Raw genomic sequence first — 40,574 nt, 5'->3', positions numbered from 1 at the left:
TTATAGACCCGCACCCTCCAACACGTCAACAGGGTTCTTGGAAAAAAATGACAGTTTTCTGACAAAGCCCGGAAACACAGGGTTTGCCGCTCGAAGATTCTTTTCCACCCCTCTTGCGGCCTGTGGATTCACAATTTCGCCCTCACTTCTTCACAATCCGCCGATCTAAGCCAAATCACCTACGCTTCGTTTCGGGGCGCCGCGCCGGCCCACTCGGCCCGCGATTTGACTTCGGCGCGCGGAGCATGCACATCTTTCGCGCAACGTATCGACGTTAAGAATACGGCAAGAGCAATCAGGGGACCTCAAGCCTGGCATGATCAGCAACAGGAACATGCTGCGGTCGCTCGGCGATCAACCGCCGATCCTCGCGGATGGACGCCGCGCGCCGGACCGGCGCGAGATCTCCATGCGCTGGCTGTCGGGCACGTTCCTGACCGGCATCACGTCGAGCCTGCTGATGGGGGTGGCGCTTTTCGCCGCGCTCGACGGTCGCCAGCAGCTGGCAATCCCGGCCGAGGCCTTCGCGGCGCTCGATCCTGCCGCACCGGGTGCCGCGCCGATCAGTGCCGCCAAGCGCGGCAACCGGATTCTTTCGCCCAATATCGTCGCCAAGCCGGCCGACAAGACGGTCATGGAAGTCTCGACGATGATCCATGACGGCGAGAAGGAGGTGGTCCGCCGCCGGCCCTTCGTCCACGTCAAGATGGCGCTCGCCGCCAACCACCAGGCTTCGCAGGACTATCCCGCTTTCGACCCGCTGGCGATATTTTCGACGGACGAGGCAGAGGCCGAGCCGCCACCGGCGAAAACCGGCACCATCTACGGCTCCGACGTCGAATCCGAAGTGGCGCTCAAGACCGTCGATTTTCCGGTGAAGGGATCCGGCTTCAGCTTTGCCCCGTCGATGTCGCTCGACGAAGTGGAGGAGAATGTCCGCACCAACGGCTCCGTGCTGACCGAGGGCAACACCCAGGTCGCTTCGCTCTTCTATGTCGATCCGCAACGCTTCGCTTCCGACACCGACAACCTCGACCTGATCCAGGGCCTCTCGGCCCGGATCGTCGAGGAGAACATGACCGTCTCGACCCACGAGACCATCACCGAGCAGAGCACGGAATATGCCGACGACATCATCCCGGTTCGCCGTGCCACGCCGATCGCCACAGTGCTGGTGAATGCGGGCTACGCCAAGGCCCAGGCCGAGGACGCAGCCGGCTACCTCGAGACCTCGCTTGGCGCCAAGGAACTTGGCGCTGGAGACGTGCTGCGCATCGGCATCATCCAGAAGGGCGAGGAAGCAAGGATCGTTCGGGCGACGGTCTATTCGCGCAATCGCCACGTTCTGACAATGGCACTCGACGATCGCGGTCATTTCGTGCCTGGGGCCGAGCCTCCCAAACTCGATGCGGTCGCCACCGCCTTTGACGACAACGGAACGCCGGTGGTCACCACGGGTCACGATCTGCCGCGCGTCTATGACGGCATCTATCGAGCCACCCTCTCCTACGGCATGAACGCCGAGATGATTTCGCTGATCGTCAAGCTGCTGGCGAGCAATGTCGACTTCCAGGCGCAATTGAAGCCGACGGATTCGCTGGAAGCCTTCTTCTCCGTCACCGATGAAAGCGGGCAGGCGACGGAGGAATCCGAGCTTCTCTACGTCGATGCCAAGTTCGGCGATGCCGAAACGCGGTTCTACCGCTTCCAGGATCCGGACGACAATTCGATCGATTATTTCAACGAGGCCGGCAAGAGCATCCGCCAGTTCCTGTTGCGCAACCCGGTTCCGAACGGCCACTTCCGTTCCGGCTTCGGCATGCGTCGCCACCCGATCCTCGGTTTCTCGCGCATGCATACGGGCGTCGACTGGTCGGCGCCGCGCGGCACACCGATCATCGCCGCCGGCAATGGCGTCGTCGAAAAGGCGGGCTGGGACTCCGGCGGCTATGGGAACCAGACGCTGATCCGCCACGCCAATGGCTATGTCTCGTCCTACAACCACCAGAGCGCCATTGCCAAGAACGTCAAGCCCGGCGCAAAGGTCGTGCAGGGCCAGGTGATCGGCTGGGTCGGCACCACCGGTCTGTCGACCGGCCCGCATCTCCACTACGAGCTGATCGTCAACGGCAACAAGGTCGACCCCTTACGCATCCGCCTGCCGGGCGGCAAGTCGCTTTCCGGCGACGTCCTTGCCAAGTTCGAGAACGAGCGCGAGCGTATCGACGAACTCCTCGGCAAGGACGATCCGAGTGAGGTCGCAAGCCAATAGAGTCCTTCGCAACGGGCCAAAGAAAAAAGGCTGCCGTTTGACGGCAGCCTTTTATACTTCGAGAAACAGGATTACGCGGCTTCCTTGGCGGTAGCCGTGCCACGCTTGAAGTGCAGCCGGTCGGAGCCGGCAATGATCTTGATCGCCGATCCGTCCGGGAACTCGCCCTGCAGCATCTTCTCCGCCAGGGGGTCCTGGACATATTTCTGGATCGCTCGCTTCAGCGGTCGGGCGCCGTAGGCCGGGTCGTAACCCTTGTCGGCGAGGAAGGCGCGCGCCTCGTCCTCGAGCTCCAGCGTGATCTTGCGCTCGCCGAGCAGCTTGCGCAGCCGTTCCAGCTGGATATCGACGATCGCGCCCATTTCCGAGCGGCGCAGCCGGTGGAACAGGATGATCTCGTCGACCCGGTTCAGGAATTCCGGGCGGAAGGCGGTCCGCACTACCTCCATCACCTGGTCGCGGACCGCGTCGCTGTCCTCGTTCTCGCCGAGCCCGGTCAGGTATTCGGCGCCGAGGTTCGAGGTCATGATGATCATCGTGTTCTTGAAGTCGACGGTGCGGCCCTGACCATCGGTCAGACGGCCATCATCGAGCACCTGCAGCAGCACGTTGAAGACATCCGGATGCGCCTTTTCGATCTCGTCGAACAGCACGACCTGATAGGGCCGCCGGCGGACGGATTCGGTGAGTGCGCCGCCCTCCTCATAGCCGACATAGCCGGGCGGTGCACCGATCAGCCGGGCGACCGAGTGCTTCTCCATGTATTCCGACATGTCGATGCGCATCAGCGCCGACTCGTCGTCGAACAGGAAGCGGGCTAGCGCCTTGGTAAGCTCCGTCTTGCCGACGCCGGTGGGGCCGAGGAAGATGAACGAGCCGATCGGCCGGTTCGGGTCTTGAAGGCCCGCGCGGGCACGGCGGACGGCGCGGGACACGGCCTGCACGGCATCGCCCTGGCCGACGACCCATTTCGCCAGCTCGTCTTCCATCCTCAGCAGCTTGTCGCGCTCGCCTTCGAGCATCTTGTCGACCGGAATGCCGGTCCAGCGCGACACGACATGGGCGATGTTGTCGGGAATGACGACCTCCTGCACCATGGCGTTGGCACTCGAACTATCCTGGCTCTCCGCCTCGGCAAGCTCCTTCTCGAGCGTCGGGATGACGCCATAGGCAAGCTCACCCGCCCGCTGGAATTCACCCTTGCGCTGGACGATCTGCAGCTCGTTGCGCGCCTCGTCAAGCTGCTTCTTGAGGTCGGCGGCCCGACCGAGTTTCTGCTTCTCCGCCTGCCAGCGGGCCGTCAGTGCCGCCGCCTGCTCCTCCAGCGCCGCAAGGTCGAGCTCCAGCTTTTCGAGGCGGTCCTTCGAGGAGACATCGGTCTCCTTCTTCAGGGCCTCGCGCTCGATCTTCAGCTGGATGACGCGCCGGTCGAGCTCGTCGAGCTCCTCCGGCTTGGAATCGACCTGCATCCTGAGCCGCGACGCCGCCTCGTCCATGAGGTCGATCGCCTTGTCGGGCAGGAAACGGTCCGTGATGTAGCGATTGGATAGGGTCGCGGCGGCGACCAGCGCGGAATCGGAAATCCGTACCTTGTGGTGCTGCTCGTATTTTTCCTTGAGGCCGCGCAGGATGGAGATCGTGTCCTCGACCGTCGGCTCCTCGACCATCACCGGCTGGAACCGGCGGGCAAGGGCCGCATCCTTCTCGACATGCTTGCGGTATTCGTCGAGCGTCGTCGCGCCGACGCAGTGCAATTCGCCGCGCGCCAGCGCAGGCTTCAGGAGGTTTGAGGCGTCCATCGCCCCATCCGCCTTGCCGGCCCCGACCAGCGTATGCATCTCGTCGATGAAGAGGATGATCTCGCCCTCTTCGGCGCGCACCTCGTTGAGCACCGCCTTCAGCCGCTCCTCGAACTCGCCGCGGTACTTCGCACCGGCAATCAGAGCGCCCATGTCGAGCGCCATCAGGCGCTTGTCCTTGAGGCTCTCCGGCACGTCGCCATTGACGATCCTCAGCGCCAGGCCTTCGGCGATCGCTGTCTTGCCGACGCCCGGCTCGCCGATCAGCACCGGATTGTTCTTGGTGCGGCGCGACAACACCTGGATCGTGCGGCGGATTTCGTCATCCCGGCCGATAACCGGATCGAGCTTGCCGTCCCGCGCTTCCTCGGTGAGATCGCGCGCGTATTTCTTCAACGAATCGAAACCCTGCTCGGCATTGGCGCTGTCGGCGGTCCGGCCCTTGCGGATCTCGTTGATGACCTGGTTGAGTTTCGTCGGCGTGATGCCCGCTTTCGTGAGGATCGAGGCCGTCGCGGCGGAGCTTTCGATCGCCAGCGCCAGAAGCAGCCGCTCGACGGTCACGAAGCTGTCGCCGGCTTTCTTGGCCGCCTCTTCCGCCGCAGTGAAAACCTTGGCGAGCGGTTGCGACAGGTAGACGGAGCCGCTGCCGCCGGTGACTTTCGGAAGCTTCGCCAACGCCGCGGCCGTGCCGGCACGCGCCTCGCGCGCATCACCGCCGGCCCGTTCGATGAGCGAAGCCGCCATGCCTTGGTCGTCGTCGAGCAGGACCTTCAGGACGTGCTCCGGCGTGAATTGCTGGTGCCCTTCGGCCAACGCATGGGTCTGCGCGGATTGCAGGAAGCCGCGGACGCGCTCGGAATATTTCTCGATATTCATATCTTACCTCCATTGCCCGGCTAGCCCATCGTCGTGGCACTGGCCGGCGTTTCAGGATCAGGCTCCCGCATTCGGCAAGCCGGCATTGATTGACTGATCCCGCATGGTGAGGGATCAGGTCTTCGAAGCGAATATGGGGCGATATTTTCGGAAATTAAAGGGCGTCGGAAGGCGGCGTTCGGCGAAATTCCTTCTCGTCGAACCGCACTAAAAGCGCAAAGCCCGGCCGTGGGGCCGGGCTTCGAAAAGAAGAAATTTGGAAAGCCTGCTGTTTATTCCGATGCCGCCAGGGCGGCAGCGTCGCCGGCCGGTTGGCCTTCCGCGGCAGGCTCGTCCGAGGCATTGCGGCGCGGCTGGCGACGTGGTCGGGAGGCACTGCGGCGCCGGGATGCCGAGCGGCCGGAAGCCGCAGACGTTTCCTCGTCCATCGCGACTTCGGCGGGTACGCCTTCGATCACCGGCTGCGGGCCGGAGCCGTCGATAACCGGTTGCGGTTCGCTGACCGTCGGCGCCGCCACAGGCGCAGCCGCCGCCGGAGCCGGCTCGGCATAGACCTGATCCAGATCGTCCTGGTCGCGGTCGATATCGCGATCCTGGTAGTCCTGGCGCTCTTCGCGCTGGAAGCGGTCCTGCATCTGGGCCTGTGCCGCCGCAATGATGCGGTTGTAGTGCTCGGCATGCTGCAGGTAGTTTTCCGCCATCACACGATCGCCGGAGCTCTGGGCGTCGCGTGCAAGCGCTGAATATTTCTCGGCGATATGCTGGGCGGTACCGCGAATTTTCACGTCCGGGCCGGAGCTGTCGTAGGTCCGCGTCAAGGGGTTGGATCCCTTGCGGTTATTGTTGTTGTTATTGTTGCTTCCGTTGTTGTTATTCCGCCCACGGCCGCGCTTGTTCTGCTGTCCTGGCCTCATAGTCCATTCACCTGAATTTTCTTGCTAATGATGATCATATGGTTCCGTATCCCGGCCGGATTGTCCGCGCCCGAGAAAACACGCGCCATGGCAGACCGCCTGTTCGCGATCCCGGCGCCGGCTGACGTCAAATTAACAGGTACCCGCACAAGGCACTGTCGAACCCTAGCAACTCTTTCTTGAGAGCAATCCCCGTGGCCAGGTCATACTGGAACGAATCTCCGGTCCATGACCTTCTGCCCAGTGCGTGGCCAGAAACTAGCCCGCTTCCTTGGGGATTCCAAGCCCTTTCTTTGCTCTTCCAGAAAAGAGGGGCGCTAGTGCAGCATTTTTTCAACGGTCGTGCTGCCTTTGACGTCCTGCTCGAATATCAGGACCCGGTCGTTGCCGCCGAGATCCAAGGCGCTCTCAAGCAAGCGAAAGCCCTGCGCCTCGAACAGCGCCGCCACAGCCTGCTTTTGATCGAAACCGATTTCCAAGCCTATTATGCCGTCCGCTTCAAGGTGTCGTCCGGCGTGAAGAGCGATGGCACGGTAGGCATCAAGCCCGTCATTTCCGCCATCCAGGGCGGCAGCCGGATCGAAGTATCTCACTTCCGGCTCAAGCTCGGCTACGACTTTGGACCGGATATACGGCGGATTTGAGACGATGATGTCGAACCGCCCTTCCACCGTCTCGAACCAGTCGCTTCGAAGTGTCTGGAACCGATCGGCGAGCCCGTTCCTCTTCGCGTTTTCGCGTGCCGTCGCCAAGGCGTCTTCGGATATGTCGGTGCCGAGGCCTCGCGCGTCAAGTGCCGCGGCAAGAAGAGCGAGGCAAATCGCTCCGGTGCCTGTTCCCAGATCGATGAGCCGGCAGTGCCCTTTCCGGGCGGCAATCCGCCGCACGAGCGGTACCAGGCAATCGACGAGCGTTTCGGTGTCCGGCCGCGGTTCCAGCGTTTCCTTCGAAAGCTTGAAAGTCAGTCCATGGAACTCCCGCTCGCCGAGGATGCGATAGACCGGCTCTCGAGCCGCGCGGCGTTCGACGGCGGCACGGATACGTGCTGCATCTTGCGGGCTGAGCGGCTCCCCTCCCCTCGCCATCAGGCCGGCGAGCGAGACGCCGAGGAGACCGGAGACCAGGTGCCGGGCGTCGACCGCCGCTCCTTCGATGCCGGCTTCCTTCAACCGATCGCGGCTCTCGGCAAGCAGCCTGTCCAGTGTCTCGGGCATCGCCGGCTCAATTCTGCCGTTCGCCGAGCAGGGCGAGCTGGCTTGCCTGATGGTCCGCAAGCAAGGCGTCGACGACCTCGTCGATCTCCCCCTCCATCATCCGGTCGAGCTTGTAGAGCGTCAGGTTGATTCGGTGGTCGGTCAGGCGGCCCTGCGGAAAATTATAGGTGCGGATGCGCTCCGAGCGGTCGCCGGACCCCACCTGGCTCTTGCGGTCGGCGGACCGCTCGCTGTCGGCGCGCTGACGCTCCATGTCGAAGAGCCGCGAGCGCAGCACCTGCATGGCCTTGGCGCGGTTCTGGTGCTGCGACTTTTCCGAGCTCGTGACGACGATGCCGGTCGGCAGATGGGTAATGCGGACCGCCGAGTCCGTGGTGTTGACGTGCTGACCGCCCGCCCCCGAAGAACGCATCGTGTCGATGCGGATGTCCTCCGCCCGGATCTCGATGTCGATCTCCTCGGCTTCCGGCAGCACGGCGACGGTCGCCGCCGATGTGTGGATGCGGCCGCTCGCTTCGGTCTCCGGCACGCGCTGCACCCGATGCACGCCCGACTCGAACTTCAGCCGCGAGAACACGCCGCGCCCCGAAACCGTCGCGATGATTTCCTTGTAGCCACCGGCTTCACCCTCGCTCGCCGAGAGCACCTCGACGCGCCAGCCCTTGCCTGCTGCGTAGCGCTCATACATGCGGAAAAGGTCGCCGGCAAAGAGCGCCGCTTCCGAGCCGCCGGTGCCGCGCGGATTTCGAGGATGGCGCTCTTTTCGTCGGCCGCGTCCTTCGGCAGGAGCAGGATCTGGATCTCCTGCTCGAGCGCTTCGATCCGCTCCTCCACCTCGGGCCTTTCCATCTCCGCGAGGTCGCGCATGTCCTTGTCCGTCGCCCGGTCGGCGAGCAACACCTCGATGTCGGCAAGCTCGGCGGTCGCCTTTTCGTAGGCACGAATCTTCGTCACCACCGGCTGCAACTCGGAATATTCGGAGGCGAGCTTCACATAGACATCGGCCGCGGGGCCGGCGGACATCCGCGCCTCGATCTCTGCGAACCGCCGCTCGAGCTCGCGCATCTTTTCAACAGGAAGCTTTGCCAACTCTCACCCCAAACACTGTCGCTTCAAACGCGTCCACCCCGCCCGAACCAGATCCGGACGAGGACAAAGACGCTCTCAGTCAATCTATACCGGTATGCCGTTGGCCGCCGCGAAATCGACCAGAAGCTGGCGGACCGGCGTCTCCGATCTTACGTCGTCCAGGGCGGCGTTCAGGACTTCGGCCAGCTTGTCCGCATCGAGCGCCAGCAACATGGCCTTGACCGGACCGACCGCGGTCGGCGCCATGGACACCGAGCGGAAGCCGATCCCGAGCAGCGCCATGGCCGAAAGCGGCTTGCTCGCCATCTCGCCGCAGAGTGTCACCGGCGTATCGTTGCGTTCTCCGGCGCGCACGATGTCACGCAGGATCCTCAGGAACGGCCGGCCGAGAGTGTCGAAACGGTCGGAAACGCGCGCATTGCCGCGATCGACGGCCATGGCGAACTGGAAGAGATCGTTCGAGCCGACCGAGACGAAATCCACCTCGGCCATCAGCTCGTCGAGCTGCCAGAGCAGGGCCGGCACCTCCAGCATCGCCCCGAACTGCAGCTTGCGCGGCAATTGCTCGCCGAGCTTCGACTGCCGTTCGATCTCCTTCTGCAGGAGCTCGCGCGCGACTTTCAGCTCCGTCACCTCCGTCACCATCGGCAGCATCAGCTTGAACTCGGCGCCGGCCGCCGCACGCAGCATGGCTCGGAACTGGGTGCGCAGCAGACCCGGCCGGTCGAGCGAAAGCCGGATGGCACGCCAGCCGAGCGCCGGATTTTCCTCTTCCGCGGCGCGGAAATAGGGAACCACCTTGTCGCCGCCGATATCGAGCGTGCGGAACGTCACCGGCTTGCCGCCCGTCTGTTTCAGGACGTTGCGGTAGAAGGCTTCCTGTTCTTCCGCCTTCGGCATCGTCGAGGCAATCATGAACTGCAGTTCGGTGCGGAACAGGCCGATGCCCTCGGCGCCCGCTTCGTTCAAGTGCGGCAGATCGACCAGGAGCCCGGCGTTCATCTGCAGCGTGATGCGCTTGCCGTCCTTCGTCAGCGGCTCGACGTCCTTGAGCGCCCTGAACTGCGCCTGGCGGCGGGCGCGGAAGCGCACCTTTTCCTCGTAGGAGCGCTGCAGGTCGGCGACCGGCCGCATATGCACCTTCGCGTCGTCGCCGTCGACGATGATTGCGTCGCGGTTTTCCGCAAGCGCCACGGCCCCCGCCGCCTGCCCAACGACCGGAATCCCCATGGCGCGTGCAACGATCACCACATGGCTGGTGACCGCGCCCTCTTCCAACACCAGGCCGCGGACGTTTTCGCGCGGATAGTCGAGCAGTTCGGCCGCACCCATGGCGCGCGCCACGATGATCGCGTCGCTCGGGAAGTCGGACGCCGAGAGCTTGGCGCCGTAGCCGGAGAGCTGGCGCAACAGCCGATTGGCGAGGTCGTCAAAGTCGTGCATCCGCTCGCGCAGATAGGGATCCGTCAGGCGGATCATCCGCGCCTTGGTTTCGCTCTGCACGCGCTCGACCGCCGCCTCCGCCGTCAGGCCGTTGCGGATCGCTTCCTCGAGCTTTCTCACCCAGCCCCGGTCATGGGCGAACATGCGGTAGGTCTCGAGCACGGCGCGATGCTCGCCCTCCATCGACACGTCGCGCCGGGACAGCATGTCGTCGATCGAGATGCGCAGCGACCCGAGCGCCTCGGCGAGGCGCTGCAGCTCGTGCTCCGTGTCCTCGTTGAGCAGGTTGGTGACGACGATCCTCGGCTCGTGCAGCACCACATAGCCAAGGCCGATGCCTTCGCCATAGCTGTTGCCTTCGATCGAGACGGGGCGTGAAAGATCCAGCTCGAGGCCCGGCTTGGTGATCTTCTTGAGCTCGCCGGTCGCAACCATCTCGGCAAGCACCATGGCGGTCGTCTCGAGCGCCTCGACCTCGTCCTCGCGGTAGTTGCGCATCGCCTTGTTCTGCACGACGAGAACGCCGAGCGCGCGTCCGGTGCGCAGGATCGGAACGCCGAGGAACGAGTGGTAGATTTCCTCGCCTGTCTCCGGAAGATAGGTGAAGGCCGGATGCGCCTGCGCGTCGGAGAGATTGAGAGGACGCGCCGAAGCGGCGATGGTGCCGACGAGGCCCTGGCCCATCTTCAGTTGTGCCAGGTGTACGGCGGTCTTGTTCAGACCTTCGGTGGCGTAAAGCTCGAGCACCCCGTCAGAGCGCAGCACATAGACCGAGCACACTTCCGCGACCATGTTCTGTGCGATCTGGCGCACGATCCGGTCAAGGCGCTCCTGCGGCTCGAGCGGTTCCGCCATGAGCTCGCGCAACCGCTTGAGGAGAACGCGCGGACCCGCGGAAAGGTCTCTCATCGCGTAGGGTCTCCCGAATAAGAATAAACGACGGCACGTGACGGGAAGCGCGGCCTTTGCCGGCCGCGAATCCCCAATCGAATGCCTGCTGCCTAACTCTTATCCAGACCGTAGGCGGAATGCAAAGTGCGAACCGCCAATTCCGCATATGGACCGTCGATCAGGATGGAAATCTTGATCTCGGAGGTGGTGATCGCCTTGATGTTGATGCCCTTGTCGGCAAGCGCGCGGAAGGCGGAGGCGGCAACGCCCGCATGGCTGCGCATGCCGATGCCGATGACCGAAACCTTGACGAGGCCGGATTCCGATTGGACGACGTCGTAGCCGATCTTCTCCTTGTTGTCGGAGAGCACCTTCAGCGCCTTGTTGACGTCGCCGGACGGCACGGTGAAGGTCATGTCCGTCTTGGAGCCGTCTTCGGAAATGTTCTGGACGATCATATCGACGTTGATATGGGCTTCGGCGAGCGGCCCGAAGATCGCGGCGGAAACGCCCGGCCGGTCGGCCAGGCGACGCAGCGAGATCTGGGCTTCATCCTTGGCGTAGGCGATGCCGGTTACGACTTCCTGTTCCACGATCTCATCCTCATCACAAATCAGCGTACCGGGCGGGTTCAGAAGGTCACCCATGCCCGGCGCATCGGGATCCTCAAAAGAAGAGCGCACGAAGGTACGCACCTTGTGCACCATGGCGAGCTCGACCGAGCGCACCTGCAGGACCTTGGCGCCGAGGGAGGCCATTTCCAGCATTTCCTCGAAGGCGATCTTTTTCAATCGCCGCGCCTTCGGTTCGATGCGCGGATCGGTCGTGTAGACGCCGTCGACGTCGGTATAGATATCGCAGCGGTCGGCCTTGACGGCGGCCGCGATCGCAACAGCGGAAGTATCGGAGCCGCCGCGACCGAGCGTCGCCATACGATTGTCCGGACCGAGCCCCTGGAAGCCGGCGACGACCGCCACCTGGCCCTCGCCCATGCGGCGGATGATATCGGCGCCGTCGATGTCGAGGATGCGGGCCGCGCCATGCGCGTTGTCGGTCTTGATAGGCAGCTGCCAGCCCTGCCAGGAGCGGGCATTGATTCCCATCGACTGCAGCGCGATCGCCAGCAGACCGGAGGTCACCTGTTCGCCGGAGGCGACGACAGCATCATATTCCCGGGCGTCGTAGAACGGCGCATTCGAGCCAGCGACCTTCGGCATGTTCTCGACCCAGCCGACCAGCTCGTTGGTCTTGCCGGACATCGCGGAGACGACGACCGCAACCTCGTGGCCGGCGTCGACTTCGCGTTTCACATGGCGGGCGACATTGTGGATGCGGTTCAAATCTGCGACGGAGGTTCCGCCGAATTTCATCACGATGCGTGCCATTTCGCCTCTACCGTACCAACATGTTTCGCGCCTCAGCCCGACAGTGCTCCCGCCGGCGCTGACGATCAAAAAGCAGAGACTTCTCGGACATCGGCCAGCCACCGCTTCGGGGAGCGGAAAGTCGGGGCGTCTCTTAGCGGATCAGGGAGCGGCGTGCAATGGGAGGAAGGAGGAGTCTTGAGCGTCAAGAAGGCGCGGCCTCCAGGATGGAGACTGGGGATGCCGTGGGCATGACCTTCGTCAATTCGAAACCCGCCTCAGCCAGCAAGCCGCCATACTCGGCCTCGGTACGTTCGCGCGCCCGGCCGAACATCGCCATCATCTGCATGTCGATGAGATATTCCGTCTGCCGCCCGAGCGATGGGTCAACCGGCATAAGGGCTTCAACGATCAGCAGCCGGCTGCCCTCCGGCGTCGCCGCCCTGCAGGATTGCAGAATTCGCAGCGCCGCTTCGTCGGGCCAGTCATGCAAGACGCGCACCAGCATGTAGCAATCCGCCCCCGACGGCAGCTTCTCGAAGAAGCTGCCCGCCTGCGTCGTCATCCGCCCCTCGGCCAGCATGGCGGGCGGGACGGCCGCAATGACATCGGCGCGATCGAAAAGAATGCCACGCAGCCCCGGATGTCGTGCAATGATCCGGCGCAACGTCTCGCCATTGCCACCGCCGACGTCCACGACCAAGCCAGTGCCGGAGAAATCATAGGAGTCGGCGACGGCATTATGCCGATTGTCCGGAAAATGCGCCATGAACGCGTCGAAAAGCCGTCCCTCTGCCGGATGGTCGCGCAGATAGCTGAAGCGATCCGTTCCCCAGGCCGCCTCATGGGGCACCCGGTCGTGGAGCGCCACATCCAGAAATTCCCACGCACGCCACGAACCGGGCGTGGTCCAGAAGCGCGCGCTGTGAGAGAGGCTTTGCGGCGCATCGGCTCTCAGGAGCAGCGAGCGCGGCGTGTGGGCGACGTTCCCGTTCTGGTCGAGCCGGAATATTCCGAAGGCGGCGAGCGCCCGCACGGCGCGCAACAACGGCGCGGCGAGGACGCCGCTTTCCCTTGCGAGCGCGGCAATGCTCATCGAGGTCTCCGGCGCTATCCGGTCGGCAATCTCGAGATCGGCCACCAGCCGAATGATCCGCGACACCTGAAAGCCGCGGATGAGAAGGTCCAGCGCCAGTCGGTCATCATCACCACAACCGGACATTCGTCTCACCCACGCACAAAGTCGCCCCGGCAGGAGAATAAGCCGATCCGACCAAGAACGCCATGTTCGCCGCATAAATGCTTGCTATATAAAACCACTTGTAAAAATGAATCGGTTTTGTCATTCTGGAATTCAAGGCAGAGATTTCGACAGCCACGCTCAACCGGAGGAGAGACTATGCGCAAGGTCATCATGTGGGACATGGTCAGCGTCGACGGATTCTTCGAGGCGCCGGGACACGACATCGACTGGTTCGTCTTCGAGGACGAGCTTGCCGCCTATATCGGCGAGACCCAGTTGGAAGCCGATACCCTGCTCTTCGGCCGCGCGACCTACGAGATGATGGCGGCCTATTGGCCGTCGGCGGAGGGCGACATCGCCACCTTCATGAACGGCGCCGAGAAATTCGTCTTCTCGAGGACGCTCCAGAGCGCCGCCTGGAACAACACGACCCTCATCGCCGGCGACGCCGTCGCCGAGGTCGAGCGTCTGAAGGAGCGCGAAGGCGGCACGATCTTCATTTTCGGCAGCGCCGATTTCGCCGCCACGCTCACCGCCGAGGGACTGGTCGACGAGTACCGTCTCGGCATCAATCCGGTGCTGCTCGGCAAAGGCACGCCGCTCTTTCAGAATATTCCCGAACGCACCAAGCTGGAGCTCACCCATGTCCGCCCGCTGAAGTCCGGCGTCGTCATCCTGCAGTATCGGCCTGCCAAGCTCTGAACGGTCGCATCGCCGCCCCTTGACATCGCCCGTCGATCGTCCGACTTCACGGACAGATGAGGCGATGGTCGGGCAAGTCAGGCTGCCCCGCGCCCCAACCGGACAAGGCGAGGAGGCTGCGATGAGCGAGACGGCACGCACGACGATCGACCAGAGCGAGGTGGACCGTTTCTCGGCGATGGCGGCCGAGTGGTGGGATCCAACCGGCAAGTTCCGGCCGCTGCACAAGTTCAATCCGGTGCGCCTCGCCTATATCCGCGACAAGGTGTGCGAACAGTTGGGCCGCGACCCGAAAAGCCCGCAGCCGCTCAAAGGCCTGCGCCTTCTCGATATCGGCTGCGGCGGCGGACTTTTGTCCGAGCCGATGGCCCGCATGGGAGCGGACGTCCTGGGGGCGGACGCTTCGGAAAAGAATATCGGCATTGCCAGGACGCATGCGGCGGGCAGCGGTGTGACCGTCGATTACCGCGCCGTGACCGCCGAAGCTCTGGCCGACGCCGGCGAGAGTTTCGATATCGTCCTCAACATGGAGGTCGTCGAGCATGTCGCCGATGTCGATTTCTTTATGACGACCTGTGCCCATATGGTGCGGCCGGGGGGCCTGATGTTCGTCGCCACCATCAACCGCACGCTGAAGGCCGCGGCGCTCGCCATCTTCGCGGCCGAGAACGTGTTGCGCTGGCTGCCGCGCGGTACCCACCAGTATGAAAAGCTGGTCCGCCCGGAAGAGCTGGAAAAGCCGCTCGAAGCCAGCGGCATGCAGGTCACCGAGCGCACCGGCGTGTTCTTCAATCCGCTCGCCAATCAGTGGAACCTGTCGAAGGACATGGACGTCAATTATATGATCGTCGCCAAACGGCCGCTCTGAGCGAGGCGGGGGCGATGGACATTCGATCGACACTGATGGAGCTCTTAGAGGCGTTCAACGCGCATGATCTTGATCGCATCATGGCGTGCTTTTCAGACGATTGCCTCTTGGAGATGCCGCGGGGAAGCAGTCCTTGGGGCTCTCGCTTCGAGGGCAAACAGAGCGTGCAGGCAGCGCTGGCGACACGCTTTGAAGGCTTGCCGGATGTCCATTACGGCAACGCAGAGCATTTCGTGGATCCGACTGCCGATACCGGCATCTCGAAATGGATCCTCACAGGCACCACCCACGAGGGGACGAGACTGGAGGTCCAAGGCTGTGACTTCTACACGTTTCGCGACGGCAAGGTGTTCCGCAAGGATTCTTATTGGAAGATAGTGGAGTAAGCGATCCGCGGCGTTTGTCGCACGCTCTCAGTTCGCGTCGTCCGGAAGTACCGGCAGCGGTGCGATCTCGATACCTTCCTCAAGAAGGGCCGTCGCCTCATCCGCGGTCGCCTTGCCGATCAGGCCGCGCTGCTCGGCCTCGCCGTAGTGGATCTTGCGGGCCTCTTCCGGAAAGCGGTCGCCGACATCTTCGGCATTGGCGCGGATCGTTTTCACCATGTCCCTCAATTTGGTGATCGTTTCCTTCTGCGCCTGGTCCATGACCAGGGCCTGCCGGGCGTCCTTCTTGCGCGCGGTGGAAACGGAGGGCGCCATCAACTGCTTGCTGACGGAGCCGGAACCACAGACGGGACAGGTGACGAGATGACCCTTGGACTGCCGGTCGAAGTCTTCGCTCGACGAGAACCAGCCTTCGAAACCGTGGCCATTGTCACAGGAGAGATTATAGCGGATCACGCTGCGACGCCTCCTTTCCCCGCCGGGATCACTTCGTCCAACATGAAATCGCGGGCGTTCTTGAGATTGGGAATGCGCACCCGCGCGCCATGCACCGCCGCCACGTCGATCTCCGCGATGAGGACCGCTTCACCGGTCGGGCCGGCCTGGGCGAGCACCCTGCCCCAGGGATCGACGATCATCGAGTGCCCGAATGTCTCCCGCCCGTCCTCGTGCTGCCCCGCCTGGGCTGCGGCGACGACGAACAGGCCGTTCTCGATGGCACGGGCCCTGAGCAGGATTTCCCAATGCGCCTCGCCGGTCTGGCGCGTGAAGGCGGCCGGCACCGACATGACCTCGGCGCCGGCGACCGCCTGCTGGCGGAAGAGCTCCGGAAAGCGGACATCATAGCAAATCGAGAAACCGAGTTTGCCGAAGGGGAGGTCGACCATGCGCGCCGTCGCGCCGGGGCGATAGACGGCGCTCTCGCGCCAGCTTTCGCCATTGTCCAGATCCACGTCGAACATGTGGATCTTGTCGTAGTCGCAGATCTTCGCCCCGTCCGGCCCGAACAGGAAGCCGCGGTTGGCAACCTTGCCATCCTGAAGATCGATCGGCGTGGAACCGACATGAAGATATACGCCCAACTCGCCGGCAAGACGCGCCGCCTCCCGCACGATGATATCGTTGGCTTCGTCTCTTAGCACCGAACGCAGTCCCGCCCGGTCCCGCTGGATGGCGCCGGTCATCTCGGGCGTCTGGATGTAGCTGGCGCCTTCGGAAGCGGCCTTGCGCACCAGCCTCGCCATCGATTCCGCATTCCTTGCCGGATCGACGCCGGAGCACATCTGGACGGCGGCAGCCCTGAAAGTCGCAGCCCTGAAAGTCATTGTTCTTTTCTCCCGAGCCGAAGGATCAGGTCGACGCGACCCGGATCATTCCTTCCGGCCTTCCTGCGATACTGAGCGCCGTTCAGGCACATCACCTCAACTCAAGCCGCGAGCATCTCGTCGAGCTTGCCGGCATGATCGAGTGCATGCAGATCGTCGCATCCGCCGACAGGGACATCGTTGATGAAGATCTGCGGAAAGGTCCTGCCGCCATTGGATTTTTCGATCATCGTCTGGCGAAGCGACGGGTCATAGGTCGCGTCATGCTCGACGAAATCGACACCTTTGCTCTCCAGAAGTTTTTTGGCCCTTGTGCAATATCCACAGAACTGACGCGTATAGATGACCACAGAAGCCATGATTTCGAACTGCTCCTCAACCGGCATTTTGCCGGACATTTTTCGTCATATAGGCTCGGACAGCGCCATTGCAAAGGTCAAAACCGTGACGTCGCCAGCTCTCGCCCGCTTCAGAGCACGGGTGGCGGCCGCGACCGTTGCGCCCGTCGTATAGACGTCATCGACGAGCACGATGCGTTTCCCCTCGAGGCTGGGCCTGACGCTTTCAGGGACGGCAAAGGCGCCGCGCACATTCTCCTCGCGTGCCCGCGCCCCGAGCCCGACCTGCCGGCGGGTGCGCCTGATACGGCGAAGCGCCTCCGGCCGATAGGGCTTGCCGGCCCGCTCTGAGATGCAGCGCGCAAGCTCCGCCGACTGGTTGAACTTTCGCCGCCAGAGCCGAAATGCGTGGAGCGGGACCGGCACGATCATGTCCGCCGCCGCGACGGCACCGTCGCTCGCCCGGATCATCCATTCGGCCATCATCGGCGCGAGATCGGTGCGGTCGCGATATTTGAGTCCATGCACCAGATCGCGGGCAATCCCCTCGTGAAGTGAAACCGAACGCAGCCGGTCGAAGTCCGGCGGATTGGCGATCGCTTGGGGCGAAACCGCGCCCGGTCCCGGATCGACGGCGAAGGGTGAACCGAGGACCTCGCAATAGGGCCGTTCTATCAGGCGCAAACCCGCCCAGCAGGCCGGGCAGACCGCGTGCGGATCGCCGGTCAGCCGGCCGCAACCGCAACAGACGGGCGGGAATACGAGATTGACCGTCGCGGCGCCGAACGCCCCGAAATGCGCGCCTAGGCGCTTCGCCCGATTTCTCCAGCCATCCCGTTCCATAAGGTTGACTTTGTTCCCTTCAGGGTTTCTTTGCATCCGTGATTTCGGAGAGAGTATCGTGGAAATCATCTTTGACCAGAGCCTCGTCGAGGCGCACCGCCGCCGGGCGCTGCAGGGTGGCGGCGCCAATGCGACCTTCCTGCTCGATATCGTCGCCCAGGAGCTGGCCGACCGCGTCGCCGTGGTGGAACGGCATTTCGACAAGGCCATGGAATTGCACGGCTATACAGGCGCCACGGCGGCCCGCCTCGCCGAGACCGGCAAGGTCGGCAGCATCGAGCGGGTGGAAACGGACGAAGGTTTCGGATCGTCCGCTACTCCGGTTACCGTGGCCCCGCTCGAGCGCATCCCGGCCGAAGCGCAGTCTCTCAATCTGCTGGTGTCGCCGCTTTCGCTGCATCTGACCAACGACACGCCCGGCGTCTTCATCCAGGCGCGTCGGGCGCTGAAGCCCGACGGGCTGTTCCTTGCCGCGATCCCGGGCATCGGCACGCTGCAGGAGCTTCGCGAATCGCTGCTGGCGGCCGAGGCGGAACTGACCGGCGGAGCAAGCCCGAGGGTGGTTCCCTTTGCCGACGTGCGCGACATGGGCGGGCTCCTGCAGCGTGCGGGATTTGCCCTGCCGGTCGCCGATACCGAGACCTACACGGTCCGCTACGACTCGCTCTTCGGGCTGCTCAAGGACCTGAAGGCAATGGGAATGGCCAATCCGCTCGCTGCGCGAAGCCGCAAGCCGATGCCGCGACGCTTCTTCCTGAGGGCGGCCGAGATCTATGGGGAACGCTTTTCCGACCCGGACGGCCGGATCCGCGCGACCTTCTCGATCATCTATGTCTCGGGTTGGGCTCCGCACGAAAGTCAGCAAAAGCCGCTGCAGCCGGGATCGGCAAAGCAGAGGCTGTCGGATGCGCTTGGGGTGAACGAGCATGCGTTGAAGGGGCCCGGCAAGCGGTCGTGATCGACGGCATTTTCGCCGCCTGCTGCATGGTTCCTTAAATCGAAATCATGCAGCACTTCAAAGTGCTACAGCGACCCTAGCGCGTCCGATTGGACGCGCGGCGCTGTCGTTCCGGACTCGTTTAGTTCCAGGAACCTTCAATTGCATCGGCAATGAAGTTCAGGACATTCAGCAGTTCGTTCGAGAAGCCCTGGAGGCCGACGAGGAGGGCGACGGAAATCAGGCCTGCGAGCAGACCATACTCCACGGCTGTGGCACCGTCTCGGTTGCGCACGAGAGATCTCAGCTTGTCCATGCATCCTCCGGCCCCGTGACGGTGCCCGGGGCGCTTTCAAAGAACACCCGGCTGGCCACCCTATTGGTCAATGGGAGCGAAAGACGCGGGGTGCGCTTATTCGCTCGAATCAGCACCCGCTCTTGCTGCCATTTGCATCGATGATGCAGACAGCGCCCGGCATTTCCTGAAGCACGCTGCGGCGGACGGTGTAACGCTTCGCCGTGCCGCCGGAAGGAATCGAGCCGGTGGATATATTGTCGTAGTCGATCGGCGTATTTGCGAGCATCCGCTTGTCGCTCTTGGACGAAAGCATCGGCGTCAGGATCAGCGTCAGCGCGATCACTGCCGTTCCGAACAGCAGCGACAGATTGAGCACGCCCGTCCGGCGGGACTGGCTCGCCACCAGATCCTTGTCCTGAACTGTCCTCCAGAAATCCTCGTCAACCATTCCAGCCTCACAAACACCTCAGAGAGCGGGGCGAAGCACCCTTCCCAAGCTTCGACCTCACCACAGCTGCTCGAAACCGGCGCGGCCGGATGGCCGGTGCGCCGAAACTGATAGGCTCGATTGTGGATGAGGGTGATAAACTTTTGATTAATAAATCTTAGAATTTAGGGGAATTGATCGTCTGGACGGTCCGATTCTCCGTCGATCACAGGCAAATTTATTAATGAGAGGTCGGTAGCGGCCGGACCGGCTTGCGCCACGGCTTCTTACAGCAAATCCATCAGAAAGGGGATCAGCGGTTCGTCCGCCGGCGGCATCGGGTAGTCGCGGAGCGCTTTGGGACGGACCCATTTGATCACCTGGCCCTCCCGACCCTCGGCAAATCCCTCGTAGCGTCGGCAGACATAGAGCGGCATCAGCAGGTGGAAATCGTCGTAGCTGTGGCTCGCGAAGGTCAGGGGCGCGAGGCAGGCGACCTTGGTGCGGATTCCAAGTTCCTCTTCGAGTTCGCGGATCAGCGTTTCCTCCGGCGTTTCGCCGGCCTCGACCTTGCCCCCCGGGAATTCCCAGAGACCGGCAAGCGACTTTCCCTCGGGCCTTTGCGCCAGGAGAATACGCCCGTCCGAATCGACCAGCGCGCAGGCTGCAACGAGCACGATCTTCTTTCCCTGCATATCCATGCCCTACACCCTTGGCGTGCGATAAAGGTAACGATAGACCTCGGCGAAACCGGCCTTGCGGTAAAGGGCGATTGCCGCCTCGTTGGCAGCCTCCACCTGCAGCCAGGCCTTTCTCGCGCCGCGCAGGCGCGCCCAGCGCAGCGACGCGTCGAGCAGCGCCCGGCCGACACCCTGGCGTCTGACGGACTCGGCAACCGAAAACTGCATGATGCCGGCGAGGTCGTTGTCGTGAACGACGAGCGACACGGCCGTCGGCCCGATGTCGCGATCCTCGAACAGAAACAGTCCGCATTCGGGTTTGATAGCGGTGATGATTTCGCTCAGCGCCGGCTTTGTCGCCGGGTCCTCCTTGCCGATCTGGATCCGCGCGTCGACGAAGCGACCGAGATCCTTGATCGGCAGATGGTCCATGCCCTCGCCGAGCTCGCCCTGCGCCAGATCGAGCTCGAGCACCAAGCTGTGGCCGAAGCTTGTCCAGCCTTCGCCGTCCATGTAGTCGATGAGGTGCGGCGGCGTGAGCGGCGTTTGCCGGACCGTAAGCGGGCGGCCGTGCTCGGCAAAGCGACGCGCCGCCTTCTCGAGCCGGATGGCAATGTCGCGGTAGTCCGACGGATCGAGGGGATTGATCGAGTTCAGACGCTTGGAGGGATGCCCGGCGGTCAGCCTGATCAGCCAGCTGCCGTCATAAAGGACCGTCGAGGCAGGCCAAGCGCGGAAGCCGACCGCCTCAAGGCGCCGCACGCTGGGAAGATCAACCATGCTTGCTCCAACCGCCCCGCCGTCGACCGGCGGCCGTCTGTCGTTCGATGTCATGTCCGTAACCTCGATGCCGGCGCGGCAGCGTCAGCTTCTGTAGTCGCCGTTGATCTCGACATATTCCTTGGTGAGGTCACAGGTATAGACCGTGGCACGGCCCGAGCCGAGGCCGATATCGACGCGGATCGGAATGTCCTCACCCTTCATCACGGCGGTCGCTGCAGGTTCCGAATAGGCCGGATCGCGCTCGCCCTCGACGGCGACGCGCACGTCGCCGAACCAGATCGCCAGCCTGTCGCGCTCGGCCATCTCGCCGGACTTGCCGACGGCCATGACCACGCGGCCCCAGTTCGCGTCCTCGCCGGCAACGGCCGTCTTGACGAGCGGCGAATTGGCGATCGAAAGCGCGATGCGCTTGGCGGCAGCGTCGTTCTCGGCGCCCTCGACGGTCACTTCCACCATCTTGCGCGCCCCTTCGCCGTCGCGCACCACCTGCAACGCCAGATCGCGCAGCAGATCGTTGAGCGCGGCGCGGAACGATTGAAGCCGCGGATCGGCCGCATCCTCGACCTTTGCCTGGCCGTCCTTTGCCGCGGCGCCGGTCGCAAACAGCATCAGCGTGTCCGAGGTCGACGTATCGCTGTCGACCGTCACGGAATTGAAGGTCGGGCCGACGCCGGCCGAAAGCAGCGCCTGAAGCGCCGCCGGTGCGATGTCGGCATCGGTGACCACGAAGGACAGCATGGTCGCCATATCCGGCGCGATCATCCCGGCACCCTTGGCGATGCCGTTAATCGCCACCGCGACGCCACCGATCTCGGCACTGCGTGTGGCAACCTTCGGATAGGTGTCCGTGGTCATGATCGCATTGGCGGCCGCGAACCAGAAGTCCTCCTTGGCCGATGTCGCAAGTTCCTCGAGCACGCCGGCGAACTTGGTGGCATCCAGCGGCTCGCCGATCACCCCCGTCGACGCCAGGAAGATCTCGCCCTCGCTGCAGCCGACGGCCTTGGCCGCGGACTGGGCGGTGAGCTCGGTCGCTTCCCTTCCCTTCTTGCCGGTGAAGGCATTGGCATTGCCCGAATTGACGACGACGGCACGCGCACGGCCGCCGGGGAGGTTCCTGCGGCAGAAGTCGACCGGGGCGGATGGGCATTTCGAGCGGGTGAAGACACCGGCCACCGCCGCCGGCTGATCGAAGACCATCATCAGCACGTCGGTGCGGTTCTTGTACTTGATCCCGGCGGCGGCGGTCGCCATGCGCACACCGCGGAGCGCCGGCATTTCGGCAAAGGTTTTCGGAGCAAGCGGAGAAACGGTACCGGACATGGCGAACCCTGTTTGAAAGCCTCGGATGGTGCGAGAAATGCCCGAACGGCATTCAGCCGCCGGGCATCCCGATCTTCTTCTCTAGCGAGCGGAGTGGGCGACGAACGCCTTGCTCCGCTCCGGGCGGGCTGCCTGGCAGGCGCCCGAGCTATTGGGCTTCGCGCGCCTTGCCGGCCTCGTCATAGGCCTTCTTCAGCGCCGGATCGGAAATCTCGACGCCGGTCGCCTTTTTCGCGGTATCAAGCAGCGCCAGGTACTTGTCGCGCATGATCAGCTGACGAACCTGGGGCTCGACCTGCTCGAGCGGCGGCGGCGCCTGCGGGCGCTTGTCTTCGACCAGGATCACATGGAAGCCGAACTGGGACTTGACCGGCGTCTTGGTATAGGTGCCCTTCTCGAGCGCGAAAGCGGCCGTCTCGAATTCCGGTACCATCCGGCCCTTGGTGAAGTAGCCGAGATCACCGCCATCGTCCTTGTTCGGGTCGGTGGACTTGGCTTTGGCGAGTTCGACGAAGCTCTTGCCGGCGTCCAGTTCCTTGATGATCGCCTTCGCCTCGTCCTCGGTCTTGACGAGGATGTGACGCGCCTTCACCTCTTCCTGAGCGGGAATGGCGGCGATTTCCTTGTCGTAGCGCGCCTTTACCTCTTCCTTCGTCACCGCATCGACGACGTGCTTCTTGAAGAAGGCGTTGTGAAGTTCGCGCTCGGTGAGAAACGCGACGCGCTGCTTGAATGTCGCGTCGTTCTGCAGGCCTTCCTTCTCGGCATCCTTGACGAGCAGCTTGACGTCGATGACGGCGGACAGGGCAGCGGCGCGCTTCTGTTCCTCGGGCATGCGCTGGAGCTGCGGATCGAGGCTGGTGATCGCGAGATCAAGCTCCGACTGGCGGATTTCCTGATCGCCGACCTTGGCAACGACCGGGTCGGTCCCTTCGGCGCGGGCGACGCCTGCGGCCATCATCGCGACCAGTGCCGCGGCCGCCAGGGTCTTGTATCTAGACATGTTTCTAACCTTTCACCATTGGCCGCCAGCGCGATTGCCTCAGACCCTTCAGGAGGGCTGCACAACACCAGAATGTGGCGGTTCTGTAGCCGTCCGGCCGCGCAAGTGCGTTGACATAATCCGACCCCCCTCTTATCTGTCACGCAACCTCGCGTCCAGAACAGTTTCCGGGCGTTTCACGGCGTCAGACGGTTTTTCGAGCCGGAACCTGAAACCCCCAGGGCGATAAATAAGGAAAGGACCATTCGGATGGTCAGTCTCGGCGGCCTTGCCCGCAAGTTGTTTGGTTCCGCCAACGATCGCCGCGTTCGCGGCTACCAGGGTCGGGTGGATGCGATCAACGCTCTCGAAGCCGAAACGAAAGCGCTGAGCGACGAAGCGCTGGCTGCGAAGACGGAGGAATTCCGCCGGCAGCTTGGCGAAGGCAAGACCCTCGACGACATCCTCGTACCGGCCTTCGCCGTGGTGCGCGAAGCGGCGCGCCGCGTCCTCGGCCTGCGGCCCTTCGACGTCCAGCTCATCGGCGGCATGATCCTGCACGAGCGCGCCATCTCTGAAATGAAGACCGGCGAAGGCAAGACGCTCGTCGCCACGCTGCCCGTCTACCTCAACGCCCTGGCCGGCAAGGGCGTGCATGTCGTCACCGTCAACGACTACCTCGCCCAGCGTGACGCCGGCATGATGGGCCGCATCTACGGCTTCCTCGGTTTAACTACAGGCGTCATCGTCCACGGGCTGACCGACGAGCAGCGCCGCGACGCCTATGCCTGCGACGTCACCTACGCGACCAACAACGAACTCGGCTTCGACTATCTGCGCGACAACATGAAATACGAGCGCGCCCAGATGGTGCAGCGCGGTCACTTCTTCGCCATCGTCGACGAGGTGGACTCGATCCTGGTCGACGAAGCGCGCACGCCGTTGATCATCTCCGGCCCGCTCGACGACCGCTCCGATCTCTACAACACCATCAATGAATTCATCCCGCTGCTGTCGCCGGAAGATTACGAGATCGACGAGAAGCAGCGCTCGGCCAATTTCTCGGAGGACGGCACCGAGAAGCTCGAGAACCTGCTGCGCCAGGCCGGGCTCCTGAAGGGCGAGTCGCTCTACGACATCGAGAATGTCGCGATCGTGCATCACGTCAACAACGCGCTGAAGGCCCACAAGCTCTTCACGCGCGACAAGGACTATATCGTGCGCAACGACGAGATCGTCATCATCGACGAGTTCACCGGCCGCATGATGCCGGGGCGCCGTTATTCCGAGGGCCAGCACCAGGCGCTGGAAGCCAAGGAGAAGGTGCAGATCCAGCCCGAGAACCAGACGCTCGCCTCGGTCACCTTCCAGAACTATTTCCGAATGTACGACAAACTCGCGGGCATGACCGGCACCGCGGCGACGGAAGCCGAGGAATTCGGCAATATCTACGGCCTCGAAGTGGTCGAAGTGCCGACCAACCTGCCGATCCAGCGCGCCGACGAGGACGACGAGGTCTATCGCACCGCGGGCGAGAAGTACAAGGCGATCATCGACGAGATCAAGGCGGCCCACGAGCGCGGCCAGCCGATGCTCGTCGGCACCACGTCGATCGAGAAATCGGAGCTGCTTGCCGAGATGCTGAAGAAGAGCGGCTTCTCGAAATTCCAGGTTCTCAACGCCCGTTACCACGAGCAGGAAGCCTTTATCGTCGCCCAGGCCGGTGTGCCGGGCGCCGTCACGATCGCCACCAACATGGCCGGCCGGGGCACCGACATCCAGCTCGGCGGCAACCCGGACATGCGCATCCAGCAGGAGCTGGACGAGGTCGAGCCCGGCCCGGAGCGCGACGCCCGCGAAAAGGCGATCCGCGAAGAAGTGCAGAAGCTCAAGGAAAAGGCGCTCGCCGCCGGCGGTCTCTATGTTCTGGCGACCGAACGGCACGAAAGCCGCCGCATCGACAACCAGCTGCGCGGCCGGTCCGGCCGCCAGGGCGATCCGGGCCGCTCGAAATTCTTCCTGTCGATCCAGGACGATCTGATGCGCATCTTCGGCTCCGACCGCATGGACGGCATGCTGCAGAAGCTCGGCCTCAAGGAGGGCGAGGCGATCGTCCACCCGTGGATCAACAAGGCGCTCGAACGGGCCCAGAAGAAGGTCGAGGCACGCAACTTCGACATCCGCAAGAACCTGTTGAAGTATGACGACGTGCTCAATGACCAGCGCAAGGTCATCTTCGAGCAGCGTCTCGAACTGATGGACGCGGAGAGCGTCACCGAGACGGTCACCGACATGCGCAACGAGGTGATCGAGGACATCGTCAGCAAGCGGATTCCCGAGCGCGCCTATGCCGAGCAGTGGGACGTCGCGGGGCTCAAGGCCGATGTCCAGCAGTATCTCAACCTCGATCTCCCGATCACCGACTGGGCGGCCGAGGAAGGGATCGCCGAGGATGACATTCTGGAGCGCGTCACGACCGCCGCCGACAAGGCTGCCGCCGACCGCGCCGAGCGCTTCGGACCGGAGATCATGCAATATGTCGAGCGCTCGGTCGTCCTGCAGACGCTTGATCACCTCTGGCGCGAGCACATCGTCAACCTCGACCATCTCCGCTCCGTCATCGGCTTCCGCGGCTACGCCCAGCGCGATCCGCTGCAGGAATACAAGTCCGAAGCCTTCGAGCTCTTCCAGGCCCTGCTCGTCAATCTGCGGCAGGCGGTATCGGCACAGTTGATGCGCGTCGAGCTGGTGCGCGAGACGCCGCAGGAGCCGCAGCCGCTGCCGCCGATGCAAGGCCATCACATCGACCCGCTGACCGGTGAGGACGATTTCGCTGAGGCGCCGCTTCTCGCCATCGCACCGGCCGATCGCAATCCGGCCGAGCCCTCCAGCTGGGGCAAAGTGGCACGCAACGAGCCCTGCCCCTGCGGTTCAGGCAAGAAGTACAAGCATTGCCACGGAATCTACGAAGCTTGACGAAATGCCGCCTCCGGGCGGCATTTTCACATCCGGCGAACTGTGACGCCGCGCAGCGCCTCAGCGGCTTGCGGAACCGTTTGTTAACGCTGTTCTGGCAGAAGTGATGCCCTGTATTGCGTAATCTCAGGGTGTCTTCGTGTTGATGGCGGTATGTCAAACGGCCGGACGAATGCTGCCGTCGGCGCTGAGGCACCGCCTGTCCCCTTCGTTGCGGGGGCTTCTCACCGCCCTCACCGGCTCCGATGCCCGCAGCCGCGCCCAGCGCATGGCCTTGATCGTCTTCGCGATCCGCATCCTCAGCGCGGCAATAGCCTTCGTTTCGCAGATCTTTCTCGCGCGTCTGATGGGCGAGTTCGAATACGGCATCTTCATCTTCGTCTGGGTGATGGCGGTCCTGTTCGGCAATCTCTCCTGCCTCGGACTGCACGCCGCCGTCATTCGCTTTCTGCCGGAATACAGCACCACTTCGGCGCTCGCGCAAATCCGCGGCCTGACGACGACGGCGCGCATCTTCGCGCTGCTTTCCGCGAGCGCCTTTGCCGCGATCGGCACAGCCGGCCTCTGGCTCTTCGGGTGGGCGATCGAAGGCTACTACCTTGTTCCCCTCTATCTCGGCCTCGTCACCCTGCCGATGATCGCCCTCGGTGACGTGATGGACGGCACGGCCCGTGCCCATAGCTGGCCGGTCGCCGCAATGAGCCCGACCTTTATCGTGCGTCCCTTGCTGATCCTCGCCTTCATGATACTGGCGACGGTCGCCGGCCTGCCGCACGACGCGACGACGGCGCTGACCGCAGCGCTTGCTGCGACCTATGTGACCACGCTCGGCCAGTTTGCCGCGATGGTCTGGCGGCTCGACCGGCACTACGATCGAGGCCCGATGAAGATCGATCTCGGGCGCTGGCTGCGCGTCGCCATTCCCGTATTCCTCGTCGACGGTTTCGGCTTCCTGCTGACCAATTCCGACGTCGTGATCGTCGGTCTCTATCTGAAGCCCGACGAGGTGGCGATCTACTTTGCCGCGGCGAAGACCATGGCGCTCGTCCATTTCGTCATGTTCGCGGTCAAGGCGGCCGCCGGCCCGCGCTTTTCGGCGGCCATGGCCGCGCAAGACCGGCACCAGTTGGCGGAGATCGCCATCGAAAGCGCGCGCTGGTCTTTCTGGCCGTCGCTGGCGATCGGCTGCACCGTCGTGCTGGGAGGCCCGGCGCTGCTGTCGCTGTTCGGCCCGGCCTTCCCTGCCGGCGCCCCCTTGATGGCGATCCTGCTCACCGGGATCCTCGCCAAGGCTTTCGTCGGCCCCGCCGAGACCCTGCTGACGATGGCCGGGCGGCAAAAGCTCTGCGTCATCCTTTATGCGGCCGCGCTCGGCGCCAATGTCGCGCTGAACGTCACGCTCATTCCGCTCTTCGGCCTGACCGGAGCAGCCGGCGCGACCGCGGGCGCGATGTTCGCGGAGGCGGCAATCCTGCACGTCGCGGTGAGACACACCTTTGGTTTCACCCTCCTGGCACTTGCCGGCGCAAGGAGCGGTCATGACAAGAACGAGGCGATCAAGCCATGAGCGGCAATATCCAGTTTCCGGGAGATTCGAACGGAAGGGCGAACCGCCTGCTCGGCGGATTGGCGCAACCGGGCTTCGACCCGGCTGAAGCCGAACGGACCTTGACGGTCGGACGGCCCGGGCGGCATCTCGCCATCTATTCGGCCCGTTCCGGCTACGAGCTGCAGCGGGAGCTCGATTTTCTGTCCAACCGGGCGATCGAGCCGAACGTCTTCTTCACCGGCCGTTTCCTGGCACCGGCCATGCCGCGGCTGGAAGACCGGGTCATCCGCCTCGCCGTCATCCGCGACAACAACGAGCGCAGCAGCCGGCTGCGCTTCCTGATGCCCTTCTCGATCGAAAAACCGGGCTTCTCGATCGGCGCACCGATCATTCGCGGCTGGTCCAATCCCTTCGGTCCCTTGGGCGTGCCGCTTCTCGATGCGGAAGACGCCGCCGAAACGATCAGCAACCTCTACGCGGCGCTCGCCGCCCCCTCCTCCGGCCTGCCGCAGGTGCTGGTGCTCCCGGATGTGCGCCTCAAGGGCAAGTTCGCGCAGCTCGCCCGTGCCGTCGCGATCGGCGAGAACCTGCCGCTGACGGTCACCGACACCTTCGAGCGGCCGATGCTCGAAAGCCTGCTCGACGGGCCGACCTATCTGCGCCAGGCGATCAGCCGCGGCCATTTCAAGGAATTGAGACGCCAGTGGAACAATCTCGAAAAATGCGGTGAGCTCGCCTACAGCGTCGCGCGCCAACCCGAGGAAATCCGCTGGCGCCTGGAGGAGTTCCTGGCGCTCGAGGCGTCCGGCTGGAAGGGCCGCGAGCGCAGCGCCATGATCATGGACCGGTTCCGCGCTGCCTTTGCGCGGGAAGCGATCACCAATCTCGCCGAGGCCGACGGCGTGCGCGTCCACACGCTCGATCTCGACGGCAAGGCGATCGCCGCGATGGTCGTCCTGATGATGGCCGGCGAGGCCTATACGTGGAAGACCGCCTATAACGAGGACTATGCGAAGTATTCGCCGGGCAAGCTGCTGCTGGCGGAGCTCACCGAATGGCATCTCGACGATGCCAATATCGCCCGCTCCGATTCCTGCGCCGTGCCGGACCATCCGATGATCGCCCGCTTCTGGCAGGAGCGCGACGAGATGGGCACGCTGGTGATCGGCCTGCAGCAGAACCGCGACCGCGACGTGCGCCAGGTCGCCGCCCAGCTCCACCTCTACCGCAACACCCGCAACATGGCGCGGCTGCTGCGCGAGAAGATACGGGCGCTGGCGGGGCGCTAGGCCGGCTGGGCTCTCGGAACGAAAGCGGACGCGGCCAGTCTACCCCCTTTGGCCTGCCGGCCAGAGCGAGTAGTTGTCCGCTTTCAGCACGGTCCTTTAAGTGCCTGCAGCGACCTCCGCCGCCGCCCTTTCCCGCAGCAAGCGCCGGATCACCTTGCCCGAGGTGGTCAGCGGCAGGCTGTCGACGAACTCGATCTCGCGCGGATATTCGTGCATGGAGAGCCTGTTCTTCACCCAGCTGCGGATCGCGGCCGCGGTCTCGTCGCTCGCAACTGCCCCGGGCTTCAGCACCACATAGGCCTTGATGATCTCGGTGCGGATCGGATCCGGCTTGCCGATGGCGGCGGCCATCTGGACGTCCGGATGCCCCGCCAGGCAATCCTCGATCTCGCCGGGACCGATCCTGTAGCCCGACGAGGTGATGACATCATCGTCCCGGCCGAAGAAGGTGAAATAGCCCTCGGCATCCATGACGCCCTGGTCACCGGTGGTCATCCAGTCGCCGATGAACTTCGCCTCGGTCGCCTTGTCGTTTCGCCAGTAGCCGAGAAACATCACCGGATCGGGGCGCCTGACGGCGACCTGCCCGGTCGTGCCCGGCGGCAGCACCCGCCCCTCGCCGTCGATGATCGCCACCGCGTGGCCGGGTGCGGCCTTGCCCATCGAGCCGGGCTTCAGCACGCCGAGATCGGCCGCCGAGGAAATCACGATGTTGCATTCCGTCTGGCCGTAGAATTCGCTGACCGCGATGCCGAGCGCCTCTTTCGCCCATTCGAAGGTTTCGCGCCCGAGCGCTTCCCCCGCCGAGCCGATCGTCCTCAGATTGAGCCTGTAGCGGGCGTGCGGTCGATCGACGGATTTCAGCAGCCTGAGTGCGGTCGGCGGAATGAAGGCGTTGCGCACGTCCATCTCTTCCATGATGCGGAAGGCCATGTGCGGATCGAACTTCTGCGCCGGCGAGGAGACCACCGGCACGCCGAAGAACAGCGAGGGCAGCAACGCGTTGAGCAAGCCGCCTGCCCAGGCCCAGTCGGCCGGCGTCCACATCCGGTCGCCCGGTTCGGGCAGGAAATGATGGTGGAACTGGAAGCCCGGCAGATGGCCAAGCAGCACGCGATGGCCATGCAAGGCGCCCTTCGGCGGCCCGGTCGTCCCCGACGTGTAGATCATCAGCGCCGGATCGTCCGGCCCGGTGTCGGCAGCGACGAAGCGGCCCTCGCCCGCCGCCAGACGGTCGAACTGCACCGTCCCGGGGAGTTCCTCCTCTTCCGCCAGCACAACCAGCCGGAGGTCCGGCAGCTCGCCCCGGATCGCCGCAAGCCGCTCGTAGCCGAAGCGATTGGTGACGATCGCAGTTGCTTCTGCGTCCTGCAGCCGATAGGCGAGCGCCTCTACGCCGAAGAGCAGCGCCAGCGGCAGGGCGATCGCCCCGAGCTTGTAGATCGCCGCATGGGCGATCGCCACTTCGAAACCCTGCGGTAGCAGGATGGCGACGCGATCGCCCGGCTTGATGCCATGCGCGGCAAGCCCTCCGGCAAAGCCGGAGGAGCGGGCCGCGAAGGCACCATATGTCAGCGAGCGATGCGCGCCGCCGGGACTGAAATGCTCAAGGCAGACACGCTCCGGATCGCGCGACGCCCAATCGTCGCTGACGGCGACGCCGATATTGAACCGCTCCGGAATCCGCCAGCGGAATTCACGATAGAGTTCCTCGTAGCTCTCGATTCTCGGTAACATGGCCCTGCCGCGACAAAATTGCTGCAGCAGCTAACATCTCCGCACCCTGAAATTCAATGGGGGCGCGCGGTCAGTCCTGCGGTCATCCGTGCGAGCGGTGGTCGTGCCCCATCCCGATGTGCAATCCGACTAGATCAACGGCTTGGCCCGCCTCCGGACACCAGTCCTTCACGCGAGATCATTACGCTCTTTCGAAACGTGTCCGATCCGCTTTGATTTCCGGTTTGATTAAAATTCAATCAGGCCGACACTGAAGGTGTATGCTCCCTCCTGCCGTTGACCACGGATGTACTGGCAGCGCGGGAGGCGATCACGGACGTCGGAGTAGCCCAGCCTTTTTTGCTGCCCTGTAAGCCGATCGGGCGGCGGCCCGTCGGAAGTTTAACGCTTCGGCAGCCTCCGCAGGTGCCGTTTGTAGGTCGCCGGGAACCGCTTTAGTTTTCCTGTAGCGGGTCTGTACGCCTGTTCGACCAGGTGGGAAAATTCCGGATATTCCGTTTTCAATCGCCTTAGGTGACGACCCTGATTGGAGAGGGGCACGAGTTCGACGATCGATCGGTACTTGATGAGGAAAGGCAGAAGATCGCCTCCATCCACCGATATTTGCCCAACGGCGGACGCCATCGTCGGCGAGGATTCATTGCGGGGAATACCGAGTTCGGCCCAGGTCTTGACGATGGGCATCCACACCGCGAAGCTTGCAGGGATTTCTTCACTGGGGTAGCCGGCAGCCTGCTTAACTTCCCCATGCCTCAGAAGCCATTTTAGGGGTGTGCCGGGTTGCAGGGTGACGGAAAGACGCCAACCTGAGATAAGGCCCGGATTTTGTTTCGCGAGGTCCTTCATGCTCGACATTGGCCACCCCCGCGTAAAAAATGCTTCGCGATAGGGGTACCTGTCTAGTTACACATTTGGGTAGGTAGGCCGTCAAAACACAACCCTAAATGTAGGGCAGGGGCGCCTCATCAACCGCACCCAAGGCTGTGGCCGAAAACCAGGTACACGAAGGCGGCAAATCAAAAAAGCCCGCCAAGAGCGCTGTGGGGGCTGATGAACAAGGACCCCGAAGACCAGCAATGCCGATCAGAACCGGAACAAAAGCGTCCAGTTTTTCAGGAGGGTAAAAGTCTTCTAGAGATTTGAAGGCGAAAAACTCGACAAAAACAATGCCGAATTTGCCAGTGGTGCCCCATGCCGGGGTCGAACCAGCACTCCTTTTGGGAACTCGATTTTGAGTCGAGCGCGTCTACCAATTCCGCCAATGGGGCAAGGCTGGGCGATGTCAGCGGCTTGCGATTTACACGATCGTTTTCGCGCCGGTCAATCGAGAAATTGCGAATTTCGCAACGGCAATCACAAAAGCGTGCGGCCCGTCGCATCTGACGGCGATTTACAGCGGAAGCGATCCTACATATGAAGACGGCATCGATTGAACGGGCCGCGCCGGCGTCGTCCACGCCGCCCGCTATGAGGTATTGATGATCGAGGTTTCCGTCGCGCAACGCCAGCAACTCATGTTTGCCGGACTTGTCACGCTCGGCATGGCGGCGACTGTCGGCGGCGCGCTCGGTTTCGAGCATATCGGCGGCTACATCCCCTGTGCCCTCTGCCTGCTGCAGCGCGATCCCTATTATTACGGCATTCCGCTCGGCCTGCTCGCGATCCTCACCAGCGTGCTGAAGTTGCCAGCCTGGACGACCCGCACGCTGCTAGGGCTCGTCGGCATCCTGATGCTGGTCGGAGCGGGGATCGGCGTCTATCACGCCGGTGCCGAATGGCATTTCTGGGAAGGTCCGTCGACCTGCGCCACGACCGCTGAGGGCATTTCCTCCAATGTCGGCGACCTGCTCGGCGACCTGGACGCGAAGCATGCCCCGTCCTGCACGGACGCGGCGCTCCGCATCCTCGGCCTGTCCTTCGCCGGATGGAACGTCATCGCCAGCCTGATCCTCGCGGCGATCGCGCTGCGCGGTGCCGCTAGAGCGGGATGAGGAAAAGTGTGCGCGGTTTTCCGCCCGCATCCCGCTCTAACCTTTTAGAACCGATCACGATGATTTTGGGTCGATCAGACCCAAAATCATCGTGATCTAGGGCGTAGGTTCGCAGCCACTCACGCCAACGCACCTTGCCAGGCCAGCGTAAGTCGGGGAGACTCCCATTCTCGTAAAACAGGACACTGCCGCCTTACGGCTGCAGTTCGACATCCCAGTAGAGATAGTCCATCCAGCTGTCGTGCAGATGGTTCGGCGGGAAGAGCCGTCCATTGTTGTGCAGATCCTGCACGGTCGGCTGATAGGGCCGCTGGTGCGGGAACATATGGGCCTGTTTCGGCAGCTTGCTGCCCTTGCGCAGGTTGCAGGGCGAGCACGCCGCCACGACGTTTTCCCAGGTCGTCTGGCCGCCATGGGCGCGCGGGATGACGTGGTCGAAGGTCAGATCGTCGGGGGATCCGCAATACTGGCATTCAAACTTGTCGCGCAGGAAGACGTTGAACCGGGTGAAGGCCGGAAAGCGCGACGGCTGGACATAACTCTTCAGGCAGACGACGCTCGGCAGGCGCATCGAGAAGCTTGGCGAGGAGACGGAATGTTCGTATTCGGCAAGGATTGTGACACGGTCGAGAAAGACCGCCTTGATCGCGTCCTGCCAGGACCAGAGCGACAAGGGATAGTAACTCAGCGGCCGATAGTCGGCGTTCAGCACAAGCGCCGGCAGGGCCTGAGGTGAGACTGCAATCGTCAAGCGTATTCTCCTGAGCGATTCGGCATCTGCATCTTCTATATTAGGCGCGTTGCGACAGGATTGTGAAGCCAGAAAGAAAAACCAAACAAAGGATTCGCTTTTTTCTTCAAGGCGTCACGGGAAGCGCATCACGCCGCATCTCATGTGCATAATAGGCCCAGAAGAGCCGCGCCGCGACGCTCCGCCACGGCGACCACGAGGCAGCGAGCGAATCGACCTCGATTGCGCTCGGACGCAGTTCGAAACCGAACGCATGACCGACCGCATTCTGCAGCGCCACGTCGCCGGCCGGGAAGACATCCGGATGGCCGGCGCAGAACAGCAGATAGACTTCCGCCGTCCAACGCCCGACGCCCTTGATGGCCGTCAACTCGTGGATCGCCGCCGGCGCCTCGATGTTGCAGATGCCGTCGAGATCGATCTCGCCGGCCACGGCCGCCGCCGCCACGCGCCGCAACGTGTCGGCCTTGGCGCGGGAAAGACCGAACTGCCGGCAGTCGTCGTCCTCAAGGGAAAGCACGGCGGCAGCGCTGATCTCGCCGAGCGATCCCTCCATGCGCTTCCAGATCGCCGCCGCACTCGCCTTGGAGACCATTTGCGAAACGATGATATTGGCAAGGCCGCGATAACCCGGATCGGTGCGCCTGAGCGGCACCGGCCCGGCCCTGTCGATGACGTGTTCGAGGCGCGCGTCGAGCATCACCAGACCGGCGAGGCCGGCGTCAATGTCGTCGCTTGTCCGAATGATCCGCATGCACCCTCCCGCTGCATGTTTCCTTAAGGCGTAGCCGATTCAAGGACAAAGACATGCAGCCATTAAAAAATGCTACAGCGTCCTTGGCGCGTCTGAAGTGACGCTGGGCGCTGCAGAAAGCGGATGACCTTTATACCGCTTCCATGGCAAAGGAACACGATGCCCGTTCCGCCGCCAGTCCAACCCGTTTTCCGCTTTGCCCCCAGCCCGAACGGCCTCTTGCATCTCGGCCATGCCCTGTCGGCTATCGTCAACCACGATATGGCGGCCGCAATGGGCGGACGATTGCTGCTCCGGATCGAGGATCTCGACCGGACGCGCTGCCGTCCGGAGTTCGAGGCAGCGATCTTCGAGGACCTCGCCTGGCTGGGACTGACCTGGGAACAGCCGGTGCGGCGCCAATCCGATCATCTCGATCTCTATGCGGCAGCGCTCGAGCGGTTGAGAGCTATGGGCCTCGTCTACCCTTCCGTCATGAGCCGCGGCGAGATCAAAGCTGCCGTGGCCGCTGCAGAGGCAAGCGGGGAGCCATGGCCGCGCGACCCGGACGGATCGCCGCTCTATCCAGGCCGCGAGCGTGAACTGTCGGCGCGAGAGCAGGAGGCGCTCATCGCCGGCGGCCGTCCGCACGCCTGGCGGCTCGACGTCGCGAAGGCGGTGGGCCGCCTTGCCGAGCCGCTGACATGGCAGGAGACCGGAGCCGGCCCGGCCGGCAGAACCGGCCCCATCGCGGCGGAGCCGGCCGTTTGGGGGGATGTGGTCCTGTCGCGCTCCGACGCGCCCTCGAGCTATCATCTTTCGGTGGTCGTCGATGACGCCCTGCAGGGTATCACCCATGTGGTGCGCGGCCGCGACCTCTACGACGCGACCTCGATCCACCGGCTGCTTCAGCGGCTCCTCGATCTGCCCGAGCCGCTCTACCATCATCACCGTCTCCTGCTCGGCCCGGACGGCAGGAAACTGTCGAAGAGCAACGGGGATACCGGCATAGCCGCCTTCCGCGCCGCCGGTCGCTCGGCGGCAGAACTACGCGCGATGGTTCTTTAAAGCACGTCACATTCAATCGGGTTCTTCAGCATGCGGGCAGTAGCCTGCTGCCTCGTCGGTTGGGATGGCAAGGCTTCTCTTCCGCTCCTCATTCCTGTGCTTGTCACAGGAATCCAGCCAGCCCAAGTCTTTGGGCTGAAGGGAGTCTTCCGCGCCGCCGACGCGGCGCCGCTGGATCCCTGTGACAAGCACAGGGACGAGGGAAGAAAAGCATAACCCGACATGACGTTTCTCTATGGCGCAGGCGGTCCCTCGCCTCGCCCCTGGAAGCTGCGCGCGACCATGCGCTTGACCCGGAACTTCAGGATGGCGGCATTGATCTCGGCACCGATGATGAAGATCGCCCCGACCATGTAGAGGAAGACCAGCACCACGACGATCGAGGCAAGACCGGCATAGGTTGCCACGTAGTTCGAGAAGGTCGCCAGATAGGATGCGAAGGCATAGGCGCCGATCGACCACAGGAGCAATGTCAGCAGGATGCCGGGCAGCACGTCGACGATCTTGCGATGCCCGTCGGGGAGCCAAAGATGCGACACCAGGAGCCCGCCGGTCAGCATCACGAGCGCCAGCGCCAGGCCCCAATTGTCGACGGTTGCAAGCACGATGTCGAGCCAGGGCAGCCATTCGTCGGCGTTGCGGACGGCGAGCGGCACCGCAACCAGCAGAATGCTGACTACGGCGAGGATGAGGGTGCCGGCAAGCACGAAGCCAAGGCTGGCGAGCCGGGTTATGTACCATGGGCGGCTTTCGGCCACCCTATAGGCTCTGTTCAGTGCGATTCTCAGCGCTTCGACGCCGTTCGATGCGAAATAGGCGGCCGCGACGACGGAAATCGTCAGCACCCCGCCGCGCTGGATGGTCAGCACCTCGACGATCTCGTCGGCGACGGGCTTGGCGATCGATTCGGGCCAGGCATCGAAGATCAGGTGGACCGCTGTCACGGCGAACTGGTCGGCCCCGAGGAAGCTGCCGAGCGCGGTGCCGAAGATCAGGAAGGGGAAAACCGCCATCAGGGATGAGAGGGCCACGTGGCTCGCCATCGCCCAACCGTCGTCCTCGCTGAAATGCCAGAGCGCATCGAACACGACCTTCCAGATGATGCGAAGCGATGCCGGCATTCCGTCTCCTGTGGTGCCGCGCATTCCGCGTGACGGGCTGCGCGCGATGCCTGTGGCGGCGCGCCGGCACGATCAAAGGCAGTGCGCGCAATTCAATTGTATCCCAACCGTGAATATGGGAAACGGGACACGTATTTCTACAGGAATCGACCGGATGTCTGAACGCCCCACCATCATTGTCACCGGCTGCTCATCCGGAATCGGCGCCTATTGCGCGCGCGCGCTCAAGGGCGACGGCTGGCGGGTCTTCGCGACCGTCCGCCGGCCGGAAGACCAGGCGGACCTCGAACAGGAAGGTATCGAAACCTTCATCATGGACTATACCCGCCCGGAGACGATCGCCGCGCTGGTGGAAGCCGTGATGGCGCTGAGCGGCGGCCGGATCGACGCCCTCTTCAACAACGGCGCCTATGGCCAGGCCGGGGCCGTCGAGGACCTGCCGACCGAGGCGCTGCGGCTGCAGCTGGAGACCAATGTGATCGGCTGGCACGACCTCACGCGCCGCGTCATTCCGGCGATGCGGGCCCGTGGCCGAGGCCGCATCGTGCAATGCTCTTCGATTCTCGGCCTCGTACCCTATCGCTGGCGCGGCGCCTACAACGCCTCGAAATCGGCTCTCGAGGCCCTGTCGCTGACCTTGCGGATGGAGCTTGCCGGCAGCGGCATCGACGTCAGCCTGATCGAGCCGGGGCCGATCCGGTCGAAGTTCGCCGCCAACGCCGTCGCCTATGTCGAGCGCTTCATCGACCTCAAGAATTCCGTGCACCGGGCGGAGTACGAGAAACAGTTGAAGCGCCTGCGCGGCGAGAGCAAGCCGGCCCGCGGCAAGCTCGGACCGGAGGCCGTTTATCACGTTTTGAAACACGCTTTGACGTCGCGCCGGCCAAGGCCGCATTATGTCGTGACCAGGCCTGCCAAACAGGGTGTGCTGCTCAAGAAACTCCTGCCGGCGGCGCTGTTCTATCGTATCATTGGCCGACTCGGCTGATCGAACCCGGTGCATGTCGCCCGAAAGTGTGCAGCGGTTTCGGGACAACGACACGCACATCAAATGCAAGGAGTGACGACATGCCCAGTTTCCTGACCGCCGTGACGCTGTTCGTCATGGGCCTGGTTGCGATCGTGCTCATCCGCGGCCTGTTGAACATGGCCCGAAAGGGCAGCGGCAATACGTCCAACAAGCTGATGCAGACGCGCATAGCGCTGCAAGCGCTGGCTCTCGTGCTGATCATGCTGACGCTGTGGGTCACCGGCGGCGGCCGGCCGAGCTAGCGAAGCCACAATGGTCAAGCTCAACAAGATCTATACCCGGACCGGCGACAATGGCACGACCGGTCTCGTCACCGGACCGCGCCGCTCCAAGAGTGATCTGCGCGTCGATGCCTATGGAAGCGTCGACGAAGCGAACGCCTTCGTCGGCCTGGCGCGCCAGCATACCGGCGACAGCCCGAATCTCGATCCGATGCTGATGCGGATTCAGAACGACCTCTTCGATCTCGGCGCCGACCTCGCGACACCCGAGACCGGTCAGAAGCAGGAATACGAGCCGTTGAGGATCATCGCGGCCCAAGTGGAACGCCTCGAGGCCGAGATCGACCGGTTGAACGCGGATCTTCAGCCCTTGCGTTCCTTTGTACTGCCCGCCGGCAGCGCCGCTTCCGCAGCGCTGCACGCTGCCCGCACCGTCGCCCGCCGCGCCGAACGGCAGATCGTGGCACTTGCCGAAACCGAAGGCGAGATCGTCAGCCGCGAGGCGGTCGCCTATATCAACCGGCTCTCCGACTTCCTGTTCGTTGCTGCCCGATGGGCGAACGACAGGGGACGTGCGGACGTTCTTTGGGTTCCGGGCAAGAACAGATAGAGTCGCGAAAAAATCACGCTTCGGGGATCGCATGTTCATACCGCTGCATGACAGGAATGCCCTGAAGCATATCGACATGCAATATGTGACGGTCACGCTGATCGTCATCAATTTCGCCGTTTGGCTCGTCACCGGTCCGGTCGCCACCGAGGCATTCGCCAATGCCGCCGTCCTCGGTTTCGGCTACATCCCGGCGGTTGTGTTCGATTACGCCATTCTCGATCCCTCCCTTGCGGTCGTCCCGGACGAGTTCACCTTCGTCACCTATTCCTTCCTGCATGGCGACTTCACGCATCTGGCAATGAACATGCTGTTTCTCTGGGTCTTCGGTGACAATGTCGAGGACGCGCTCGGGCATTTCCGCTTTCTGCTGTTCTATCTGCTGTGCGCCGCCGCCGGGGCGCTGGCGCATGGGCTCATCGACGTCGCCTCGGAAGCGCCGCTGATCGGCGCCTCCGGGGCAGTCTCCGGCGTCGTCGCCGCCTATTTCCTGCTGCACCCCAAGGTCCGGGTCTGGGTGCTCGTGCTTTTCCGCATTCCCTTGCCGCTGCCGGCCGCCATTCCGCTCGCCTTCTGGATTGGCCAGCAGTTCTACATGTTCGCTGTCGACCCGGGCGGCAGCGTCTCCTGGAGCGCCCATGTCGGCGGCATCGTCGCCGGCCTCGTGCTCGTCGTCGTATTGCGACGTCGTGGCGTGCCGCTTTTCGACCGCACGATCGTCAGTCCACGCGCCGTCGAACACCAGACCAAATCGCCCGAGGGCCAGGATGCGCCCCGGCCGGGTAGCCAAAAGCCCCCCACCCCCTGGGGCCGCCCGACTTGAAGTGCTTCCGCATGTTTCCTTAAAATCGTCGCCGATTCAACGGATTACCCGCTCCGGGTGTACGGCAGGACGTTTTGCCTCACCGATCCCATTGCCCGCTTGCAAGACGCTTTTCTTATGTGTACGTAAGCGTCAATAAAGAACGTGGGTTAATATCGATTTAGCGCTGCGGTTGACGATTGTAATTGGAGAAAAAACGCGTATCGATGTCGCCAACCGACAATCAGGTCGCTCTGTTAAGGCGCATTTTCCTGCGAAAGCTCCTGGAGGGAAAGTATCCATGAAAATCCTAGTAACGGTGAAGCGGGTCGTCGACTACAACGTCAAGATCCGCGTGAAGGCGGACGGTTCGGGCGTCGAACTTGCCAACGTCAAGATGTCGATGAACCCGTTCGACGAGATCTCCGTCGAGGAGGCGCTGAGGCTCAAGGAAGCCGGCAAGGCCAGTGAAGTCGTCGTCGTGTCGATCGGCCCGGCCAAGGCCGAGGAGACGCTGAGGACGGCGCTTGCCATGGGTGCCGACCGGGCGATCCTCGTCGAGACCGACGACCAGGTCGAGCCGCTCACCGTGGCCAAGATCGTCAAGGGCGTGGCCGAGGCCGAACAGCCGGGGCTGATCATCGTCGGCAAGCAGGCGATCGACGACGACAGCAACCAGACCGGCCAGATGCTGTCGGCGCTCTTGGGCTGGGCCCAGGGCACCTTCGCCTCGAAGGTCGAGCTCGGCGACGGCAAGGTCAATGTCACCCGCGAGGTCGACGGCGGCCTGCAGACGGTCGAACTGAAGCTGCCGGCGGTGGTCACCACCGACCTCAGGCTGAACGAGCCGCGCTATGCGTCGCTACCGAACATCATGAAGGCCAAGAAGAAGCCGCTCGACAAGAAGACCCCGGCCGATTTCGGCGTCGACACGGCGCCGCGGCTGAAGGTGTTGAAGACCGAGGAGCCGTCCGGCCGCAAGGCCGGCATCAAGGTCAAGTCGGTCGCCGAGCTCGTCGAGAAGCTCAAGACCGAAGCCGGCGTGCTTTAAGTTTTAGGAAAGGGAGACATTCATCATGGCCATTCTGCTGCTGGCTGACCACGACACCACCCACCTTTCCGACCAGACGGCGAAGGCGCTGACTGCGGCCCAGAAAATCGGCGGCGACGTGCATGTGCTGGTCGCCGGCTCGGGCGCCAAAGGCGTTGCCGAGCAGGCCGCCAAGCTTGCCGGTGTCGCCAAGGTGCTGGTCGCCGACGACCAAAGCCTTGCCAACAATCTCGCCGAGCCGCTCGCCGCGCTAATCGTCTCGCTCGCCGGCTCCTACGATACGCTTGTCGCCGCCGCCACCTCGGTCGGCAAGAACGTCATGCCGCGGGTCGCGGCGCTCCTCGACGTCGCCCAGGTCTCGGAGATCATCGAAGTCGTATCTTCGGATACCTTCAAGCGGCCGATCTATGCCGGCAATGCCATCCAGACGGTGCAGACCAGCGAAGCGAAGAAGGTCATCACCGTGCGCACCGCCTCGTTTGCCGCCGCGGCTGAAGGTGGCTCCGCGCCGGTCGAGACCATCTCGGCCGCCGCCAATCCGGGGCTGTCCAGCCATGTCTCCGATGCGCTGTCGTCTTCGGACCGGCCGGAGCTGACCTCGGCGAAGATCATCATCTCCGGCGGCCGGGCGCTCGGCTCGTCGGA

The 40,574-nt window shown here is 63.5% G+C and carries 37 protein-coding genes, 1 tRNA gene and 1 pseudogene; 16 read left to right on the top strand and 23 right to left on the bottom strand.

All coding sequences use genetic code 11. The features are described from left to right. The first annotated feature begins 316 nt into the window (after nucleotides 1-316). Nucleotides 317-2,272, top strand: a complete 1,956-nt coding sequence (locus tag N181_RS24155; RefSeq protein ID WP_014329503.1) for a M23 family metallopeptidase — start codon at nucleotides 317-319, stop codon at nucleotides 2,270-2,272. A gap of 71 nt (nucleotides 2,273-2,343) precedes the next feature. Here N181_RS24155 and clpB read toward each other — a convergent pair whose 3' ends face one another. The 7 genes and pseudogenes from clpB to N181_RS24120 form a co-directional block, all read right to left on the bottom strand. Continuing rightward, a complete protein-coding gene (clpB, locus tag N181_RS24150; RefSeq protein WP_037394749.1) occupies nucleotides 2,344-4,950 on the bottom strand; it encodes an ATP-dependent chaperone ClpB in 2,607 nt (868 codons plus the stop codon). A gap of 272 nt (nucleotides 4,951-5,222) precedes the next feature. After that, the gene (locus N181_RS24145; protein WP_014329505.1) at nucleotides 5,223-5,864 is read right to left on the bottom strand and encodes a DUF4167 domain-containing protein; all 642 of its coding nucleotides are present in this window, start codon (nucleotides 5,862-5,864) and stop codon (nucleotides 5,223-5,225) included. A 317-nt stretch (nucleotides 5,865-6,181) separates the two neighbouring features. Beyond that, nucleotides 6,182-7,078 carry a peptide chain release factor N(5)-glutamine methyltransferase gene (prmC, locus tag N181_RS24140; protein ID WP_014329506.1) on the bottom strand — a complete coding sequence of 299 codons (897 nt, stop codon included), beginning with the start codon at nucleotides 7,076-7,078 and terminating at the stop codon, nucleotides 6,182-6,184. 7 nt (nucleotides 7,079-7,085) lie between these two features. Next, a pseudogene (gene prfA, locus N181_RS24135) lies at nucleotides 7,086-8,167 on the bottom strand (peptide chain release factor 1). 84 nt (nucleotides 8,168-8,251) lie between these two features. Continuing rightward, nucleotides 8,252-10,519: a phosphoenolpyruvate--protein phosphotransferase gene (gene ptsP, locus N181_RS24130; protein ID WP_014329508.1), complete on the bottom strand. Its 2,268-nt coding sequence runs from the start codon at nucleotides 10,517-10,519 to the stop codon at nucleotides 8,252-8,254. A gap of 92 nt (nucleotides 10,520-10,611) precedes the next feature. Beyond that, the gene (locus N181_RS24125; RefSeq protein ID WP_014329509.1) at nucleotides 10,612-11,886 is read right to left on the bottom strand and encodes an aspartate kinase; all 1,275 of its coding nucleotides are present in this window, start codon (nucleotides 11,884-11,886) and stop codon (nucleotides 10,612-10,614) included. 184 nt (nucleotides 11,887-12,070) lie between these two features. After that, nucleotides 12,071-13,087, bottom strand: a complete 1,017-nt coding sequence (locus tag N181_RS24120) for a methyltransferase (protein WP_037394743.1) — start codon at nucleotides 13,085-13,087, stop codon at nucleotides 12,071-12,073. 177 nt (nucleotides 13,088-13,264) lie between these two features. Between N181_RS24120 and N181_RS24115 the strand changes: the two genes are divergently transcribed. The 3 genes from N181_RS24115 (at nucleotide 13,265) to N181_RS24105 (ending at nucleotide 15,064) form a co-directional block, all read left to right on the top strand. After that, complete coding sequence (locus tag N181_RS24115) at nucleotides 13,265-13,810, top strand: dihydrofolate reductase family protein (RefSeq protein ID WP_014329511.1); 546 nt, start codon at nucleotides 13,265-13,267, stop codon at nucleotides 13,808-13,810. A 121-nt stretch (nucleotides 13,811-13,931) separates the two neighbouring features. Next, nucleotides 13,932-14,678: a bifunctional 2-polyprenyl-6-hydroxyphenol methylase/3-demethylubiquinol 3-O-methyltransferase UbiG gene (ubiG, locus tag N181_RS24110; protein WP_037394740.1), complete on the top strand. Its 747-nt coding sequence runs from the start codon at nucleotides 13,932-13,934 to the stop codon at nucleotides 14,676-14,678. Between the two features lie 14 nt (nucleotides 14,679-14,692). Next, nucleotides 14,693-15,064, top strand: coding sequence for a nuclear transport factor 2 family protein (locus N181_RS24105; protein ID WP_037394737.1), 372 nt, complete (start codon nucleotides 14,693-14,695; stop codon nucleotides 15,062-15,064). Nucleotides 15,065-15,091: 27 nt separating this feature from the next. Here N181_RS24105 and N181_RS24100 read toward each other — a convergent pair whose 3' ends face one another. The 4 genes from N181_RS24100 to N181_RS24085 form a co-directional block, all read right to left on the bottom strand. Next, nucleotides 15,092-15,520, bottom strand: a complete 429-nt coding sequence (locus tag N181_RS24100) for a DUF1178 family protein (RefSeq protein ID WP_037394735.1) — start codon at nucleotides 15,518-15,520, stop codon at nucleotides 15,092-15,094. After that, nucleotides 15,517-16,389 carry a carbon-nitrogen hydrolase family protein gene (locus N181_RS24095; protein WP_037394733.1) on the bottom strand — a complete coding sequence of 291 codons (873 nt, stop codon included), beginning with the start codon at nucleotides 16,387-16,389 and terminating at the stop codon, nucleotides 15,517-15,519. Before N181_RS24095 ends, N181_RS24100 begins: the two co-directional genes overlap by 4 nt. Before the next feature lie 101 nt (nucleotides 16,390-16,490). Next, nucleotides 16,491-16,748 (bottom strand): glutaredoxin 3, encoded by a 258-nt coding sequence (grxC, locus tag N181_RS24090; RefSeq protein WP_037394750.1) that lies wholly within the window; start codon nucleotides 16,746-16,748, stop codon nucleotides 16,491-16,493. A gap of 45 nt (nucleotides 16,749-16,793) precedes the next feature. Further along, nucleotides 16,794-17,570 (bottom strand): ComF family protein, encoded by a 777-nt coding sequence (locus N181_RS24085; RefSeq protein ID WP_370008159.1) that lies wholly within the window; start codon nucleotides 17,568-17,570, stop codon nucleotides 16,794-16,796. A gap of 58 nt (nucleotides 17,571-17,628) precedes the next feature. Between N181_RS24085 and N181_RS24080 the strand changes: the two genes are divergently transcribed. Further along, the gene (locus N181_RS24080) at nucleotides 17,629-18,528 is read left to right on the top strand and encodes a methyltransferase domain-containing protein (RefSeq protein ID WP_037462356.1); all 900 of its coding nucleotides are present in this window, start codon (nucleotides 17,629-17,631) and stop codon (nucleotides 18,526-18,528) included. Between the two features lie 121 nt (nucleotides 18,529-18,649). Here the strand turns inward: N181_RS24080 and N181_RS24075 are convergent, their stop codons facing one another. The 6 genes from N181_RS24075 to N181_RS24050 all read right to left on the bottom strand — a co-directional run bounded on the left by N181_RS24075 (nucleotide 18,650) and on the right by N181_RS24050 (nucleotide 23,021). After that, a complete protein-coding gene (locus N181_RS24075; RefSeq protein WP_037394700.1) occupies nucleotides 18,650-18,823 on the bottom strand; it encodes a Flp family type IVb pilin in 174 nt (57 codons plus the stop codon). 109 nt (nucleotides 18,824-18,932) lie between these two features. Beyond that, nucleotides 18,933-19,253, bottom strand: a complete 321-nt coding sequence (locus tag N181_RS24070; RefSeq protein WP_014329520.1) for a hypothetical protein — start codon at nucleotides 19,251-19,253, stop codon at nucleotides 18,933-18,935. A gap of 266 nt (nucleotides 19,254-19,519) precedes the next feature. Beyond that, nucleotides 19,520-19,933 carry an 8-oxo-dGTP diphosphatase MutT gene (gene mutT / locus N181_RS24065; RefSeq protein WP_012709175.1) on the bottom strand — a complete coding sequence of 138 codons (414 nt, stop codon included), beginning with the start codon at nucleotides 19,931-19,933 and terminating at the stop codon, nucleotides 19,520-19,522. 3 nt (nucleotides 19,934-19,936) lie between these two features. Then, entirely contained in the window at nucleotides 19,937-20,746 is an 810-nt protein-coding gene (locus N181_RS24060) for a GNAT family N-acetyltransferase (protein ID WP_037394699.1), read from the bottom strand. A gap of 30 nt (nucleotides 20,747-20,776) precedes the next feature. After that, nucleotides 20,777-22,018, bottom strand: coding sequence for a bifunctional glutamate N-acetyltransferase/amino-acid acetyltransferase ArgJ (gene argJ, locus N181_RS24055; RefSeq protein WP_014329522.1), 1,242 nt, complete (start codon nucleotides 22,016-22,018; stop codon nucleotides 20,777-20,779). Between the two features lie 148 nt (nucleotides 22,019-22,166). Continuing rightward, nucleotides 22,167-23,021, bottom strand: a complete 855-nt coding sequence (locus N181_RS24050) for a peptidylprolyl isomerase (RefSeq protein WP_014329523.1) — start codon at nucleotides 23,019-23,021, stop codon at nucleotides 22,167-22,169. Between the two features lie 249 nt (nucleotides 23,022-23,270). Here N181_RS24050 and secA point away from each other — a divergent pair, with 249 nt between their 5' ends. From secA to N181_RS24035, 3 genes are all read left to right on the top strand, one after another. Next, the gene (secA, locus tag N181_RS24045) at nucleotides 23,271-25,976 is read left to right on the top strand and encodes a preprotein translocase subunit SecA (RefSeq protein WP_014329524.1); all 2,706 of its coding nucleotides are present in this window, start codon (nucleotides 23,271-23,273) and stop codon (nucleotides 25,974-25,976) included. 172 nt (nucleotides 25,977-26,148) lie between these two features. Then, nucleotides 26,149-27,543, top strand: coding sequence for a lipopolysaccharide biosynthesis protein (locus N181_RS24040; protein WP_174839377.1), 1,395 nt, complete (start codon nucleotides 26,149-26,151; stop codon nucleotides 27,541-27,543). Further along, entirely contained in the window at nucleotides 27,540-28,814 is a 1,275-nt protein-coding gene (locus N181_RS24035; RefSeq protein WP_014329526.1) for a GNAT family N-acetyltransferase, read from the top strand. The genes N181_RS24040 and N181_RS24035 overlap by 4 nt, the downstream gene beginning before the upstream one ends. 96 nt (nucleotides 28,815-28,910) lie before the next feature. On the opposite strand, the gene N181_RS24030 is transcribed toward N181_RS24035, so the two are convergent. The 3 genes from N181_RS24030 to N181_RS24020 form a co-directional block, all read right to left on the bottom strand. Beyond that, nucleotides 28,911-30,551, bottom strand: a complete 1,641-nt coding sequence (locus N181_RS24030) for an AMP-binding protein (protein WP_014329527.1) — start codon at nucleotides 30,549-30,551, stop codon at nucleotides 28,911-28,913. Nucleotides 30,552-30,932: 381 nt separating this feature from the next. Next, nucleotides 30,933-31,406, bottom strand: a complete 474-nt coding sequence (locus N181_RS24025) for a hypothetical protein (RefSeq protein WP_014329528.1) — start codon at nucleotides 31,404-31,406, stop codon at nucleotides 30,933-30,935. 327 nt (nucleotides 31,407-31,733) lie between these two features. Beyond that, a tRNA-Leu gene (locus N181_RS24020) sits at nucleotides 31,734-31,819 on the bottom strand. Nucleotides 31,820-32,029: 210 nt separating this feature from the next. Between N181_RS24020 and N181_RS24015 the strand changes: the two genes are divergently transcribed. After that, nucleotides 32,030-32,542, top strand: a complete 513-nt coding sequence (locus N181_RS24015) for a disulfide bond formation protein B (protein ID WP_014329529.1) — start codon at nucleotides 32,030-32,032, stop codon at nucleotides 32,540-32,542. A gap of 193 nt (nucleotides 32,543-32,735) precedes the next feature. Here N181_RS24015 and N181_RS24010 read toward each other — a convergent pair whose 3' ends face one another. Both N181_RS24010 and N181_RS24005 read right to left on the bottom strand, forming a co-directional pair. Then, the gene (locus tag N181_RS24010) at nucleotides 32,736-33,293 is read right to left on the bottom strand and encodes an HNH endonuclease (RefSeq protein WP_014329530.1); all 558 of its coding nucleotides are present in this window, start codon (nucleotides 33,291-33,293) and stop codon (nucleotides 32,736-32,738) included. 106 nt (nucleotides 33,294-33,399) lie between these two features. Next, complete coding sequence (locus tag N181_RS24005) at nucleotides 33,400-34,047, bottom strand: DNA-3-methyladenine glycosylase family protein (protein WP_014329531.1); 648 nt, start codon at nucleotides 34,045-34,047, stop codon at nucleotides 33,400-33,402. Nucleotides 34,048-34,206: 159 nt separating this feature from the next. On the opposite strand from N181_RS24005, the gene gluQRS reads away from it, so the two are divergent. Beyond that, on the top strand, nucleotides 34,207-35,094 hold the full coding sequence (gene gluQRS / locus N181_RS24000; RefSeq protein WP_037394695.1) for a tRNA glutamyl-Q(34) synthetase GluQRS: 888 nt from the start codon (nucleotides 34,207-34,209) through the stop codon (nucleotides 35,092-35,094). Nucleotides 35,095-35,327: 233 nt separating this feature from the next. Here gluQRS and N181_RS23995 read toward each other — a convergent pair whose 3' ends face one another. Beyond that, nucleotides 35,328-36,215 carry a YihY/virulence factor BrkB family protein gene (locus N181_RS23995; RefSeq protein WP_014329533.1) on the bottom strand — a complete coding sequence of 296 codons (888 nt, stop codon included), beginning with the start codon at nucleotides 36,213-36,215 and terminating at the stop codon, nucleotides 35,328-35,330. Between the two features lie 154 nt (nucleotides 36,216-36,369). Here N181_RS23995 and N181_RS23990 point away from each other — a divergent pair, with 154 nt between their 5' ends. From N181_RS23990 to N181_RS23965, 6 genes are all read left to right on the top strand, one after another. After that, nucleotides 36,370-37,203: an SDR family oxidoreductase gene (locus tag N181_RS23990; protein WP_014329534.1), complete on the top strand. Its 834-nt coding sequence runs from the start codon at nucleotides 36,370-36,372 to the stop codon at nucleotides 37,201-37,203. Nucleotides 37,204-37,283: 80 nt separating this feature from the next. After that, nucleotides 37,284-37,487 carry a twin transmembrane helix small protein gene (locus tag N181_RS23985; RefSeq protein ID WP_012709193.1) on the top strand — a complete coding sequence of 68 codons (204 nt, stop codon included), beginning with the start codon at nucleotides 37,284-37,286 and terminating at the stop codon, nucleotides 37,485-37,487. A 10-nt stretch (nucleotides 37,488-37,497) separates the two neighbouring features. Continuing rightward, on the top strand, nucleotides 37,498-38,076 hold the full coding sequence (locus N181_RS23980; protein ID WP_037394693.1) for a cob(I)yrinic acid a,c-diamide adenosyltransferase: 579 nt from the start codon (nucleotides 37,498-37,500) through the stop codon (nucleotides 38,074-38,076). Between the two features lie 31 nt (nucleotides 38,077-38,107). After that, nucleotides 38,108-38,899 carry a rhomboid family intramembrane serine protease gene (locus tag N181_RS23975; RefSeq protein ID WP_014329536.1) on the top strand — a complete coding sequence of 264 codons (792 nt, stop codon included), beginning with the start codon at nucleotides 38,108-38,110 and terminating at the stop codon, nucleotides 38,897-38,899. Between the two features lie 280 nt (nucleotides 38,900-39,179). After that, nucleotides 39,180-39,929 (top strand): electron transfer flavoprotein subunit beta/FixA family protein, encoded by a 750-nt coding sequence (locus N181_RS23970; RefSeq protein ID WP_014331027.1) that lies wholly within the window; start codon nucleotides 39,180-39,182, stop codon nucleotides 39,927-39,929. Between the two features lie 25 nt (nucleotides 39,930-39,954). Next, nucleotides 39,955-40,574: electron transfer flavoprotein subunit alpha/FixB family protein (locus N181_RS23965; RefSeq protein WP_060563945.1), on the top strand; the 620-nt coding region annotated here is incomplete at its 3' end.

Origin of the sequence: Sinorhizobium fredii USDA 205 (assembly GCF_001461695.1) — a bacterium.
Taxonomy (GTDB): Bacteria; Pseudomonadota; Alphaproteobacteria; order Rhizobiales; family Rhizobiaceae; genus Sinorhizobium; species Sinorhizobium fredii.
The sequence above is the reverse complement of the archived record's forward strand: the minus strand, read 5'-3'. Positions and strand labels throughout refer to the sequence as shown.

What these genes read in the sequence shown, in the direction of transcription:
- N181_RS24155 (WP_014329503.1), top strand. Translation starts at nt 317, where the DNA reads ATGATCAGCAACAGGAACATGCTGCGGTCGCTCGGCGATCAACCGCCG.
- clpB (WP_037394749.1), bottom strand. Translation starts at nt 4,950, where the DNA reads ATGAATATCGAGAAATATTCCGAGCGCGTCCGCGGCTTCCTGCAATCC.
- N181_RS24145 (WP_014329505.1), bottom strand. Translation starts at nt 5,864, where the DNA reads ATGAGGCCAGGACAGCAGAACAAGCGCGGCCGTGGGCGGAATAACAAC.
- prmC (WP_014329506.1), bottom strand. Translation starts at nt 7,078, where the DNA reads ATGCCCGAGACACTGGACAGGCTGCTTGCCGAGAGCCGCGATCGGTTG.
- ptsP (WP_014329508.1), bottom strand. Translation starts at nt 10,519, where the DNA reads ATGAGAGACCTTTCCGCGGGTCCGCGCGTTCTCCTCAAGCGGTTGCGC.
- N181_RS24125 (WP_014329509.1), bottom strand. Translation starts at nt 11,886, where the DNA reads ATGGCACGCATCGTGATGAAATTCGGCGGAACCTCCGTCGCAGATTTG.
- N181_RS24120 (WP_037394743.1), bottom strand. Translation starts at nt 13,087, where the DNA reads ATGTCCGGTTGTGGTGATGATGACCGACTGGCGCTGGACCTTCTCATC.
- N181_RS24115 (WP_014329511.1), top strand. Translation starts at nt 13,265, where the DNA reads ATGCGCAAGGTCATCATGTGGGACATGGTCAGCGTCGACGGATTCTTC.
- ubiG (WP_037394740.1), top strand. Translation starts at nt 13,932, where the DNA reads ATGAGCGAGACGGCACGCACGACGATCGACCAGAGCGAGGTGGACCGT.
- N181_RS24105 (WP_037394737.1), top strand. Translation starts at nt 14,693, where the DNA reads ATGGACATTCGATCGACACTGATGGAGCTCTTAGAGGCGTTCAACGCG.
- N181_RS24095 (WP_037394733.1), bottom strand. Translation starts at nt 16,389, where the DNA reads ATGACTTTCAGGGCTGCGACTTTCAGGGCTGCCGCCGTCCAGATGTGC.
- grxC (WP_037394750.1), bottom strand. Translation starts at nt 16,748, where the DNA reads ATGGCTTCTGTGGTCATCTATACGCGTCAGTTCTGTGGATATTGCACA.
- N181_RS24085 (WP_370008159.1), bottom strand. Translation starts at nt 17,570, where the DNA reads ATGGAACGGGATGGCTGGAGAAATCGGGCGAAGCGCCTAGGCGCGCAT.
- N181_RS24075 (WP_037394700.1), bottom strand. Translation starts at nt 18,823, where the DNA reads ATGGACAAGCTGAGATCTCTCGTGCGCAACCGAGACGGTGCCACAGCC.
- N181_RS24070 (WP_014329520.1), bottom strand. Translation starts at nt 19,253, where the DNA reads ATGGTTGACGAGGATTTCTGGAGGACAGTTCAGGACAAGGATCTGGTG.
- mutT (WP_012709175.1), bottom strand. Translation starts at nt 19,933, where the DNA reads ATGGATATGCAGGGAAAGAAGATCGTGCTCGTTGCAGCCTGCGCGCTG.
- N181_RS24060 (WP_037394699.1), bottom strand. Translation starts at nt 20,746, where the DNA reads ATGACATCGAACGACAGACGGCCGCCGGTCGACGGCGGGGCGGTTGGA.
- argJ (WP_014329522.1), bottom strand. Translation starts at nt 22,018, where the DNA reads ATGTCCGGTACCGTTTCTCCGCTTGCTCCGAAAACCTTTGCCGAAATG.
- N181_RS24050 (WP_014329523.1), bottom strand. Translation starts at nt 23,021, where the DNA reads ATGTCTAGATACAAGACCCTGGCGGCCGCGGCACTGGTCGCGATGATG.
- secA (WP_014329524.1), top strand. Translation starts at nt 23,271, where the DNA reads ATGGTCAGTCTCGGCGGCCTTGCCCGCAAGTTGTTTGGTTCCGCCAAC.
- N181_RS24040 (WP_174839377.1), top strand. Translation starts at nt 26,149, where the DNA reads ATGCTGCCGTCGGCGCTGAGGCACCGCCTGTCCCCTTCGTTGCGGGGG.
- N181_RS24035 (WP_014329526.1), top strand. Translation starts at nt 27,540, where the DNA reads ATGAGCGGCAATATCCAGTTTCCGGGAGATTCGAACGGAAGGGCGAAC.
- N181_RS24030 (WP_014329527.1), bottom strand. Translation starts at nt 30,551, where the DNA reads ATGTTACCGAGAATCGAGAGCTACGAGGAACTCTATCGTGAATTCCGC.
- N181_RS24025 (WP_014329528.1), bottom strand. Translation starts at nt 31,406, where the DNA reads ATGTCGAGCATGAAGGACCTCGCGAAACAAAATCCGGGCCTTATCTCA.
- N181_RS24015 (WP_014329529.1), top strand. Translation starts at nt 32,030, where the DNA reads ATGATCGAGGTTTCCGTCGCGCAACGCCAGCAACTCATGTTTGCCGGA.
- N181_RS24005 (WP_014329531.1), bottom strand. Translation starts at nt 34,047, where the DNA reads ATGCGGATCATTCGGACAAGCGACGACATTGACGCCGGCCTCGCCGGT.
- gluQRS (WP_037394695.1), top strand. Translation starts at nt 34,207, where the DNA reads ATGCCCGTTCCGCCGCCAGTCCAACCCGTTTTCCGCTTTGCCCCCAGC.
- N181_RS23995 (WP_014329533.1), bottom strand. Translation starts at nt 36,215, where the DNA reads ATGCCGGCATCGCTTCGCATCATCTGGAAGGTCGTGTTCGATGCGCTC.
- N181_RS23990 (WP_014329534.1), top strand. Translation starts at nt 36,370, where the DNA reads ATGTCTGAACGCCCCACCATCATTGTCACCGGCTGCTCATCCGGAATC.
- N181_RS23985 (WP_012709193.1), top strand. Translation starts at nt 37,284, where the DNA reads ATGCCCAGTTTCCTGACCGCCGTGACGCTGTTCGTCATGGGCCTGGTT.
- N181_RS23980 (WP_037394693.1), top strand. Translation starts at nt 37,498, where the DNA reads ATGGTCAAGCTCAACAAGATCTATACCCGGACCGGCGACAATGGCACG.
- N181_RS23975 (WP_014329536.1), top strand. Translation starts at nt 38,108, where the DNA reads ATGTTCATACCGCTGCATGACAGGAATGCCCTGAAGCATATCGACATG.
- N181_RS23970 (WP_014331027.1), top strand. Translation starts at nt 39,180, where the DNA reads ATGAAAATCCTAGTAACGGTGAAGCGGGTCGTCGACTACAACGTCAAG.